Source organism: Desulfovibrio sp., assembly GCF_034006445.1.
GTDB lineage: Bacteria > Desulfobacterota > Desulfovibrionia > Desulfovibrionales > Desulfovibrionaceae > Desulfovibrio.
In genome coordinates this window covers 1-57671 of the sequence record NZ_JAVESS010000018.1, presented here as the reverse complement: position 1 = coordinate 57671, position 57671 = coordinate 1, and the positions used below count along the sequence as shown (strand labels likewise).

General features: G+C 59.5%; 46 protein-coding genes (1 of these 46 running past the window's edge). 17 read left to right on the top strand and 29 right to left on the bottom strand.

All coding sequences use genetic code 11. The features are described 5' to 3' along the window. From RBR41_RS12075 to RBR41_RS12045, 7 genes are all read left to right on the top strand, one after another. A protein-coding gene (locus tag RBR41_RS12075) for a CobD/CbiB family cobalamin biosynthesis protein (protein ID WP_320352870.1) crosses the window boundary here: on the top strand, nt 1-390 show its 3' end. 891 nt of this gene lie to the left of the window's left edge; only the last 390 of its 1281 coding nucleotides appear in the window; its start codon lies off the left edge, out of view; it ends in the stop codon at nt 388-390. 10 nt (nt 391-400) lie between these two features. Further along, nucleotides 401-1138 carry a sulfite exporter TauE/SafE family protein gene (locus tag RBR41_RS12070; protein WP_320352869.1) on the top strand — a complete coding sequence of 246 codons (738 nt, stop codon included), beginning with the start codon at nt 401-403 and terminating at the stop codon, nt 1136-1138. 13 nt (nt 1139-1151) lie between these two features. Further along, nucleotides 1152-4334, top strand: a complete 3183-nt coding sequence (locus tag RBR41_RS12065; RefSeq protein ID WP_320352868.1) for an efflux RND transporter permease subunit — start codon at nt 1152-1154, stop codon at nt 4332-4334. A gap of 484 nt (nt 4335-4818) precedes the next feature. Continuing rightward, nucleotides 4819-5586 carry a YkgJ family cysteine cluster protein gene (locus tag RBR41_RS12060; protein WP_320352867.1) on the top strand — a complete coding sequence of 256 codons (768 nt, stop codon included), beginning with the start codon at nt 4819-4821 and terminating at the stop codon, nt 5584-5586. A 246-nt stretch (nt 5587-5832) separates the two neighbouring features. Then, nucleotides 5833-7047: a bifunctional 3,4-dihydroxy-2-butanone-4-phosphate synthase/GTP cyclohydrolase II gene (locus RBR41_RS12055; protein WP_320352866.1), complete on the top strand. Its 1215-nt coding sequence runs from the start codon at nt 5833-5835 to the stop codon at nt 7045-7047. A gap of 248 nt (nt 7048-7295) precedes the next feature. Then, nucleotides 7296-7871 carry a cytochrome b/b6 domain-containing protein gene (locus tag RBR41_RS12050; protein WP_320352865.1) on the top strand — a complete coding sequence of 192 codons (576 nt, stop codon included), beginning with the start codon at nt 7296-7298 and terminating at the stop codon, nt 7869-7871. Nucleotides 7872-8210: 339 nt separating this feature from the next. Then, a complete protein-coding gene (locus RBR41_RS12045) occupies nt 8211-8906 on the top strand; it encodes a hypothetical protein (RefSeq protein WP_320352864.1) in 696 nt (231 codons plus the stop codon). A gap of 49 nt (nt 8907-8955) precedes the next feature. Here RBR41_RS12045 and RBR41_RS12040 read toward each other — a convergent pair whose 3' ends face one another. The 3 genes from RBR41_RS12040 to RBR41_RS12030 all read right to left on the bottom strand — a co-directional run bounded on the left by RBR41_RS12040 (nt 8956) and on the right by RBR41_RS12030 (nt 12897). After that, on the bottom strand, nt 8956-9432 hold the full coding sequence (locus tag RBR41_RS12040) for a hypothetical protein (protein ID WP_320352863.1): 477 nt from the start codon (nt 9430-9432) through the stop codon (nt 8956-8958). 312 nt (nt 9433-9744) lie between these two features. Then, nucleotides 9745-10650, bottom strand: coding sequence for a C45 family autoproteolytic acyltransferase/hydolase (locus tag RBR41_RS12035; protein WP_320352862.1), 906 nt, complete (start codon nt 10648-10650; stop codon nt 9745-9747). A gap of 351 nt (nt 10651-11001) precedes the next feature. After that, complete coding sequence (locus RBR41_RS12030) at nt 11002-12897, bottom strand: 3-phosphoshikimate 1-carboxyvinyltransferase (RefSeq protein ID WP_320352861.1); 1896 nt, start codon at nt 12895-12897, stop codon at nt 11002-11004. A gap of 448 nt (nt 12898-13345) precedes the next feature. Here RBR41_RS12030 and aprB point away from each other — a divergent pair, with 448 nt between their 5' ends. The 6 genes from aprB (at nt 13346) to RBR41_RS12000 (ending at nt 21836) form a co-directional block, all read left to right on the top strand. Next, nucleotides 13346-13834, top strand: a complete 489-nt coding sequence (aprB, locus tag RBR41_RS12025; protein ID WP_291303425.1) for an adenylyl-sulfate reductase subunit beta — start codon at nt 13346-13348, stop codon at nt 13832-13834. A gap of 37 nt (nt 13835-13871) precedes the next feature. Then, nucleotides 13872-15860 (top strand): adenylyl-sulfate reductase subunit alpha, encoded by a 1989-nt coding sequence (gene aprA / locus RBR41_RS12020; protein WP_320352860.1) that lies wholly within the window; start codon nt 13872-13874, stop codon nt 15858-15860. A 432-nt stretch (nt 15861-16292) separates the two neighbouring features. Further along, nucleotides 16293-17528, top strand: a complete 1236-nt coding sequence (locus RBR41_RS12015; protein WP_320352859.1) for a CoB--CoM heterodisulfide reductase iron-sulfur subunit A family protein — start codon at nt 16293-16295, stop codon at nt 17526-17528. A gap of 5 nt (nt 17529-17533) precedes the next feature. Further along, nucleotides 17534-19807, top strand: coding sequence for an FAD-dependent oxidoreductase (locus RBR41_RS12010; RefSeq protein WP_320352857.1), 2274 nt, complete (start codon nt 17534-17536; stop codon nt 19805-19807). Between the two features lie 13 nt (nt 19808-19820). Beyond that, nucleotides 19821-21002: a quinone-interacting membrane-bound oxidoreductase complex subunit QmoC gene (qmoC, locus tag RBR41_RS12005; RefSeq protein ID WP_320352856.1), complete on the top strand. Its 1182-nt coding sequence runs from the start codon at nt 19821-19823 to the stop codon at nt 21000-21002. A gap of 108 nt (nt 21003-21110) precedes the next feature. Beyond that, complete coding sequence (locus RBR41_RS12000) at nt 21111-21836, top strand: hypothetical protein (protein ID WP_320352855.1); 726 nt, start codon at nt 21111-21113, stop codon at nt 21834-21836. A 756-nt stretch (nt 21837-22592) separates the two neighbouring features. On the opposite strand, the gene RBR41_RS11995 is transcribed toward RBR41_RS12000, so the two are convergent. The 10 genes from RBR41_RS11995 to RBR41_RS11950 form a co-directional block, all read right to left on the bottom strand. After that, nucleotides 22593-23054 (bottom strand): GNAT family N-acetyltransferase, encoded by a 462-nt coding sequence (locus RBR41_RS11995; protein WP_320352854.1) that lies wholly within the window; start codon nt 23052-23054, stop codon nt 22593-22595. A gap of 91 nt (nt 23055-23145) precedes the next feature. Next, nucleotides 23146-23373, bottom strand: a complete 228-nt coding sequence (locus RBR41_RS11990; protein ID WP_320352853.1) for a SlyX family protein — start codon at nt 23371-23373, stop codon at nt 23146-23148. A gap of 14 nt (nt 23374-23387) precedes the next feature. After that, nucleotides 23388-25889 carry a YgiQ family radical SAM protein gene (locus RBR41_RS11985; protein WP_413785158.1) on the bottom strand — a complete coding sequence of 834 codons (2502 nt, stop codon included), beginning with the start codon at nt 25887-25889 and terminating at the stop codon, nt 23388-23390. Further along, entirely contained in the window at nt 25879-26304 is a 426-nt protein-coding gene (locus tag RBR41_RS11980) for a calcium-binding protein (RefSeq protein WP_320352852.1), read from the bottom strand. The genes RBR41_RS11985 and RBR41_RS11980 overlap by 11 nt, the downstream gene beginning before the upstream one ends. Nucleotides 26305-26615: 311 nt before the next feature. Further along, a complete protein-coding gene (locus RBR41_RS11975) occupies nt 26616-27020 on the bottom strand; it encodes a hypothetical protein (protein WP_320352851.1) in 405 nt (134 codons plus the stop codon). 315 nt (nt 27021-27335) lie between these two features. Beyond that, complete coding sequence (locus RBR41_RS11970; protein WP_320352850.1) at nt 27336-28058, bottom strand: ABC transporter ATP-binding protein; 723 nt, start codon at nt 28056-28058, stop codon at nt 27336-27338. Nucleotides 28059-28067: 9 nt separating this feature from the next. Next, nucleotides 28068-28838, bottom strand: coding sequence for an ABC transporter ATP-binding protein (locus RBR41_RS11965; protein WP_320352849.1), 771 nt, complete (start codon nt 28836-28838; stop codon nt 28068-28070). A gap of 68 nt (nt 28839-28906) precedes the next feature. Then, nucleotides 28907-30067, bottom strand: coding sequence for a branched-chain amino acid ABC transporter permease (locus RBR41_RS11960; RefSeq protein ID WP_320352848.1), 1161 nt, complete (start codon nt 30065-30067; stop codon nt 28907-28909). 12 nt (nt 30068-30079) lie between these two features. After that, nucleotides 30080-30994, bottom strand: a complete 915-nt coding sequence (locus RBR41_RS11955) for a branched-chain amino acid ABC transporter permease (protein WP_320352846.1) — start codon at nt 30992-30994, stop codon at nt 30080-30082. Nucleotides 30995-31175: 181 nt separating this feature from the next. After that, complete coding sequence (locus tag RBR41_RS11950; RefSeq protein WP_320352844.1) at nt 31176-32345, bottom strand: ABC transporter substrate-binding protein; 1170 nt, start codon at nt 32343-32345, stop codon at nt 31176-31178. Between the two features lie 685 nt (nt 32346-33030). Here RBR41_RS11950 and RBR41_RS11945 point away from each other — a divergent pair. Further along, complete coding sequence (locus RBR41_RS11945; RefSeq protein ID WP_320352843.1) at nt 33031-33228, top strand: hypothetical protein; 198 nt, start codon at nt 33031-33033, stop codon at nt 33226-33228. Here the strand turns inward: RBR41_RS11945 and RBR41_RS11940 are convergent. Beyond that, entirely contained in the window at nt 33209-33493 is a 285-nt protein-coding gene (locus RBR41_RS11940; RefSeq protein ID WP_320352842.1) for a hypothetical protein, read from the bottom strand. The genes RBR41_RS11945 and RBR41_RS11940 overlap by 20 nt on opposite strands. 469 nt (nt 33494-33962) lie before the next feature. Between RBR41_RS11940 and RBR41_RS11935 the strand changes: the two genes are divergently transcribed. Continuing rightward, a complete protein-coding gene (locus RBR41_RS11935; protein ID WP_320352840.1) occupies nt 33963-36206 on the top strand; it encodes a methyl-accepting chemotaxis protein in 2244 nt (747 codons plus the stop codon). A gap of 173 nt (nt 36207-36379) precedes the next feature. Here RBR41_RS11935 and RBR41_RS11930 read toward each other — a convergent pair whose 3' ends face one another. Then, complete coding sequence (locus RBR41_RS11930) at nt 36380-37930, bottom strand: lipopolysaccharide biosynthesis protein (protein ID WP_320352839.1); 1551 nt, start codon at nt 37928-37930, stop codon at nt 36380-36382. Between the two features lie 331 nt (nt 37931-38261). On the opposite strand from RBR41_RS11930, the gene ilvD reads away from it, so the two are divergent. Together ilvD and RBR41_RS11920 are read left to right on the top strand one after the other, a co-directional pair. Continuing rightward, nucleotides 38262-39938, top strand: coding sequence for a dihydroxy-acid dehydratase (gene ilvD / locus RBR41_RS11925; protein ID WP_320352838.1), 1677 nt, complete (start codon nt 38262-38264; stop codon nt 39936-39938). A gap of 474 nt (nt 39939-40412) precedes the next feature. Then, nucleotides 40413-41348, top strand: a complete 936-nt coding sequence (locus RBR41_RS11920) for an AEC family transporter (protein WP_320352836.1) — start codon at nt 40413-40415, stop codon at nt 41346-41348. A 504-nt stretch (nt 41349-41852) separates the two neighbouring features. On the opposite strand, the gene RBR41_RS11915 is transcribed toward RBR41_RS11920, so the two are convergent. The 14 genes from RBR41_RS11915 to RBR41_RS11850 all read right to left on the bottom strand — a co-directional run bounded on the left by RBR41_RS11915 (nt 41853) and on the right by RBR41_RS11850 (nt 57563). Further along, nucleotides 41853-42392 (bottom strand): HdeA/HdeB family chaperone, encoded by a 540-nt coding sequence (locus tag RBR41_RS11915; RefSeq protein ID WP_320352835.1) that lies wholly within the window; start codon nt 42390-42392, stop codon nt 41853-41855. A gap of 245 nt (nt 42393-42637) precedes the next feature. Continuing rightward, the gene (locus tag RBR41_RS11910; RefSeq protein ID WP_320352834.1) at nt 42638-43318 is read right to left on the bottom strand and encodes an ABC transporter ATP-binding protein; all 681 of its coding nucleotides are present in this window, start codon (nt 43316-43318) and stop codon (nt 42638-42640) included. A gap of 164 nt (nt 43319-43482) precedes the next feature. Then, a complete protein-coding gene (locus tag RBR41_RS11905) occupies nt 43483-45231 on the bottom strand; it encodes an FtsX-like permease family protein (protein ID WP_320352833.1) in 1749 nt (582 codons plus the stop codon). Between the two features lie 3 nt (nt 45232-45234). Then, a complete protein-coding gene (locus tag RBR41_RS11900) occupies nt 45235-45762 on the bottom strand; it encodes a DUF2318 domain-containing protein (RefSeq protein ID WP_320352832.1) in 528 nt (175 codons plus the stop codon). 565 nt (nt 45763-46327) lie between these two features. Continuing rightward, on the bottom strand, nt 46328-47188 hold the full coding sequence (locus RBR41_RS11895) for an FAD/NAD(P)-binding protein (RefSeq protein ID WP_320352873.1): 861 nt from the start codon (nt 47186-47188) through the stop codon (nt 46328-46330). A gap of 158 nt (nt 47189-47346) precedes the next feature. Continuing rightward, nucleotides 47347-48420: a 4Fe-4S dicluster domain-containing protein gene (locus RBR41_RS11890; RefSeq protein ID WP_320352830.1), complete on the bottom strand. Its 1074-nt coding sequence runs from the start codon at nt 48418-48420 to the stop codon at nt 47347-47349. After that, the gene (locus tag RBR41_RS11885; protein ID WP_320352828.1) at nt 48417-49865 is read right to left on the bottom strand and encodes a hydrogenase iron-sulfur subunit; all 1449 of its coding nucleotides are present in this window, start codon (nt 49863-49865) and stop codon (nt 48417-48419) included. The genes RBR41_RS11890 and RBR41_RS11885 overlap by 4 nt, the downstream gene beginning before the upstream one ends. Further along, nucleotides 49853-51814, bottom strand: a complete 1962-nt coding sequence (locus RBR41_RS11880; protein ID WP_320352827.1) for a CoB--CoM heterodisulfide reductase iron-sulfur subunit A family protein — start codon at nt 51812-51814, stop codon at nt 49853-49855. The genes RBR41_RS11885 and RBR41_RS11880 overlap by 13 nt, the downstream gene beginning before the upstream one ends. Continuing rightward, nucleotides 51811-52731 (bottom strand): CoB--CoM heterodisulfide reductase iron-sulfur subunit B family protein, encoded by a 921-nt coding sequence (locus RBR41_RS11875; RefSeq protein ID WP_320352826.1) that lies wholly within the window; start codon nt 52729-52731, stop codon nt 51811-51813. Before RBR41_RS11875 ends, RBR41_RS11880 begins: the two co-directional genes overlap by 4 nt. Further along, nucleotides 52728-53309: a 4Fe-4S dicluster domain-containing protein gene (locus tag RBR41_RS11870; RefSeq protein WP_320352825.1), complete on the bottom strand. Its 582-nt coding sequence runs from the start codon at nt 53307-53309 to the stop codon at nt 52728-52730. The genes RBR41_RS11875 and RBR41_RS11870 overlap by 4 nt, the downstream gene beginning before the upstream one ends. Before the next feature lie 127 nt (nt 53310-53436). Then, nucleotides 53437-53883: a type II 3-dehydroquinate dehydratase gene (gene aroQ / locus RBR41_RS11865; RefSeq protein ID WP_320352824.1), complete on the bottom strand. Its 447-nt coding sequence runs from the start codon at nt 53881-53883 to the stop codon at nt 53437-53439. Nucleotides 53884-54131: 248 nt separating this feature from the next. Then, nucleotides 54132-55055 (bottom strand): shikimate dehydrogenase, encoded by a 924-nt coding sequence (locus RBR41_RS11860; protein ID WP_320352823.1) that lies wholly within the window; start codon nt 55053-55055, stop codon nt 54132-54134. Nucleotides 55056-55571: 516 nt separating this feature from the next. Next, a complete protein-coding gene (locus RBR41_RS11855) occupies nt 55572-57068 on the bottom strand; it encodes a flagellar hook-basal body complex protein (protein WP_320352822.1) in 1497 nt (498 codons plus the stop codon). Nucleotides 57069-57155: 87 nt separating this feature from the next. Further along, nucleotides 57156-57563 (bottom strand): rhodanese-like domain-containing protein, encoded by a 408-nt coding sequence (locus RBR41_RS11850; protein ID WP_320352821.1) that lies wholly within the window; start codon nt 57561-57563, stop codon nt 57156-57158. Nucleotides 57564-57671: the final 108 nt, after the last annotated feature.

Sequence of the window (57671 nt, the reverse complement as noted above, 5' to 3'; positions counted from 1 at the left end):
GAGGGTGGCTGTGATGCTGCCCGTGACGGCGGCTGTGGCGGTGATGGCCCGCGGTTCAGATACTTCCCCGGCGGCTGGCCCGGTCGCTGGCCCGGTCTGGCCGTGGTGGCCCGTCAGGCTTCGGGCATGCCCAGCCCCAATTCGGGTTGGCCCATGACGGCCTGCGCCTGGCTGTGCGGAGCGCGTATGGCCGGGCCTTCAGTCTATTTCGGTGAACTGGTTGACAAACCGTGGCTCGGGCCGCCCCCGGACAAGGGGCTGCCCGGCGCGTCTTCCGCCGTGTGGGACGCCCCCCGCCTGCTGATCTTGTGTGACCTCCTGCGGCAAAGTGCTCTTTACGGCGGTCTGGCCTTGTGGGCCCTGGCCCTTGTGTGTTTTTTTATTTTCTGAGGCTCTGTGCATGGTTATAATCGTTCTGTCTCTGGTGTCGTTGCTGGTGGGCTTTCTGGTGGGTATAACCGGGGTCGGGGGCATACTTATTCCTCCTGCTCTAATCCTGTTCAGCGGACAGGAAACCCACATGGCCATAGGCACGGCCCTGGCTTCATTTTTGCCCGTGGCTGCAGTGGGTACGGTCATGTACCGCCGCCTGGGGCATATCAACTGGTACAAGGCCCTGCCCTACATGGCGGGCAGCCTGGCAGCCTGGCCCGGAGCCTTGGTTAACACCCTGATGCCCGCTGCCCCACTGGTGGTCATGCTGGCCTGCATCGTCATGTTTGCCGGGCTGTGCGCCCTGCGGCCCCCCAAGCCGGGAAGAGGCAGCGCTTTCTGGCAGAGCGGCAAGGGCTTTTTCTGCATCGGAGCCATAACGGCACTGCTGGCTGGCCTCACAGGCGCTGGCGGGCCAGTGGTGTCCATCCCCTGGATGATCATCGCCGGGGTCTCGCCCATGACGGCGGTGGGACTTGCCATGCCCTATCAGGTGACCACGGCCCTTTTTGGCACCATTGGCAACGTGGCCGACGGCCATGTGGACTTTACCATGCTGCCGTATATCTGCCTTATGGCCTTCATAGGACTCTTTGCGGGCATAGCCGTGACAAAACGCATTCCCACGGAAGTGCTGCGCAAGCTCATTGGCGGTCTGTGCTGCGGACTTGGGCTGTTTTTGCTCTTGCGCCAGCTGCTCAGTTGACGTAGGAAAAATTATGAATATCGCCGCCATATTCATTCGCCGCCCCGTAGCCACGGTGCTGCTTATGCTCGGCATGCTTTTCTTCGGCATGACGGGCTACAAAAATTTGCCCGTCAACCATCTGCCCAATGTGGATTTTCCTACCATTCAGGTCATGGCAGACCTGGCAGGAGCTGACCCGGAAACCATGGCGGCGTCCGTGGCCACTCCGCTGGAAAAGGAATTTTTCACCATTGCGGGCATTGATTCCATTTCTTCGGTCAACTCCACGGGCCGCACCCGCGTTACCATACAGTTTGCCCTTGACCGCAATATCGACGCGGCGGCACTGGACGTGCAGTCGGCCATAGGCCTCGCCCAGCGGCGCATGCCCACCAGCATGACCACGCCCCCCAGCTTTCGCAAGGTCAACCCGGCGGACATGCCCATACTGTACCTGCGGGTTTCGTCTTCAACCCTGCCTCTGTACGCCCTCAACGAATACGCCGATACCCTCATAGGGCAAAGGCTCTCCATGGTGGAAGGCGTGGCCCAGGTGGTGGTCTACGGGCAGAAAAAGTACGCCGTGCGCGTGCAGCTTGATCCGGACGAGATGGCCTCGCGCGGGCTTGGCATTGACGAAGTGGCCGACGCCGTGGCCGCCGCCAACAGCATGCTGCCCACGGGCGCGCTGGAGGGCGAGCAGAGGGCCAGCGCCATCAAGTCCTCCGGGCAGTTGCTCAACGCCCGCGCCTTTCAGGATACGGTGGTGGCCTACCGCAACGGCGCGCCCGTGCGTCTGAGCGACATCGGGCAGGTGGTGGACAGCGTCAAGCAGGACAAGCAGATCACCTGGGGCAACGGCGGCGCGCCGGGCATTACCCTGGCCGTGGAACGCCAGCCCGGCACAAACACCGTGCAGGTGGTGGACGCCATCCGCGCGTTGATGCCGGGGCTGGAGCGCCAGTTGCCGCCTTCCGTATCGCTGGAGATTTTTTACGACCGTTCGGAATCCATCCGCCATTCCGTGGCAGATGTTAAGTTTACGCTGGTGCTCACCGTTTTTCTGGTTGTGCTCGTCATCTTTGTTTTTCTGCGCAACCTGCCCGCCACGGTCATTCCCAGTCTTGCCCTGCCCATGTCGGTCATATCCACCTTTGCGGTCATGGCGGTGCTTGGCTACAGCCTGGACAACCTCTCGCTCATGGCGCTCACCCTGGCCGTGGGCTTTGTGGTGGACGACGCCATCGTCATGCTCGAAAACATCGTGCGCCACCAGGAGATGGGCAAGGATCCGCTCACCGCAGCCTACGACGGTTCGGCGGAAATCGGCTTCACCATCGTGTCCATGACGGTTTCCCTGGCCGCGGTCTTCATCCCCGTGCTCTTTATGGGCGGCATTGTGGGGCGTTTGTTCAGGGAATTCGCCGTGGTCATCATCGCGGCCATTCTGGCTTCGGGCGTGGTGTCGCTTACCCTGACGCCCATGCTCTGCGCCTACTTTCTCAAGGCGCAAGGGGCGCACAAGGCTGGCCGCAGCGCGGGGCAGGGCCTGTACGGCTGGCTTGAGCGCGGCTTTGACCGCCTCAACGCTCTGTATGCCCGCTCGCTGGACGTTGTGCTGCACCACCGTCTGAAAACGCTGATGGCCTCGCTGATTTTGCTGGCGCTCACGGTCTGGATCGGCATGGCCATGCCCAAGGGCTTTCTGCCCGTGGAAGATATGGGCATGCTGGTGGCCAGCACCGAGGCGGAGCAGGGCGTATCCTACGAGGGCATGGTCAGCGCGCAGCGCAGCCTTGACCCCCTGCTGGAAAAAAATCCCCATCTGTCCATGTACAACTCCATTGTGGGCATTGTGGGCGGCAGCCCCAGCATGAACAACGGCATTTTGCTCATGCCGCTCAAACCCCACGCACAGCGGCCCGGCATCGATCAGGTGGCGGAGCAGCTGCGGCGCGAACTCAATATCTCGCCCTCCATGCGGGTCTTTGTGCGGGTGCCCCCGGCCATCAACCTGGGCGGGCGCTCGTCCAAGGCGCTGTATCAGTACACGCTTTCTGGCCCGGACATGGAAGACCTCTATGACAGCGCCCAGAAGATAGAGATTGCCCTGCGCGCCCTGCCGCAAATACAGGACGTGAACAGCGACCTGCAACTGAAAAACCCCGAACTGCGCGTTTCCATTGATCGTAACCGCGCGGGGGCCCTGGGCGTCAGCCCGCACCAGATAGACCTGGCGCTCCAGTCTGCCTACGGCTCGCGTGAAATATCCACCATCTACGCGCCCACCAACGACTACACGGTTTTTGTGGAATTGCAGAAAAAATTTCAGCAGGACAGTTCGGCCCTGTCGCGCCTCTATGTGCGCGCCGCCAACGGCAACCTTGTGCCCCTGGACACCCTGGTCAAAATGGAGCCTGGGGTGGGGCCCATTGCCGTGAACCACAACGGCCAGTTCCCCTCTGTGACCATTTCGTACAACCTGCGCCCCGGCGTGTCGCTGGGGCAGGGCGTTGCCGCCGTGGAGGCCGCCGCGCAGCCGCTGCTGCCAGACACCGTGACCGCCGAATCCCAGGGCACGGCCCAGGCTTTTCAAAGTTCGCTCACGGGCATGGGCTGGCTGCTGGTGCTGGCCATCGTGGTCATCTATCTGGTGCTGGGCATTTTGTACGAAAGTTTCATCCATCCCCTGACCATCCTTTCCGGCCTGCCCTCGGCGGGCTTCGGCGCGCTTGGCACGCTCTGGCTGTTCGGCATGGACCTGAACCTCTATGGCTTTGTGGGCGTGATCATGCTGCTTGGCATCGTGAAGAAGAACGCCATCATGATGCTGGACTTCGCCCTTGAGGCGCAGCGCCATAACCCGGCCCTGGAACCGCTGGAGGCCATCAGGCAGGGCTGTCATGTGCGTTTCAGGCCCATCATGATGACCACGGTGGCGGCGCTGATGGGCGCTCTGCCCATTGCCATCGGCGTGGGAGCGGGGGCCGAGGCCCGGCGGCCTCTTGGCATGGCCGTGGTGGGGGGGCTGTGTTTTTCGCAGATAGTGACGCTCTACATTACGCCCGTTTACTATTACTATATGGAAAAGCTCTCGCGCGCTCTGGGCAAACGCTGGGGCGGACGGTTCCATAAGGACGCGCCGACTGTCGAGACTGGCGAGACTGGGGCGAATGCCGCTGCCAGAGCAGAGGCGGGCGGCACTGCCGCATAGGCCGGGTCTGCGCATAAGTCGGGTCTGGCACATGGCCGGAACTGCGCATAGGCTGGGTTTGGCACATGGCCGGAACTGGGGCATAGGTCGTGTCTGGCGTTCTTCATAAAGCCTGTTCTGTCGGTGGGTTACCACACAATCCCGGGCTGAGGGCTCTACGCTGTTGGCGCAAAGCACGCATACGTGTATCTATAGCTGTACGGCACGTCGTTTTGACGATTCGCGACTGACGCATGTGGCTGACGCATGTGGCTGACGCATATGGCTGGCGCATATGGCTGACGCATATGGCTGACGCATGTAGCCGCGAAGGCCTGCCCGCGAGGTGCACAGTGCGCCACAAGTAGCGCGGGTTCTGCCCAGGCGCGTATTTTTCGGCTGAATGAAAACTTGGAAATGTGAAGCATTTCAAAGTTAATCTGATTTAGTCACCGGCATGTGCCAGGGTTTCGAGCCCGGCGGGCATGCCGGTTTCGGAGGCTTCATGATTTCACAGGATATGTCTTCGCCCCTTGAGGCCCCCGTTTGCCGCCGCTGCGGCATGTGCTGTCTGCGCGGCGGCCCCACCCTCATGGTGGACGACGCCTCGCGGCTGGTGAACGGCGCTCTGACCCTGGACAGCCTGGTCTGCCTGAGAAAGGGGGAGTGGGCGCGCGATGACGTGCGTGGCGGCCTGCGGCCTCTGGAACAGGAGCATATCAAGGTGGCCGGTCTTGGCGGGCAGGCGCATCCCTGGCGTTGCCGCTATTACCGCGACGGCTCTGGCTGCGCCATCTATGCCCAGCGGCCGGTGCAGTGCTCCGCGCTGTTCTGCATGGACACGTCCCCTCTGGTAGACCTTTTGTCCGGCACGCCTCTGATGGACAGGGCCGAAGCCTTCAGGATTCTGTCCGACGAGGCGCATCTGCCCGGTTTTCCCTCTCTGGACGCAGGCACCCGCGCGCTTTTGCCAGATCTTATGGCCGCGCATGAAGAGCAGAGCCCCGCAGCCCCTGTGCTGGAAACCGCCGCCAGGCTGGGCTTTGCCCCGCAGGGCGTACAGGTTCACGACGCTGGCGTGATGGACACAGAAGAACGCCAGGCGGTGCTTGCCCACCTGGGCGAGGCCGTGCGCACCGAGGCCGCGTTCCGCCAGTTGTGCGTGGAACGCGCGGGCGTGCCCGAGGCCATTTTGCCCTTTCTTCTGGGGCGTGCCTTGCGCGACCTGCTGGTCGAAGTCGGCCTGAGGCCCACTGCCGCTGACGAGGTTTGAGCAGCCCGCGCGGTTGACAGAAAGGCGAGCCAGCCATAGTTATTTAAGGAAACGCTGATTTATTCCGTTTGGCGGCGTTGCTTCGCTTTTTTTGAAACAGTCGAGGACAGAAGAGTCCACTCCTGCTTCAAAAAAAGCTCGCGCCTTGCCAAACGAAATAACTGCGCGTTTCCAGGAGGCTCTTTAATCAGTGCTTCCCCAATTATATATTCACAGCCCGTATGAGGGCCAAACGAAGGAAGCATCATGCCACTGTGCAGCATTGAGGAAGCCGTTGCCGATATCAGGCAGGGCAAGATGGTCATTCTTGTGGACGACGAGGGTAGGGAAAATGAAGGCGACCTGACCATGGCCGCCGAATTTGTCACTCCGGAGGCCATCAACTTCATGGCCAAGTACGGGCGGGGACTGATCTGCCTGCCTATGGCTCCGGAACTTATCGACCGCCTTGACCTGCCCCTTATGACGCAGCGCAACGGTTCACGCTTCGGCACCAATTTCACCATATCCATCGAAGCCCGCGAGGGCGTCACCACCGGCATTTCCGCCGCTGACCGCGCCACGACCATTCTGGCGGCAGTGGCCGACAACGTGCGCCCCGAAGACCTCGTGACGCCGGGGCACGTTTTTCCCCTGCGCGCCAAGGCGGGCGGGGTGCTTTCACGCGCCGGGCAGACCGAAGGCGGCGTGGATCTTTCAAAGCTGGCAGGGCTCAAGCCTGCCTCGGTCATCTGCGAGATCATGCGCGATGACGGCACCATGGCGCGCATGCCCGATCTGGAAGTCTTTGCCGAAGAACACGGCCTCAAGATAGCGGCTGTCAAGGATATCATCCGTCACCGCCTGAATCGCGGCCAGGTCTCTGTGCGCAGTGTGGACAAGGCCCACCTGCCCACCAGATTCGGCGATTTCACCGTCTACGCCTATGAGAGCGAAACCGATCAGGGCACGCATCTGGCCCTGGTCAAGGGCGACCTCAGCGGGCCGGAATCCGTGCTCACGCGCGTGCACAGCGAGTGCCTCACGGGCGACGCCCTGGGCTCCCTGCGCTGCGACTGCGGCGGCCAGCTTGGCGCGGCCCTGCGCCAGATTGAAAAAGAAGGGCGCGGCGCGCTGCTGTACATGCGTCAGGAAGGGCGCGGCATCGGCCTTGCCAACAAGATTCGCGCCTACGCCTTGCAGGATCAGGGCTATGACACGGTGGAGGCCAACCGCAAGCTGGGCTTTCCCCCGGACTTGCGCGACTATGGTACCGGCGCGCAGATACTCGTTGATCTCGGCATCCACAAAATACGGCTTTTGACCAACAATCCCAAGAAGATCGTGGGCCTTTCAGGCTACGGCATCGAAATTGTCGAGCGTGTGCCCATCGAAATGGAAGCCTGCCCCGAAAACGAATACTACCTGCGCACCAAGAAAGAAAAGATGGAACACATGCTGCACTGCTCGTGCAGCCATTAGCGCCGCTTTACGCGAGGCTGTCCCGACCCCGGGGCAGCCTCGCGGCGCGTTCTGGGTGTTCCTGAAAATGAATATTGCCCCCGGCGGGGTGAAAATTCCGCCGGGAGCGTGTTTTCATGGCGTCATAATGGAGGATTGCCTTTTACTAATCTGGCCCGGATTTTCTTGCGACACGCTAGTCATGCCGCGATTGGAAACAACGGGCTGGCAGCGGCATGAATCCGGGCCCGGAATTCAGGAGCGACTGCATGACCGTGAAAGAAAAAGTTCTGGCCCAGGGCGCATTGCTGTGGAAATTTTTGGGCTTTTTTCAGCCACCCTTGCTGCGCTGTATTCATGCCAGCGTCATAACGCTGGTATTACTGCAAATCTTGCTCAGCTTCGGCATGGTTGTACTGCCATCCGGCCTCTCGCCCTTAGTCTGGATACATATCATCCTGGGCATGTTCCTGTGCGTTTTCGGCGTGACCCTTGTGGTTCTCAGCGTCAAAAAGCGCGGCCTGCGCAATTTCTTTCCCTATCTCTGGGGCGATAACGACCAGCTGATCAAGGACCTGCGCGCGGCGGCGCAGTTCAAGGTTGTCGGCCCCCGGCCCAAGGGCCTGCCCGCCTGTGTGCAGGGGCTTGGCATGTGCGCCTTGCTGCTGACGGTTGCGTCCGGCCTGTGGTGGTTTGACAACTGGAGCAACCACCGCTCATTGCTGACGGCCTACAGCGTGCACAAGTTTTTTGCCTGGTCCCTGGCCCTGTATCTGGTTGGCCACGGCGGTATGGCTCTGGCCCATTTTGCCATATGGCAAAAAAAGGTTGCGCCCAAAAAATAGCGCGCCTTCGTTACGGCTGTTGATTTACAAGCCCGGCATGTTCAAAGACATGCCGGGCTTGCTGCATTTGTACGGCATGCCCGGGAGGTGTTATTTTGCAGTAATAGCCTTGAATAAAATGTTTTTTTTGCTTTTTACACAGGTAAAAATATTTATAACACAGCTATTTTGCAGGATTTGTTTTTTCATTTTTACACCAGTTGGCCCCTCTGATTTTATAAAACCCGCGCCAGCCGGGCGTTGGGCATGACTGAACCAGTTCAGTCTTACAGAAATCCTCGCCCGCGCTATGCTCTCCTCAAACTACGCAGTTTCATAGCTGCGCAAACAGGAGGGCATATGGCAACTACCGGCAAAAGCAATGGACATCTGGGCATCAGCCATCCATTCGGGGCCAGACACGGTACGCCTGTGGTGGGCCAGGGGAACGAACGGACGCAGCAGTCGCTGGCGGACAGAATGTACGGGCCGAAAAAAGACCCGCTGACACAGCCCTTGCCCGTGTCGCCGGACGCGCCGCTGCAAGAGCGCATGTACGCTGAAAGCGTGTCCGACGTGGTGGCGCGGCATGCCGCGAAAACGCATGACCTGAAGCCCTTTCGCTTAAACCCCGAAGCGGAGGTTCCCTATTATCAGATGGGGGTCAGACCGTTGGATTTGTGGTGGTGGGGTAAGAAAAAATATGGAAAAGAGCTATCCTGGAATAATCAGCAACATTACGAGCATATGCAGTTTGTGGGCAGTGATGGAAGCAATTTCGGTTTGTCCTATGGCGAAGGCTTGCTTGTGGAAGACATGAAAACGCTTTTCACCTATGAAGTCGAAGCGCCCAAATACAGAAAAGAATATGTTGATCGTGCCAAACAAGATCTTGATGGCAAGTGGGACAGGCAATTGACAGAAGCATATCAGGATATGGACTTCGAGATACAACGATACGATGCAAGAAAATATAACTGCCAGCATTATTTCGCTGAAATTCTGCAAAAAGTACAACGATACGAAACCGCTGATAAGCCCCTGGTGCTTCCGTAGCTGATCTGCTGAAGGGTGGACATTCTTTCGCCCTTCAGCAGGCTTCGCCTCACATGCCGAAAATGGCGATTAACAAAATTAAAATGGTGGGATCGAGGACAAGTACCAGAAAAAAGACGCAGAGGGGAATCTTCAGCAAAGCGACATAGCCGCCCATGCGGTCGAAAAAAAACAGGGAAAAGGGCAGGGCCATCAGCGCCGACTTGAAGGCTGTTACGAGTTCTTCTAGGTAGTTACGGTCCATATGCTCAAGGTGCAGCATACTCTGTAGCTGTGCTATTTCATTATCGACTGGGAATGCAGTAAGAAGGGCCGCAAGGGTAAGGCCATATATGGGGCAGAAGGTGGCAAGGCCGAAGCCGCGCACAAAAATCAGGCAGCCTGCAAAGCCGTACAGGATGGAAAAGATCATGTATGGGTTGCAGATGAAGGGCATAAACAGCAAGCTGAGCATGGCAATAAGGCACAGGGGCCATGCGCCGCGTATGAAGGCCCTCGCGGATGCGTCCACACCTTCCAGCGTCATAATCCCCCCTTATTGCGGTAGTTCGCTTTGATGCGGTACTTTTATGGCAACCTTGTTTCCTTGCCACAATTGTGAGCATTACTGTGCTGTAATTCTACAAAAAACACAAGAATGCGAAACCGCCAGCAAACCCCTGTTGCTTCCGTAGTGGATCTGCTGAAGGGTGGACATTCTTTCGCCCTTCAGCAGGCTTCGCCTCACATGCCGAAAATGGCAATTAACAGAATTAAAATGGTGGGATCGAGAACAAGTACCAGAAAAAAGACGCAAAGGGGAACCTTCAGCAAAGCGACATAGCCATCCCTGCCGCAGCTACCGGCCTTTGGCGGCGGGCGTCAGCAACGAATCCAGTTTGTATGTTTCCTCATGCTCGGGTTTGCCCTCCTGAAGCAGGCGCACATAGACCTCGGTTTCACCAGACGCAGGCTGGGACACGGCGAATACGGCCACGGTTCGCGTGGCGGTGGGTGTAGAACCCGTGCGCATGATGCTGTCGTCCGGCCCGTCAGCGTGATCGCGGGTGAAAGCCAGCAGGCTGTCAAAGGTGTAGGGTTTGGGGCTGGTTTGCAGCAGATGGGCAATGCGCGCGTAGCGGGCGTGGCTGCTTTCGCCGAGTTTTCTGTTGAAGCGTTGCAGGGCCGGTTCAAGATAGTGGTTCGTATGGTACAACACACCGTTGGTCTGCGTGCGCCAGACCACCATTCCTTCCAGCCCGATTTCAACAAGCGCAATTTTTTCCCTGTCCGCAAGCATCAAAAACAGCGGGCCGCGAAACCGGGACGGATCCAGGGCCATGACCTCATCCACTGAGGCGCAGAGGGTGAGTATCTGGGCCATAAGCTTGCGGTTGGCCGTGGATGCCTGCCTGTCCCTTCGTGGCAGGCTGCTCGCCGCCGCGCTGACGACCGTAAGTCCCTTTTCATTGACCCCCGCCACCGGGCGATCAATCTCCACTTGCACTCCCGTGCTTTTTTGGGCCTCGCGTGTGGCCATGAGCGCCACGTAGGTATGCCCGCCCGCTGGCCTGAAAATCTCGATGCGCTGGCTTTCGCCCGGCGTCCAGTCCCTGTTTTTTACGATGATGGTGCCGCCACCCTGGACGGCGTCTCCGGCTGCGGCCCACAGGGTGCAGGCCCGCGCAGTGGGGGCGGCAAGCAGAAAAATCATCAGGGCTGACATCAGGGGCGGGAGGATGATCCGTAAAAGGCTGCGGGGCATGATGGGCATTCTCCTGTGGCTAGTCGTAGTGCCTCGGATTGTTTTTCCTGGGGGGAACGGCGGCATGGCGGAAAAGGGGGCCATAAGAGTTTTAGGGGGTGGGGGTGTGGGGGAGGCGACCCTTTTGCAAAAGGGTCCCTCCCCCACAAAACACCGCAAGACGCTACAAACCCCCACAACCCCCCGCAAAACACTAAAAAATACCAGCGAAAAACGCATGCTCCAACTACTCTGCGCTAATGCGGGTAGGGCGTCAAACGCGCGAGGGCCGCCCGGATGGGCGGCCCTCGCGTAGCAGCAATCAGGAAATCCTGAACTAGAGCATTTTAACTTTGAAAAAGTGTAAATGCTCTAGAAGTCTTCATCTTCCTTGATTTCCGGCGGCACGGCCACAACCGAGGTGATAATGCGGCGGCGGGCCGGGGCGGCCGGGGCGGCCTCGACTGCGGCGCGGCGTTGCGGCGGTTCGGGCAGGGCATTGTACAGGGCCCAGAAGGCCGGGTACAGGCCCGTCATGACGCCGGGGTTACCCAGCTTCTGGTGCGGCTTGGCGCAGGCCGCCAGGGCAAGGGCCATGGCCCAGACAGGGGAGGGGGCATTCCAGCCAGCCTTGACGCCAGATTGTTCATTTTTGCACAATCTGCCCTCACTGTTCTGTTCCAGCCCAAGGGCATGAAGGAAACTTTCCACTTCATGCACGTCCATATCCTGCGGGAGCGTGGGCAGGCTGACCTGCGCGCCGCGCAGCGCGGCACAGGCGGCCAGGCCAACGGCCAGCGGGGCCCAGTCCGAGGGCAGGTTTTCGGGCAGGGCGGCAAGGGTGAAGTTGTTGAGGGAGCCCTTGTTACTGGCGGTCACTTCGTCGCCCTCTGCGCCTTTTTGCTGGCGCAGATCAAGGCCCAGGGCGCGCAGGAGATCCCAGCCGGCTTCGGCTGCTGGCCACTGGGGCCAGTGCCCGGCAAGGCGGGTTTCACCGCCCATGGCCAGGGGCAGGGACAGCAAGAAGAGCGCCAGTTCAGGCTCCATGGGCAGGTCGGGCAAGGCGGGAATTTCCAGCTTGGTCGGATGAATGCGCACCACGCCGTTGTCCACGCTCACGTCGGCCCCTGCTGCCCGCAGGATTGGCAGGGTGCGGGCAAAGATGGTCTTTTGGGCGGGGTGGCCCGTCAAGTCCATCATGAGGCTGTGTTCGTAGCCAGGCGCGGCCAGAAGTATGCCTTCGGCCAGTTCTGCAGGCGTATCGGCAGGCATGACCACCGCATCGGGGATAATGCCGGAACACTCCAGGCGGGCGGGCAGTCCGTCGCTCTTGGGCACCACGTGTACAAGGCGCGCGCCCATGGCGGGCAGAAAATGGCGCACTGCGGAAAGGTCGGCCAGCTTCAGGCTTGTTTCGCCCATAAATTTGGCGCGTGAGGGGCGGCCCAGATAGTGCCCCAGCAGCAAAAAGAAGTTCCATGCGCTGTCGCCCACGTACAGCACCTTGTCGGGCGCGCTCACGGGCACGGAGGGCCGCGCCGTGACGCCGTCGTCCTCGCGGGTAAGGGATGCGCCGATCTGGATGAGCATCTTCACGCAGTCCACAATGGGATCGTTCATGAGGCAGGGACTCACACGCGTGGGCTGACCCGTGGCCGCAGCCAGCATGAGCCAGGCGCGGGTGGAGCGGCAGGCCAGGGGCGCTGGCATGCGCAGGCGGACGGGCTTTGCTGGCGGAGCGAGGTTAAAGGCGGTGCGTTTGTCCGGCCCTTCCTGAGCGGCGGGGCCTTCACCCGCGCGGCCTTCGGCAGAGTCCTGGCCTTCGGCGTTTTCAGTGGGGCGCTCGCCTGCGGGGCGGGGCAGAAATTCCACTTCCTGCATCAAGGAAAAAAAATGACCCGAAAGGCGAGCGTCGCGGCTGATGCGGGCCACTGCGCCTTCCCACGATTCACGCAGCAATTTTTCTTCGGCGGAGTCGAGATGCGACTTTTCGCCGCGCATACGCGCCAGAATGTTATGGCGGCGCAGCAAAAGACGCAAAATGTCGCGGTCAATCTCGCAAACGGTTTCGCGCAGGGGGCGGCGCACAGGCGCGTCATCACGGCCACGTGCGTCACGGGCATCCCGGGGGGGGCGTGGCCCGCGTGAATCGCGTGAATCGCGTGAATCGCGCGCGTCACGAGGGGTGCGGGGGCCGCGTGAATCGCGCGCGTCGCGGGCGTCTCGAAATGGGCGGGAGCCGCGTGAATCGTTGGAATGGTCAGTCATGCTCTTTCCTGTGGGAAAAATGGAAGGGATATGCAAATGCTTATACGTTGTATGGAATAACAGAGGGTTGGCAGAAATATGTAACAAATCAGTGTCACAGTCTTCCTTTCTCTGCGCATGCGTGTTAGCTTGAAATGGCTTCTCTTGCAAGGGTCGGCTCGCGAGGACTCTGCGGGGGATGGTTTAAAACGGGGATTAGTTTTTTTTTCACAAGATGATTAACCGGTTTGAATTTAAGAAGAATTGATGTTTGGCGCTGTAGACTTTCCACGAATTTTTACAGGGGGGGCTTGACTCGGACGCTAAGTGCTTGTTACTAATTGCGCAAGCCATTCGCCCAACAATTGTTGCGAAAGCGCTCGGCTAACCCCGGCGTGTCGGAATCTGCCGCCACGCCACGCCGAACCCGGTGGGTTTTCAAACACTTTTAAAGAGTTGGAGGATACGTATGCCGACTTATGTCGATCCGTCCAAATGTGACGGCTGCAAGGGTGGCGAAAAGACGGCCTGCATGTACATTTGCCCCAACGACCTCATGATCCTCGATGCAGAGGAAATGAAGGCCTACAACCAGGAACCCGATGCCTGCTGGGAATGTTATTCCTGCGTGAAGATCTGCCCCCAGGGCGCCATTACGGCCCGCCCCTACGCCGACTTCGCTCCCATGGGCGGAACCTGTATCCCCATGCGCTCGGCCGACTCGATCATGTGGACGGTTCAGTTCCGGAACGGCAATGTCAAGCGTTTCAAGTTCCCCATTCGCACCACGCCGGAAGGTTCCATCAAGCCTTTTGAAGGTCACCCCGAAGGCGCCAACATCGAAGACGAACTGCTCTTCACCGAAACTGCCCTGGTTGCCCCCAAGGAAGCTCTCGGCAAGAAGTTCGAAATGTTGGAAGCCGATAAGGCTCTTACTTGCATGGAACTCGGCCGCTAGGCTTTTGCAACCGCTAGTGCGATAAGGAGATACCATTATGCCTATGATTCCCGTCAAGGAAGCGACCAAGGGCGTAGCCATTGCCGAACCCGAAGTGAAAGAACATGCGGTTGACCTGCTCATCGTGGGCGGCGGCATGGGTTCCTGCGGCACCGCTTTTGAAGCAGTGCGCTGGGGTGACAAGCATGGCCTGAAAATTATGCTTTGCGACAAGGCTTCCCTCGAGCGTTCCGGCGCCGTGGCCCAGGGCCTTTCCGCCATCAACACCTACCTGGGTGAAAACAGCGCCGACGATTACGTGCGCATGGTCCGCACCGACCTTATGGGTCTGGTTCGCGAAGACCTTATCTTCGACTGCGGCCGTCACGTTGACGACTCCGTGCATCTGTTCGAAGACTGGGGCCTGCCCTGCTGGATCAAGGGTGAAGACGGCCACAACATGAACGGCGCTGCCGCCAAGGCCGCTGGCAAGAGCCTGCGTAAGGGCGACGCCCCCGTGCGTTCCGGCCGCTGGCAGATCATGATCAACGGTGAATCCTACAAGTGCATCGTGGCCGAAGCTGCCAAGAATGCCCTGGGTGAAGACCGCATCATGGAACGCATCTTCATCGTGAAGCTGCTGCTCGACAAAAATACCCCCAACCGCATCGCCGGCGCCGTGGGCTTCAACCTGCGCGCCAACGAAGTGCACATCTTTAAAGCCAACACCATCATGGTGGCCGCTGGCGGCGCGGTGAACGTGTACCGCCCCCGCTCCACCGGTGAAGGCATGGGTCGCGCCTGGTATCCCGTATGGAACTCCGGCTCCACCTACACCATGTGCGCTCAGGTTGGCGCTGAAATGACCATGATGGAAAACCGCTTCGTGCCCGCCCGCTTCAAGGACGGTTACGGCCCCGTGGGCGCGTGGTTCCTTCTGTTCAAGGCCAAAGCCACCAACAGCAAGGGCGAAGACTACTGCGTGACCAACCGTGCCATGCTGAAGCCCTACGAAGACCGCGGCTACGCCAAGGGCCATGTCATCCCGACCTGCCTGCGTAACCACATGATGCTTCGCGAAATGCGCGAAGGTCGCGGCCCCATCTACATGGACACCAAGACTGCCCTGCAGACCACCTTCGCCACTCTGAATGAAGAGCAGCAGAAGGAACTTGAGTCCGAAGCTTGGGAAGACTTCCTCGACATGTGCGTTGGCCAGGCCAACCTGTGGGCCTGCACCAATACCGCTCCTGAAGAACGCGGTTCCGAAATCATGCCCACCGAACCCTACCTGCTCGGCTCCCACTCCGGTTGCTGCGGCATCTGGGTGTCCGGTCCCGACGAAGCCTGGGTGCCCGAAGACTACAAAGTTCGCGCTGCCAACGGCAAAGTCTACAACCGCATGACCACCGTTGAAGGTCTGTTCACCTGCGCCGACGGCGTGGGCGCTTCCGGCCACAAGTTCTCTTCCGGTTCCCATGCTGAAGGCCGCATCGCCGGCAAGCAGATGGTGCGCTGGTGCCTTGACCACAAGGACTTCAAGCCCGAGGTCAAGGAAACCGCCGACGAACTGAAGAAGCTGATCTACCGTCCTTACTACAACTTCCTCGCTGGCAAGGACGCCTCCACCGACCCCGTGGTCAACCCCAACTACATCACGCCCAAGAACTTCATGATGCGTCTTGTGAAGTGCACCGACGAATACGGCGGCGGCGTGAGCACCTACTACACCACCTCCAAGGCTCTGCTCGACACGGGCTTCAACCTGCTTGCCATGATGGAAGAAGACTCCCTCAAGCTGGCCTCCCGTGACCTGCACGAACTGCTGCGCTGCTGGGAAAACTACCATCGCCTGTGGACGGTGCGCCTGCACATGCAGCACATCTCCTTCCGCGAAGAATCCCGTTATCCCGGCTTCTACTATCGTGCGGACTTCATGGCCCTGGACGACACCAAGTGGAAGTGCTTCGTGAACTCCAAGTACGATCCCGCCACTGGCGAGACCAAGATCTTCAAGAAGCCCTATTACCAGATCATCCCCGACTAGTCGGCGGCATTACAGCACTAAAGGGGCGGCCGTAAGGCCGCCCCCTTGGCTGTACGTATGTTCAGTCAAGGGGCGTGCGAAGAAACACAGAGAGCGTGAAAAAAAGAGCAGCCGCCGCACAGCGCGGAGGCTGTCAGGCCAAGGCATGCAGCCCGGATGCCAGACCAACAGCTTTATGGCATGTTTGGCCCTCACGCTCCCCGCTGGACGGCAAGACCGTCGGCGGGAATTTTGCCGGTTATGGGGAGGCAGTGTCTTGAGGGCGCGTGGACGGCTCAGGATCATCGCACTCAGGCAGGGCGATTGATTGTCGGCAGCCGGTTAGAGCCGGAGCCCGTAAAGACAGGCCGGATGCGGCCACCCTTTTTTCTGCGGCGGAAGCCCTTTGGCGCTTCTTCAGCCGCTATGCAACAACGCAGGAGGATATCCAGGATGTCCAATGCCATTCTCGTCGTGGGCGGCGGCTTTGCAGGCCTTACAGCCGCCATTGAAGCGGCGGAACTGGGCCACGACGTCTATATCGTCGAAAAGTCGCCCTGGCTCGGGGGCCGCGTGGCTCAGCTCAACAAATATTTCCCAAAACTCTGTCCTCCCTCCTGCGGCCTGGAAATCCAGTTCCAGCGTATCAGGAAAAATCCCCGTGTGAAGTTTTTTACCCAGGCTGAAGTCGTCGGCTTTCGCGGGGTAAAGGGCGACTACACCGTGAAGGTGCGCATCGAACCGCGCCACACGGCGCCCCACAATGTGGATTTCGGCCTGCTGGCTTCCAGTCTGGACGGTGAAACCCCCAGCGAATTTGACCTCGGCCTTTCCAAGCGCAAGGCCCTTTTCAAGGCCATGCCCTTTGCCTTCCCCAGCCGTTACACGCTGGACATGAAGGGGCTTTCCAAGGCCGACGCTGCCCGTGTTGCGGGCAACCAGTTTCTGGACGTGAATGAAGAGCCTCGCGAAATCGAGCTCAGCGTTGGCGCGGTGGTCGTTGCCACCGGCTGGAAGCCCTACGACGTGACCCGCCTCTCCAACCTTGGCGCCGGCGCTGTGAAAAACTGCATTACCAACATGCAGCTTGAGCGCCTTGCCGCGCCCAGCGGGCCCACCGGCGGGCGCATCGTGCGTCCCACTGACGGGCGCAGGCCTCACCATGTGGCCTTTGTGCAGTGTGCGGGTTCTCGCGACCAGAACCACCTGAACTACTGCTCCTATATCTGCTGTATGGCCACGCTCAAGCATTGCCAGTATCTGGCCGAGCAGAGCCCTGAAACGCAGATCACGGTGTACTACATCGACCTGCGCGCCCCTGGCCGCTACGTGAAGGTGCTTGAAAAGGTCAAGGCCATGCCCAATGTGCATTTTGTCAAGGGCAAAGTGGCTGACGCCGTGCAGGCCGAAGGCGACAAGGTTCGCCTGACCGCCGAAGACGCCGTGAGCGGTGAAAAACTCACCCTTGATTATGACCTTGTTGTACTGGCCACGGGCATGCAGCCCTCGCTGGCCGGTGAAGACGCGCCTCTGCCCCTGCCTCTTGATGAAGAAGGCTTTGTGGCGGGCGGTGAAGAGGCCGGTATTTTTGCAGCCGGTTGCGCTCGCATGCCCCTTGATGTGATGCGCTCGGCTCAGTCCGGCACAGCCGCCGCCCTGAAGGCGGTACAAACGGTGAAAGGGAGGTAGGCGGCATGGCCGGTAAGATTGGCGTCTATTTTGACCAGCAGAACATCGGCGGCGGCCTCGACGTAGAGGCGCTTGCCGCCCAAACCGCGGAAAAGTGGGGCGACCTCACTGCCGTGGTTAAGGTAGTTCCCGTGCTGGCATTGGCCTTGGATGAAATCAAGGCTGACATCGAGGCCCAGGGCCTTGACGGCGTGCTGCTCTGCGGCGCTTCCCCGCGCGTGGACGGCGAGCTCTATCGCCTGCCCGTGCTGATCGAACACGTGAACCTGCGCGAACAATGCGTGCAGGCGTACAAAAACCCCGACAGAAGCCCTGTGGATACAGCCAAGGGCGCGCCGGAGCTGCTGCAGCTCATGGCCCGTGACTATGTGAACATGGGCGTGGTGAAACTGCAGAAGAGCGAGGCTCCCGAAGCCGCTACGGTGCAGGGCGTGCAGCGCATTCTGGTTATTGGCGGCGGCTGGACCGGCCTTACGGCGGCCCTTGAAGCTGCGGCCACCGGCTATGAAGTGGTGCTGGTGGAAAAGAGCGACAAGCTCGGCGGCGCTGCCAACAATATCCCCATGGCCTCGCCTCTGGCTTCGCCCTGGGAAAACAAGCAGCCCACCAACCTTGTGGCCAAGGTCAGCGAGGCCATGGGCAGCCCCAAGATCAAGATTTACACAAGCGCCCGGATGCAGAAGCTGGAAGGCCAGCCGGGTGAATTCAAGGCCGCCATCGACACAGCCTCCGGCACGGTGGACGTGGAAGTGGGCGCGGTCGTGCTGGCCACGGGCTGGGTGGCGCTGGATCAAAAATACCTCGCTCCCATGGGCCTCGGCAAAAGCCCCATGGTGGTGGACGCCGCCTCCTTTGGCAAGATGCTGGTCGCTGACCAGGTCAAGGCCAACCGCATAGCCTTTGTGCTTGATACCACCATGGCCGAAAAGGCCGTGACCGAGGCTGTGGAAGGCTGCCCCCTTGACGGCGACGCCGCTGCCGCAGCCCCTGCCGCAGCCCCTGCCGCCGAAGGCGAAGACGTCTTTGTGAAAGAAGACCTCGAAAGCATCCGCCACCTGGCGTACTCCAACGCCGTCAACAGCGTGGGCATGCTGCGTCTGGCCAATACCGTCTGTGAAAAGACCGACGATGCCTGTCAGACCTTCATCCTTTACAAGGACATGACCGTTCCCGGCATTCTGGAGCGCTTCTACAAGAAGATGCAGGAACGCCTGGGCGTCATGATGACCAAGGCCGACGTCACGGACATCCGCGAAGCGGGCAACCACATGGTCGTGGAGTGCAAAAACACCCTGCTGGGCATGGATTTTGACCTTGATGTGGACATGGTTGTTCTGCCTACGGGCCTTGTGCCCACCACGGCCAAGGACGTGACCATCCACTTCGATTATCGTCAGGGCCCGGATTTTCCCGATCTGGCGCTGTTTGACGGCTTTGCCGACTCCAACTACATCTGCTTCCCCTACGAAACGCGCCGCACCGGCGTGTACGCGGCGGGTTGCGTGCGTCAGCCCCTGACCATGGACGCCTGCGAAGAAGACGCCAAGGGCGCGGTGCTCAAAGCCGTGCAGTGCATTGAAGCGGCAAGCCACGGCGTGGCCGTGCATCCGCGTTCGGGCGACCTGTCCTACCCGCTGTTCAACATGGTTCGCTGCACCCAGTGCAAGCGCTGCACCGAGGAATGTCCCTTTGGCGCGCTGGACGATGACGAAAAGGGTACGCCCAGGCTCAACCCCACGCGCTGCCGCCGTTGCGGTACCTGTTTCGGGGCCTGCCCCGAGCGCGTCATCTCCTTTGCGAACTACAACATTGACCAGATCGGCTCAATGATTCGTGAAGTGCAGGTGCCCAAGGACTTCAAGAAAGACGGCCCCCGCGTGCTGATCCTGGCTTGCGAAAACGACGCCTACCCCGCCCTGGATATGGCCGGTGAGCGCCACAAGCCCTGGAGCCCGTATTGCCGCATCATTCCCGTGCGCTGCCTTGGTTCGGTCAACGCCATCTGGGTGTCCGACGCCATGAGCAAGGGCTATGACGGCGTGATGCTGCTGGGCTGCAAGTATGGCGACGACTACCAGTGCCACTTTGTGAAAGGCTCCGAAATCTGCGCCAAGCGCAAGGACAACATAGCCGAGACCCTCAACCGCCTGGGCGTGCAGCCTGAACGGGTGGAACTGCTTGAAGTGGCCATTGACGAGTACGACAAGGTCCCCAACCTCATCGACGGCTTTGTGGACCGCATCATGGCAATGGGCCCCAACCCGTTCAAGGGCATGTAGGAGGAAGGCAGCAATGGCACAAATTACAATCAAACCTGACCTGGAGTTCGCCAGGGCGCTGGAAGAAGCGGGGGGCGAGTCCCTCAAGAAGTGCTACCAGTGCGCCACGTGTTCCGTGGCCTGCCCCCTGGCACCTGCCAACGCGCCCTATCCGCGCAAGGAAATGGTATGGGCCTCCTGGGGCCTCAAGGACAAGCTGCGCGCTGATATCGACCTGTGGCTCTGCCACAACTGCGGCAACTGCTCCGACCTGTGCCCCCGTGGCGCCAAGCCTGCCGACCTCATGGGCGCGGCACGCAATGTCATCTATAAAGATCTGACCGAGCCCTCCATCGTGGGCAAGTGGATGAGCAAGCCCGCCGGCCTGCCCATTCTCTTCGCCATCCCCGCGGTGCTCTGGCTTGTGGTGTGGTGGATCCGCGCCGGATTCAACGGCGGCCAGTGGTTCCCCCGCGCCGCCGACGGCCGTATCGTCTTCGGCCAGATATTCTACGGCGACTACACCATTGACCCCATCTTCATGCTGACCTTCTTCACCGCGCTGTTCATCTTGGCGCGGGGGGCCATGAAGCTGTGGGCGCAATTCAAGCCTGAAGGCTCGATGGCCGTTATCGGCAAGACAAAATGCTGGGTATGGCATCTGTGGGACGTGCTGTGGGATGAAATCATCACCCACCGCAAGTTCGACGATTGCGAAGACGGCCCCGACACCGGCAAGGAAACGCCCAGCCGCAAAAACGGCCACTTCCTTCTGGTGTGGAGCTTCGCCATCCTGGCCTTTGTGACGGCTGTAGTGGCAATGGGACACTGGGGCGGCAAGGTCATTCCGCTCATCAAGATTGAAACGCCCATGCCGCTGACCTTCCCGGTGAAGATTCTGGCCAACATCGGCGCGTTCATGCTGCTGCTGGGCCTGGGCCTGCTGACGGTTCGCCGTCTGCGTCTGAATCCCAAGTTCCAGGGCTCAAGCTGGTACGACTGGTACCTGCTGGGCATCATATGGGTAATCGCGCTCACGGGCGTGATGGCTCAGGGCTTCCGCCTGGCGGACGCCATTGTGCCTGCCTTTGTCGTGTATTACCTGCACCTGGTATGTGTGTGGATGCTTTTCGCCTATCTGCCCTGGTCCAAGCTCGGGCATATCTTATACCGCACAGTGGCGTTGCTGTACGCCCGCATGTACGGCAGAAGCTAGCTGACGGGCCCCGGCTGGCTCTCATGCCGGTCGGGGCGACGCCAGAGTCTGGACTGTTGGAACCGAGTTTTCATGAATAAAAATACGATCTCCGAGGAGGAGGCCGCCATGTCCGATACATCTCGCAAAGTTTTTCCTGTGGAGTCCGTGCTTGCCCTGGTGGTGGGCAAGGATGGCGTGGACGTAAAGGAAATCGCCGGTTTTGTGGCCGGGCGCACCGTTGTCTGTGACACCTGCGCCAAGGCCGTGGGCCCCTTCGCCGCTACCTGGCTGGCCCGTTGCTTCCCCAAGTTTCTGGAACTGGAATGGAAAGAAGGCCAGTCCTGGGACGCCTTTGTAAGCAACGGCAGAAGCCTGCTTGGCGACAATGTTTCCCTCCCCGCCATGGACGGTCACACCAAGGCCATGGTTGACAAGGTGCTGGACTTCCTTGGCGAAGTCTATGACAGCATGGTTGCCCAGACTTCCGCCGCCACGGCTCTTGAAGAACGCGTACGCGCCCTTGAACCCACGGAAGCCCGCGCCGAAGCGCTGTCCAAAAAAGTTGACGAGCTGGAAGCCAAGATCAAGACCCTGAACGCCGATATCGGCGGCCTGCGCCGTCAGACGGCCGAATACCAGGGCAAGATCGCCGTCAACCACGACGATTTGCTCATGAATATCAAGGACGCCATCAAGGACGGCCTTAAAGGCATGGTCATGGCTGGCGGCGCTGGCGCGGCCCTGGCCGCCTCCGGCGACGAAGCCGTGGCTGAAGCTCTTGACGAAAACGCCGTGCCCGACGATTTCGGCTTCGGAGCTTCCGGCGCGAGTTCTGACGGCTTTGGCTTCTAGATCTGAGTTTTTGGGGAAACGCTGATTTATTCCGCTTGGCGGCGTTGCTTCACTTTTTTTGAAACAGTCGAGGACGAAAGAGTCCACTCCTGCTTCAAAAAAAGAGCGCGCCTTGCCAAACGAAACAACTGCGCGTTTCCAAGAGCCTCTTTAATCAGTGCTTCTTTGGGAGTTGGGGATTTCTGTGGGGGAGGGACCCTTTTGAAAAAGGGTCCCTCCCCCACACCCCACCCCTAGACAGTGCCGTCACGAACGCCTTTCCAGTTATTTCTGCGTCGAACTTCGCCTTTTATTCCGGTCGAGTACCATCAGAGTACACTCCCTGCATAAAAGGCTCGTTCTCCTTGATATAACTGAAAATTCATCTCGCGCCGACCCTGTCTAGAGCATTCTCGCATTGAGAATATTCACTCTTCTGACCTGACTGAGGCTGTCGCAATTGCAGCCCGCTTTTATGAATAAATAGGCCCGCACTTCTGTGAAGTGCGGGCCTATCGCTGTTGCGTCAGGCAACAGCGCCGAAAACGGCGAACAGGTCGCGGCTTTGCCGCGCCGTGAGTGAGCCATTTTCGTGCCTTTCCGCCCGGCGGCTTTGCCGCCGAAGGCGGCGCACCAAGCGATTTAAAAAGCGCCGGTGTCATCAAAATGGTCGCCCGCACTTCTGTGAAGTGCGGGCCTCTCGCTGTTGCGTCAGGCAACAGCGCCGAAAACGGCGAACAGGTCGCGGGATTTCAGATATACGTCGCCTGTTTTTGTTCAGGTCAATTTTTTTTGAAAGAAAACGCGGCTAAATCCTTCGTCCGTACGGCGATCAACTTCAACGTAACCCAGGCGAGGGTAGATGGAAAGATTGGCGGTCATTTTTTCATTGGTATAAAGGTGCACCGCGTCAAGACCCAAACGTCTGGTTTCATCTTCGCAGAACGTTATCATCTGTTTGCCGATGCCGCGCCCGGCTGCTGCGGGAAGCACGGCCACGGTGTCGAGATGCATGTGGCCGTCCTGCACAAAGAAAATAATGTAACCCAGCAAGACGCCGTTATCGTTCACAGCAACATGGATATGACCCGACGCAATCTGCACCGCGAAATCGGCAGTCATAGGGGCGGGTTCGCGGCCTATCAGGGCGATGTAGCCTGAAAAGGCATTTTTTGCACAGTCCCGGATGGCCGCCTCGTCACATGCCTCGGCTTTTCTGAGAGTGATGGCTTCCGTCATTTGGTGATCCGCCATTTGATGGTCGTTGCGGGTTTGCAGGCAGTCCTGTTTATGCCGATACAACTTCACCCTGCGCAAAGGGCGCTCGGTTTTACCAGCGCTCGGGCATAAAGTGCGGCGGCAGGCCGTTTTCCGGCTGCTCGGCCATCTTGTCGCGCAGGGCGCGAATGACCGTGCGGGCGCTGGCCAGTTCCTGCTCCACGGCGTCCAATTGGTTTTGCTGGGCCATAAGGGCCGCGTCGAGTTTTTCTATGCGCTCTTCCTGAAAAAAAGTCAGTTCTTCCAGCCGGGTGAGGCGGTCTTCAATGCTGTGCGACATGGGGTCTCCTGCTGTCAGGCGCGGCGTCCGGGTGCCGGAAGCCTGCGGCTGTCCGAGCCGTGTTCTTTCTGACGGTTGCCGTGCCTGCCGGATTTCTGGTCCGTCTTTTCCTGGGGTCTGGTCTGGGCCGCGTCCGCGTCGCGCCGATTGTCACGCCTGGCATCGGGCCGGGCGTCATGTCGGGTATCATGCCTGGCATCGGGCCGGGCGTCATGCCGGGCATCACGCCGGGTATCGGGCCGGGCGTCATGTCGGGCGTCATGTCGGGCATCGGGCCGGGTATCGGGCCGGGTATCGGGCCGATCATCACGACCTTGCCTGCCGCCGGAAGGTTGGCGTCGGGCCTTGGCGTCATTGTTGCGGGCGTGGCCTTCGTTGCCGCGCCGTGGACGGTTGCCGTCCTCGTCGCCCGGTTTTCTGTCTGGCATGAGCAGACCGTGCTGTCGCAGGCGCTGTGCATCGGTACGGGCCACATAGATGTCTTCCCCTGCTTCGTTTTTGCCGCAGTAAAACATGGCCGTGGCAATGGTGCCGGGTGTGGGGATAAAGCACTGGGTCTGGCGGGGATTCCAGTTGCGCTGGCGCAGCCAGTGGGCGAGGGTGCGCATGTCGTCATCCGTACAGCCGGGGAATCCGCTCATGAGGTAGGGAACAACGTACTGTTCGCGTCCTGCCGCCTTGCTCTGGCGCACAAAGCTGGCCAGAAAGGCCTCAAAGACTTCCAGGGGCGGCTTGCGCATGAGCGAGAGCACGCCGGTGGCGCAATGCTCGGGCGCGACCTTGAGTTGCCCGCCCGTGAACTCGCCCGTGTAGGCCGCCAGAGCGGCGGCGTCACGCAGGGCGAGGTCAGCGCGGACGCCGCTGGCAACACGCGCCTGCTTGACTTCGGGCAGGGCCGCAACCTTGCGCAGCAGGCCCACATGTTTGTTTTGCGGCGTTGTGAAAAACTTGCATACCGTGGGATAACAGCAGCTTGCCCGTCGGCAGCGGCTCTTGGCTGGCGCGTCTGCCGGGGCGTGCGCGGCGCTGTGTTGTTTGGGGCGTTGCTCCGTGGAGGTTTCAGCGGGTGGCGTATGATCTTCGCGGGTGATTTCCGCCCGATCAAGGGCGCAATAGCCCTGCCACATGTTGGCCGTGGGGCCGCCCACGTCTGAAATGGCCACCGGCCCCTTGCCACGATCCATGTTTTCCTGGCCAAGCTTGCGGGCTTCGTCCAGTACGGAAGATTCGGATCGTGAGCTGATGCGGCGACCCTGATGCAGGGCCAGGGAGCAGAAGGAGCAGCCGCCGCCGCAGCCGCGATGGCTGGTAATGCTGGTACGCATCATTTCCGCCGCCGGGATGGCTTCCTTGTAACTGGGGTGGGATCGCCGGGTAAAGGGGATTTCGTACAGGGCGTCCATTTCCTGGGTGGTCAGGGGCGGAGCCGGGCGGGCCAGCACCACGGCGCGGTCGCCCACGGGCTGAAAGGCCCAGGCGTCCAGCCTGTGTACCTGGCGTTCCAGTTCTTGCGTCATGGTCAGCAGTTTGACGGGATCAGCCAAAATTTCATCGTGTGCGGGCAGGGGCACGCAGGGGGCCTGGGCCATTTCCGGCGGCAGATTGGCCGGGCGCGGGCCGTCGGGGGCCTGCGCCAGCTTGTCCAGCCACGCTGTGCCGGGTATGCCGCGCAGATTTTCACCGGCGTCCAGCCGCTGAGCGCATTCCAGGGTGGCGCGTTCGCCCATGCCCCAGATGAGCAGGTCGGCCTTGGCGTCTAAAAGAATGGGCTTGCGCAGCGAGTCTGTCCAGAAGTCATAATGGCTCACGCGCCGCAGGCTGCCCTCAATGCCGCCAAGCACAAGGGGCAGGCCGGGAAAGGCCCGGCGGGCCAGATTGGCGTATACCAGGCAGGCCCTGTTGGGGCGCGCGCCCGCCTGACCGCCAGGGGTGTAGGCGTCATCATGGCGCTTTTTGCGAAAGGCCGTGTAGTGGGCCAGCAGGGAATCCAGCGCTCCGGCGCTGACGCCAGCGAACAGGCGTGGTCTGCCCATGGCCAGCAGGTCGTCGGGGTTTTCCCAGCGCGGCTGGGCCACAATGCCCGCACGGTAGCCGTGGTGGATCAGCCAGCGCGCCAGCAGCACGCTGCCGAAGGAGGGATGATCCACATAGGCGTCGCCGGTGATGAAGAGCACGTCCAGACTGTCCCAGCCGAGCGCGTGCATTTCAGCTGCGCTCATGGGTACAAAGAGGGGCTGTTCCCTGTCGGGCAGCGGCCCGGACTGCGTCACGGACTGTGACCTGGACTGCGCCCCGGCCAAAGACCTGGACTGCGCCCCAGGCTGATGACCATGCTTTGGCCTGTGTTGAGCCTTGGGTTGTGCGCCGTCCTGTGACCGCGACTCAGGCCTCGACTCAGACCTTGACTCAGACCTTGACTCAGACCGGGACTGGGGCCCGGAAACAGAAGCGGCCCCGGCATTCGCAGTGGAACGCCGGGGCTCGGAAAAGGCCGGTCCAGAGCGCTTAGTTGCCATTGGGCGGTGTGACCAGCGGCAGTTCGGGGCTGCCGGGATTGGGCATCATCGGATTGCCGGGAACAGAGGGCATGGGGCCGTTAGTCATTGTGTTGGGGCGCATGCCGGAAGAATGCTCCTTCATGAAGCCATTCCATTCGTCAACGGAAATGAAGCCGTCGCCGTCCTTGTCTATGGCCACAAAGGCTTCTTCCCTCATGTTGGGAAAGGCCGCCTTGAACTCTTCACGGCTGACCTTGCCGTCTTTATTGGTATCCATCTGGCTGAACTTGTCGCCCATGCCGCCGCCTTCGCCGCTGCCCATGCCGGGCATGGCGTGTGCGGGGGATGCCATAAGAACAAGGGCCGCCAGAAGGGGAAGCAGAGATATTTTCAGCATGGCCGTGATGTCGGGCAATTCTAGGGTGCGCGTCATGCGGTACTCCTTGAAGGTTCTGAAGCCGCGCGGCCCCATGCCGGGCGGGATTGTATGCTTGTTGCGCCGCCCTGCGGGCAGCGTGTAAATTTGAAATAAGTACACAAAGACCTTTGACAAGTGCTTTGTCGTCCACTCTTTTGCGCCCCCGGCGGGGCAGGTGTTCGCGCCAGCGTGACACGGGCGGCGAGCCACAGGCGGCGTGCGGGCGGTGCGCGGTGCCCCCGCAGGCTTTGGGGCCAGGGCTGAACCGGGTCTGCGCCTTTAAAAGAACGCCGGATAACGCGCCTGGGCGTTGCAAACGGCGAAGTCTAGTCGTGCAGGAAGCCTTCGCCCTGTTTTTCAATACGTCCGATGCACAGTATCAGGTTGTCTGGCTCGCCTTTTATGTGGTCGTCCGGGTAGAGCAGGGCGCCCATGTAGAAGATGGAATTGAGCCGTAGGGCCATACGGGCGCTGGAGGAAAACTTTTCCAGAGCCATGGCCAGATTGAAACGCAGTTCGCCGGGCAGAAATTCAAGCATGGGCTTGGCGTCCTCAGCCATGGTGGACAGCAGTTCGGCCTTCTGGCGCATGCAGGCATTGTGGCTGGTGGTGTCACCCTCGTCAAGGTAGTGCAGGGCTTTTGTTTCGGCCTGCAGCACCTGATCGTGGCGTTGGCGCAGCCATTGGGTAAGCTGGGACAGGGCGGGATTGGTGGCGTGTTCTTGGTTCATGTTTTCTCCGTGTGCGTTGCCATTGCCGAGGTACGGTGGGCGTTTCAGTGCACAGAAATGTCAGTTCAGATCAAAATAGCGTTGAAATGCTGTACCATTCAAGTTGTTATTCTGCCGAACGATGCGGATCTTAGAGTATTTTAACTTTTACATTGCTCAAATGGAAAAAAGCAGTAGAGCCAGCATACCCCTTTGTGTCGCCCCTGTATAGGAAGCCGTGGCTTCTTGTGGGGGCGGAGGGATGCTGGCTCCGCTTGGCTGTTGTTGCCGAAAATCCGCGAAAGGTAGGATGGAGTCCGGCAGTTGTTCCTGCAGTTACGCGCCCAGATAGGCCGCTTTTATTTCAGGGGTGTCGGCCAGTTCTGCCGCCGTGCCCTGGGCCACGATGGCGCCTGTGTCCAGCACATACCCCCGGTCTGCCACCTGAAGGGCCAGGCGGGCGTTCTGCTCAACAACGACAACGGTGAGTCCCTGGCTGTTGAGCTTTTTGAAGGTACGGAACATGTCGTACATGAGCAGGGGCGAAAGACCCATGGAGGGTTCGTCCAGAAGAATGACGGAGCAGTCCGTCATGAGTGCCCGGCCAATGGCCAGCATCTGCTGTTCGCCGCCGGAGAGGGTGTCGCTGCGCTGGTGCATGCGTTCCTGAAGGCGGGGGAACAGGTCAAAAACCCTATCCATGTCCTTTTCAATGCCGCTGCCCTTGCGTGTCCACGTGGCGAGCTTGAGGTTTTCATGCACGGTGAGGTTGCCGAAAATGTGCCTGCCTTCGGGCACGAGATCCATTTTCAGATGGGCCACCACGTTGTGCGCCTCGGTCTTGAGGATGGATTTGCCCTTGAAGCGGATGTCGCCGCTGAACACCGTGGGGGATTCCGGCGGTGTAAGGCGCATGATTGCCTTGAGCGTAGTGGACTTGCCCGCGCCGTTGGCCCCGATGAGCGTGACAATTTCGCCTTCGTTCACATGAAAGGAGATGCCGTGCAGGGCTTCAATCTTGCCGTATCCCGCGTAGAGATTTTCAACTTCCAGCAACATGTCGCCCCCTTACACGTTTTCGTCGCCCAGATATGCCTTGATGACATCCGGGTTGCTTTGGATTTCCTGTGGCGTGCCGCTGGCAATGATCTGGCCGAACTCCATCACGGTAATGTGCTGGCACAGCGACATGACCACCTTCATCTGGTGTTCGATCATCCAGATGGCAATTTTGAACTGGTCGTAAATCCAGCCGATGTGCTTGATCAGGCCGTCCACGTCCGAGGAGTTGAGCCCGGCCGCCGGTTCGTCCAGCAAGAGCAGCTTGGGGTCTGTGGAAAGGGCGCGGGCCAGCTCCACACGGCGTTGCAGGCCATAGGGCAGGTTCTTGGGCATTTCCTCCGCCACGTCGCTGAGTTCCATCACTTCCAGGATGTGGGCAGCCTTGTCTTTTACGCGCTTTTCTTCGCGGCCGTAGCGGCCCGTATTGAACCACGCGTCCAGCAGGCCATAGCCGAGGCGGCTGTATTGCGACACGCAGATATTGTCCAGAACCGACATGTCGCTCCACAGGCGGATATTCTGGAAGGTGCGGGCCATGCCCAGATTTGTGACCTCATGCGGCTCAAGTTTGGAGTCGTACTTGTAGCCGTCAAAGATAATGCTGCCCTCGCTGGCGTGATAAAATCCCGAAGCCAGGTTGAACACAGTAGTTTTGCCAGCGCCGTTGGGCCCGATAAGGCCCGTCAGGCTGTTTTCCTCAATCCGTATGTTGAAGCATGACAGCGCGATAAGTCCGCCGAAGCGTTGCGTCACGTCTTTCATTTCAAGCAGTGCCAAGGTTTGCCCCCAGTTTGTTGTCGGTCATCAGGGATTTTGTCCGTACAACCATGATTTGCCGCCGCCGGTTATTCCACGCGGGCGGTGGTGAGCAGTCTTTTCAGCCGGGGAAAGACCTGGGTAAGTTCGCGGTTGCCCAAAAGCCCTTCGGGGCGGAACTGCATGAGCAGGATAAGGATAAGGGGAATAAGCACCCACTTCCATTCCTGGCTGATCATGAAGCTGTCGGGCACAAAGGGCAGGGTGTGCATGAGGTCGCTCAGGGCGGGCAGCGCGAAGCGCAGCACTTCGATGAGCAGGGTAAAGAGGATGGCCGCCATGACGGAGCCTGAAAGCGAGCCCATGCCGCCCAGATAGACCATGACCATGGCTTCCGTGGACTTCATGATGCCGAAACTGTTGGCGTAAATGGAACTGAACATGTGGGCGTACACTGCGCCAGCCATGCCGGCGATGCCTGCCGAAACCATGAAGGCCACAAGTTTGACCTTCTTGGTGTTGACACTCATGATTTCCGCAGCGACCTCGTTCTGGCAAACCGCGGGTATGCCCTTGCCCAGGGTGCTGTTGACCAGCCTGAAGAGCATCATGACAGACACCATGACAAGCAGCACGACCCAGATCATCATCCAGGGCACGTTGGCCACGTTCTCCATGGCGCGTACGGTGGCGCGCATGCCCGAAAGGCCGCGCGGGCCGCCCACAACGTCGATATTGATGATCACGGCGATGATGATGTAGTTGGCCGCGATGGTGATGATGGCCAGGTAGTCGTCACGTGTCTTGAACGAGGGCAGGGCCACCAGCAGACCGAATATGGCCGCCGCGCAGCCCGCCACCAGAACAATCAGGGGAAAGAGCAGCGGAGCCATCTCGGGCGGCAGCAGCGGAGCGCCCAGCAGCTTGTTCTGCGTAAACAGGATAATGGAAATAAGACCGCCCACATAGGCTCCAACGCACATGAAGCCCGCATGACCACAGGAAAATTCGCCCATGTAGCCGTTGACCAGGTTGAGACTGGAGGCAAAGACGATGTTGATGCCCATAAATTTGAGTACAGAAAGCCAATAACCGTCCAGCCAGGAGAAATGCTCGGCACAGATGAGCGCCACGCCGAGGATCAGGAACAGCAGGCAATCAATTTTCTTCTGGCAGACGAACCTTTTTATGGCATAACCGAAGCAGAGCAGGGCGAGGATAGCGAGCAATATTTGCACAATGGTGAGCATCTCAGACTCCGGCTAGATTTTGGTCGTTTGGGGGGTTCCGAAAATGCCTGTGGGCCGCATCCACAGAATGAGCAGCAGGATGGTGAAGGAGAACAGGTCCATATAGGTAGAAGGCAGAAAAGCCACCACCATAATCTCCACAAACGCCAGCAAAAAGCCGCCCACAAATGCTCCACGTATGTCGCCAATGCCGCCCACCACGGCGGCGATAAAGGCTTTCCAGCCGATCATGGCCCCCATGTAGGGTTCAAGCGTGGGATAGCACATGGCAAAGAGCATGCCCCCCAGCCCGGCGATGCCTGAGCCGAGAATAAAAGTGACCACAATGACGCTGTCCAGGGGTATGCCCATAAGGGGCAGGGCAAAGCGGTCCCAGGACACGGCGCGCATGGCCATGCCCACCTTGGTGCGCGTGACAACGGTCTGCAAGGCTATGAAAACAAGAATGGCCGCCGCAATGACCCAGAGCTTCAGGTTGGTGATGACCAGAGGGCCGATGGAATAAACGGTCTTGTCGATGAGCTCGGGAAGTTTGCGCTTGGTGGCCCCCAAAAGGGCCAGGTTGCCATTTTCAAGAATAAGGCCGCACATGAGGGCCGTGATAACCACGTACAGGCGGTGCGCGCCCTTGCGGCGCAGAGGCCGGTAGGCCACGCGCTCGATGGTTACGCCCACAAAGGCCGTAAGAATCATGGTCAGGGGAATGGTGAGCCAAAGCACGGTGTGCTGCGGCAGTCCAAGGCCGTTACCGGAAATGAGCCAGGTTGAGACAAAAAACGCGATGTATGCGCCCACCATGAAAATATCGCCATGGGCAAAGTTGATGAGCCGAAGAACGCCGTAAACCAGGGTGTAACCCAAGGCTATAAGCGCGTAAAAACTTCCCCATTGCAGTGCGTTGAGCATCTGCTGCAAAAAAAAGTCCATAGGGCACCCGATTCGGTATCAGCAGTTGGGGTTTGTTTCGGCTTCAGGTCGCACAGAGGGGATGGGCCTCGGCCCATATGCGCGGCATGCGCCAAAAAAACCCTCGGGCAGTGTGCGCCGCGTGCGCCCGCCCCCCGCGGGCGCACACGGCCTGCCATCCCAGGCTTGTCAGCAGGTTTGGCTATTTCGGGCAGACGGATTCAACGAAGGCGAAGCTGCCACTCTCGGTAACGCGCACGATGACGGCGCATTTGATGGGGTCGTGGTTGGCGTCGAACTTCATGCTGCCGGTAATGCCGTCAAAGTTTGCAAGAGAAGCCATGTTGTCGCGGATAATTTTGCGTTCCTTCTTGAGGTCGGGATCAACCTTGCCGCCGTTCTGAATGGCCTTGAGCACGATGTTGATGGAGTCCCAGGTAAGGGCGGCGACGTCGTCGGGCACATAGCCGTACTTGGCCTTGTACTTGTCGATGAATTCCTTGGTCTTGCCCGTTGCGCCTTCGGCAGTGTAGTGGGTGGAGAAATACTGGCCCACGCAGTCCTTGCCGCAAAGGTTGAACAGTTCGGCGGAACCCCAGGCGTCGGAACCCATGAAGGGGCCCTTGTAGCCAAGGTCGCGCGCCTGGGGCACGATAAGTGCCGCAAAGCTGTAGTTTTCAGGCACAAAGATAAAGTCGGGTTTGGCCGCGATGATCTTGGTCAGCTGGGCTGAAAAGTCCTGATCCTTGGGGCCGTGGGATTCCATGGCGACCACGGAGCCCTTGCCGTGCACTTTTTCAAAAGCAGCCTTGAAGTTGTCGGCCAGGCCCTTGGAGTAGTCGTTGGACACTTCAAAGAGCACAGCGGCTTTTTTGGCCTTGAACTGCTTGGAGGCAAAGTCAACCGCTACAGGCGCCTGGAAGGGGTCAAGAAATGCGCCGCGGAACACCCAGGGGCGTCCGTTGGTGGCGTCGGGGTTGGTGGACCAGGGAGTGATCAGCGGCACTTCTTCGTCATTGGCCACGCCACCGGCGGGGACGGCCTGACGCGAAGACTGCGGGCCAACGATAGCGTGAACCTTGTCGCGCTCGATGAGCTTGAGGGTGACGTTGACTGCGGATTCCGGCTTGGATTCGTTATCTTCATAGATGAATTCAAGCGGATAGAGTTTGTCGCCCACTTTGAGGCCGCCCTTGGCGTTGATTTCTTCTTTCAACATTTCGGCCGCGAATTTTGAGCCTTCGCCTACCTTGGGGATTTCGCCAGTAAGGGGAATGGGGAAGCCTATCTTGATGGGCTGTTCCGCCGCAAGGGCCGCCTGCCCCATAAAGAGTGTGAGAGCACAAGCAGTCGCCAACTTGAACAATTTCATGAAAGCCTCCCAGTGGTTTACGTGCGGGATTGAAAAATCTCGACCCATGGTAGACATATAAGCAAGAAGAGTTCCATTATTGTAATAGGCTGTGTTTATAGAATAAATATATTGAGACAGCAAAATAAAGTTACGGAATCGTAGTTTGACCTGTTTTATTTCTACGCAAAGGTAGAAATAGTGCGGGTTTCAACGGAATTTGTCGCAGAAGGTCAGGGCGTGTTTTTACGGACATGCAGAAAAACATTGTGAAATAACAAACAAATACGTATAACATACTTATTTTATTATATAAAATAATCAAGACGAATATGGTATGGCTTGAGTAAAGGAACAGCGCCATTTTTAGGCTGTATGAGTATACAACCAGCTAAAATCATTAAGTGTTCACATTTATACGGACTTTGAAAGAGGAAGAAAAAATATTTACATTTATGTAGAAAATTTGGCGAAGAAAAAAATGTATTGCAGGTGTTTTGAAGGAAAACTTAGACAATTAAGTCTGTTATGTGTAAAATAGGGTTCCTACAGAAAGGTTGATTTTTAGGCGCAAAAAAAGTTTTCCCCCACCGGTGCCAACGATCAAGGCGGGGCAGGCATAAAGAACGGGGGGATGTTGCGCCGACATGGTTTTTATATCTCCTTATGGGGCGGCGGGTTGCCTGAAGCCTGGGGATGGGCGGAAATGCAACTGGGCCAGCAGCGTCTCGGCAATGATGGCCGCGTTGCAGCGAAGGCCTTGTCGGGAAGGGTTTTTGCAAGTGTTATGCCGAAAAAAAAGAAGAGCAGGGCGGTGACCCTGCGCTTCCAGCATTTGTACCGGTATCCCGGCACCGAAAAAAGGCGTCCTTCGCGGGCGCGCGCTATTTTTTTCTGGATCTGAATCCCTTGAACAGAAAGAAAATGGCGGCTGCGGCCAGCGGAATACCCAGATAGGTCAGCATGTTCCAGCTTTCCTGCACTTCAAAGTCCGACAGGTCGGCAAACATGCGTTCAAGCAGGTAAAGAAGAAAGAGCAGAAACAGACCCGTAAAGAGCGGATGGTACCAGAAAAATTTGAAATTGCGTCGTTTGAGCATCAGGTACACCCACACAAAAAGCAGGGCGATGCCAAAACCCACCAGCGCCCACATCACATGCGTACTCATGCCCCCTCCTTCATATATGTCGTCATACGTTGCCCTTGGAACGTCTTTGCAAGCCCCCCCATATAATCATGAAATTATGGTTAATGCCATATAAAAAACTGGCGGTCAGGGGCTGAGCGCCTTGGCAGGAAGATTTTTTACGAGCGCTAATGTTTTTTCGGTCTTTAACGATTTAAGTCCTTACCAACTGCATAGGTAAAAAATACATTCGGGTCGCGCACCCGGAAGGGAGCACGCAGGCTTCTGATTTTCTGGCAGTAATTCCGTATGCGGTTCGGCTGAACCCCGGCGGGAAGCGCTTATTACAAATGAAAAGCAGTTGCCAATGCCGTCAGCTTGGCATACATGCGAGATCCTGATTCACCTTAGCGTCTGGGGGCGCATCATGCGGCAGCTTCGCATAAATACCATTTGCACAGTTTCCATAACAGCATCCATTTTTATCATTATAGCGATTCTGATCGCATACGTGTCTTCATCATCCTACCGGATGGTGTCCGGGGTGCAGAGCGCCGCCCTGGACCAGACGGCCATGATCGTGGCCCAGTCCGCCGAGAACTATATTGAGCAGTCCGTCAGCGTGGCCCAGTCCCTGGCCGGGCAGGAAGTCATCCGTGATGCGCTGGAAGGTTCAACCCTGGCGAAGCAGGACGTACAGCAGCTTTTGCACACCTATGTAAAAGCCTTTCCGGCTTACTGGTCATTTTTTGTTTTTGACGTCAAAGGCCGCATCGTGGCCGGGCTTAACGCCGATCTCAAGGACATGACAGGCGGTGACCGTTTTGACCGCGACTACAGCAAGGCCATTTTCAGCGGCAAAAGTCTTGCCTTCAGCGGCAGCGTCATGCCAGCCACCACGGATGCGGGCATGCTCGTATACGTTGTGGTCAAGGCGGTATACGCCGCCGATGGCACCCTGATGGGTGCCGTGGCCGTGTGTCCGCGCTGGAGTGACTTTACCGCCAAAACCATTGACCCCATCCGGCTTGGAAAGCGGGGCTACGGCTTTGCCCTGGATGCCGCAGGGCGCATTATCGCCCACAGCGCCAATAAAAAGCTGCTGCTCACCGATCTTTCGGGGCAGGACTTTATCCAGAAAGCCTTGAAAGCCCAGAAGGGCATTATCGAATATCCCTGGGAAGGCGAGAAAAAATTTATGACCGTGGCGCCCATTGCGGCCACGGGCTGGCTCGTGTGCATGAGCGCCTATGACGCAGAACTGGCCGCCCCAGCCCTGACCCAGCGCATGGTGTTGTCCGGCGTGGGCCTTGTGGCCATCGTCTTACTGGCCGTGCTGCTGACCGTTATCAACCAGCGCCTGGTATTCAAGCCCCTGCGGGCCTTGTCGGACTTTACCGCCAGGGTTGCGGCCGGTGACCTCAAGGCTGCCATGCACGGCCAGTTCAGAGCCGAAATGGCTACATTTGCCGGCTACCTGAACACCATGGTGGAAGAACTCAAGAAACGCCTTGGCTTTTCACAGGGAGTGCTGGACGGCATCCCCACGCCCTGCGGCATTGTGGGGCCGGATTTCAACATGATCTGGGTCAATGCTGAAATATGTCAGATGCTTGAAAAAACAGGCCCGCGTGAATCCTATGTGGGGCAGCGTTCCGGCCTGTTCTTCCAGAATGACGCGACACGCGAGACCTTGTCCGATCAGGCCATCAGGGAGCGCAAGGCACTTTCGTTGGAATTCGACTATACTACGGTCTCTGGCCGCCAACTGCGCATCACCGCGCGTTCCACGCCTTTTTACAATCTTGACGGCACGCTTCTTGGCTCCATAGCCTTCTGGAATGATCTGACCGAGATATATAACCAGAAGAGCCGTATTGAAGCTCAGAACGCGGCCATTGCCCGAGCAGCCCATGAGGCTTCGCAGGTGGTCGAGCATATGGCCGACGCGTCGAAACAGCTTTCGGATCAGATCGCCCACTCCAGTGAGGGAGCGCGCGAGCAAAGCTCACGCGTCGCCCAGACCGCCACGGCCGTGGAAGAGATGAACGCCACCATTATGGAAGTGGCCCAGAATGCCGCCGCCACTTCGCAAACCGGAGACACGGCCAAGGTCGAAGCGCAGAACAGTGCGCACATGGTGGCCGAGGTGACGGCAGCGGTGCAATCCATCCACACGGAAGCCTCACGGCTGACCAGCATAATGGACAATCTCGGCGATCAGGCACGGGGCATCGGGGCCGTTATGGGCGTTATATCCGATATTGCCGACCAGACGAACCTGCTGGCCCTTAATGCCGCCATTGAAGCCGCCCGCGCGGGCGATGCCGGACGGGGCTTTGCCGTTGTGGCCGACGAGGTGCGCAAGCTGGCCGAAAAAACCGCTCAGGCCACCACGGAAGTGCGCCAGGCCGTCGGCGGCATACAGGAAGGCACCAGGGACGCCGTAACCCAGATGGAAGCGGCAGTGCAGCGCGTGGCCGAGGCCACCAGCCTGGCGCAACGCTCTGGCGAGGCCATTGCCCAGGTGGTGCGCATGGTGGAAACCTCCGGCGACCAGGTGCATTCCATCGCGGCTGCGGCTGAACAGCAGTCAGCAACGTCGGAAGAAATCAACAGGGCCATCAGTTCCATCAGCAATATTGCCGATGCCACGGATCAGGGCATGGCGCAGTGCACTGTCGCCATTGCCGACCTGTCCAAACAGGCCAATGAACTGGAAAGGCTCATCACGAGTTTGAGTGCGAATAGCTAAGGCTTGTATAGTTTAGACGGAACAATGCAAAAGGCCCCGCTGAATGGCGGGGCCTTTTGCGTTGAAAAGTGGTTTGAGTGCCCGCAGGGCACAGAAGCTATCTTTCAAAGGACAGACCCGGTTTTGCTTCTTTCTGGCTAGCGCAGCGTAAACGTCATCCGCAACGCAACCCCCTACGCAGACTTTTGGCGGGACTTTCTGAAACGCGCCACAAGCTCCCGCACATCCTGCCGCGAAAGTCCGAGCAGGGCGGGCATTGCCACGCAGACCACCCCGGCCCCAGCGCTGTACAGCACACCGGAAACAAGAAAGCGCGAAAAGGTGTTGAGGTCGCCCAGGCCGGCCATGATGGTTCCTTCACGGCACAGCCACGCCAGGGTAAGCAGCACGGCGAGGCTCCATATCTGGTGGGCGAAATTGCGCCAGAAACTCAGGGGCAGAAAACGCGAAGCCAGCCACAGATAGACGTTGACCGTGATGATCTGCACGGCCACGGTTTTGATGGCAAGGCCGACGGCTCCGAGATTCAGGCCCATATATTCCGGCGGGGCCAGCAGAAACCATGCTGTGGTGAAGCCGTAAACGCACTCAAGGGCTGCCATATTGCGCAGTACGCGCGTGCGCCCTGTGGCGTGAAAGACCGATCCGGCCAGCTGGCCGTAAGCCTGGTGCAGCGGATAGAGGGCCATGATCTGCACGGGCAGCGTGGCGGCGGCAAATTCCGCCCCGCCAAAAAAGTCCACCAGGGCAGAGCCTTCCACCAGCGTAAAGCAGGAAAAATAGGCCGCCACCACATAGAGCAGGGGAGCGAAGCGCGTGAGCAGCCGCCCCATGGCCTCGCGGTCATTGTGCCCCCAGGCTATGGAAAGCTCGCGCATGATCAGCGGCGTCATGGCCGAAACAAAAAGAAAACAGGCCATGCTGACTTTTTGCGACAGGGCAAAAAAGCCCTGTTGCACGCTGCCGTCAAACCACTGCAAGAGCCAGCGTTCGGCGGTGAGCAGCAGGAACGAGAGCAGGGCCTGCACAAAAAGCGGATGGCTGTAATTGAAAAATTCGCGCTGGTAGGCCTTGCTCTGCCCATCGGGCAGGCTGAACGCCAGGGCCACCTCGCGGCTGCGCCAGTGGCGGCGCGTCACCAGCCAGTAGCCAAGGGCCATAAGCCCCAGCATGAGGTACTGCTGTGCAAAAAGGGTGTGTATGTTCAGCCAGTCCTGCCAGAACATGAGGCCCAGCAGGGCCACCATGAACAGCGAAACTACCGTGCGCACCATTTCCGAGGCCACAGTGGCCCCCACGGCGTCGTTCATCGAGCGCAGCACCCGTCCCCACCAGGTAAGAAAGGCCCACAATGCCGCCAGGGGAGCCAGCCACAAGGGCACGTCCGGCATGAGCAGATCGCCCAGCGCGGGCGCTTGCAGGGCCAGCGCCGCCAGCAGGATGATGCCGAAGACCAGCACGGTCACACGGGCATAGAATCCCACAAGGCCTGTTTCGTTCTGTCTGCGGGACAGGGCGTTGTAAAAGCAGGTGGAGGTGCCCATATCCAGAAAGCCGGTAAGCTGCTGGAAAAGGTTGGTGGCAAAGCTGTAGTTACCGTACATGTGCGGGCCCAGGGCGCGTGGAAGGATCGCCTCCATGACCAGGTAGACGGGTACAGTGGCGATGTTTGCCAGAAGCTTGAAGATGTAGCGGCGCGCCAGCGTCGGGGTGGAGCTTTGCATGCCCGGAAACTACCCCACTTCCTTACGGCTCTCAATAGCGGGCAGCCCCCAGTTGCAAAAAAAGTGGGGCTGTGGCGTCGTGCGCCGTGAAGGCGCAACCGCCACCTGTCTGCATTGTTGCGCGCAGCAATGGTCGCGCGTAACATCAGGGGATAGTTTATTTTAAGGGGTATCTGCCTGCCATGGGGGCCGCCCTGGGGCCCGCACCCCGGCGGGCCGACAGGAACCGATATTGTTTACGAGCGTAATCTTTTGCCGTATGACTTGACGGTTGCCCGCACGCCGGATGTGGCGGCGGGAGAGTTTATTATCACAACGTAAGGATGCCGTCATGGATGAGAGCCGCAGTAAAAAGATGAAATCCGGCCTTGAAAAAGCCCCCCACCGTTCCCTGCTTTATGCTCTGGGTCTGACCAGAGAAGAAATGGACCGCCCGCTGGTCGGCGTGGTCAATGCTGCCAGTGAAGTGGTACCGGGGCACCTGCACCTAAACGCCCTGGCAGACGCAGTCAAGGCCGGTGTACGCATGGCTGGCGGCACGCCCTTGCAGTTTCCTGCCATTGCCGTGTGCGACGGCCTGGCCATGAACCACGAAGGCATGCGTTTTTCGCTGCCGTCACGCGAATTTATTGCGGATTCCATTGAAATCATGGCCCGTGGACATGCTTTTGACGCGCTGGTGTTCATACCCAACTGCGACAAGTGCGTGCCCGGCATGCTCATGGCCATGATGCGCCTGAATATTCCCTCCGTCATGGTTTCCGGCGGCCCCATGCTGCCCGGCAATATCGGCCCGAAAGAGCGCGGCGACCTCATCACCGTGTTTGAGGCCGTGGGCAAGGTGCGCAGCGGCGCCATCACCGAAGAGGAACTGGAATACATGGCCGAGCGCGCCTGTCCCGGCTGCGGAGCCTGTGCGGGCATGTTCACGGCCAACTCCATGAACTGCATGGCCGAAACCATCGGCGTGGCCCTGCCCGGCAACGGCACCATTCCCGCCGTGAGCGGCGCGCGCATCCGTCTGGCAAAAACGGCCGGTATGCGCGTTATGGACATGCTCGAGCGCGGCATCAAGCCCAGGGACATCGTGACCCCCAAGGCCGTGGCCAACGCCGTGGCCGTGGACATGGCGCTGGGCTGCTCCACCAATACGGTGCTGCACCTGCCTGCCGTGTTCGGCGAGGCCGGGCTTGACCTTGGCCTGGAAATTTTTGACGAGGTGAGCCGCAAGAGCCCCAACCTGTGCAAGCTTTCCCCGGCGGGCAAGCATTACATGGTGGATCTCGACAACGCGGGCGGCATCCCCGCCGTCATGACGGAACTGGACAAGCTGAACCTTATCAATAAGGACTGCATGACGGTCACCGGCAAGACCGTGGGCGAAAACCTGCGCGACGCCCGCGTGCTGGACAGCGACGTCATCCACAGTGTGGACAACCCCTATTCCAAACAGGGCGGCATCGCCATCCTGCGGGGCAGCCTTGCCCCGGGCGGCGCGGTGGTCAAGCAGTCCGCCGTTGCGCCGGAGATGATGTGCCGCGACGTGCGCGCACGGGTGTTCGAGTCTGAAGAAGACGCCATGAAGGCCATTCTTGACGGCAAGATCAAGCCCGGCGACGGCGTGGTCATCCGCTACGAAGGCCCGCGCGGCGGCCCCGGCATGCGTGAAATGCTTTCGCCCACAGCGGCCATCACGGGCATGGGCCTTGGCAAGGACGTGGCCCTGCTGACGGACGGGCGCTTCTCCGGCGGCACCAACGGCGCGGCCATCGGGCACATTTCGCCCGAAGCGGCGGACGGCGGCATTATCGGCCTGGTGCAGGAAGGGGATATGATCCATATCGACATTCCCAACCGCAAGCTTGACCTCATGGTTGACGCCGCCGAACTGGAACGCCGCAGCGCCGGACACAAGCCTGTGGAAAAACGCAGCCCCTATCCCGTACTGCGCCGTTACGCCCACCTTGTGAGTTCTGCGGCCAATGGTGCGAGATACCGGGATATCTAGGGAAACGCTGATGTATTCCGTTTGGCGGTGTTGCTTCACTTTTTTTGAAACAGTCGAGGACGGAAGAGTCCACTCCTGTTTCAAAAAAAGTTTGCGCCTTGCCAAACGAAATACCAGCGCGTTTCCAGGAGGCTCTTTAGAGCAGATTAACTTTGAGAATGTACATTCTCAAAGTTTAAGATACGCTCGCTTCGGTGCTTAACCGCGCAGATGAACTGCGCTTACACCTCTGCGGCGGGCGTCTGCTTCCGCATCCGCCAGAGCAATTTCAAAGTGAAATTGCTCCGGAGATTGCGTGAGCAATCGCCCGCAGCCTTATAATTGCTGACCCCACGGGCTGCCATGTCCGTGGGGTTTTATGACCGCGCTCCCCTGGAAGACCTCGAGGAGGACGGCCTGAAACGGCCCGGCGCATCTGCCGGGGTGTTTTACGTTGGGCGGATGCCCGCCCGAAAGTTCTTAACGGAGAGGCTCATGGCTTTTTTGCATGCAATGGGAGGCGTTTTCGGCCTCATTCTTATGGGAATGGTGGGCTACGTGCTGGCGGGCAAGGGGTGGTTTGGCCCCGAAACCCGTATTCTGCTGCCCCGTCTTATTACCTACGTGGCTTTGCCGCCCTATCTTATGTCCACCATCATGCGGGGCTTTCACCGGGACGGCCTGCTGGAATTTATGCAAGGGGCGCTGCTGCCCCTGGTCTCGGTGGCGCTGACCTTTGTGCTGGCCATCATTATTGGCAAGATCGCCAGGGTGAAACGGCAGCATTTTGGCCTTTTTTGCGCCAGCGTGGCCAATTCCAACACCATTTTTGTGGGCATTCCCGTCAATCTGGCCCTGTTTGGCGAAGAGGCCGTGCCCTATGTGCTGCTGTACTATTTCGCCAGCACCGTGTTTTTCTGGACAGTAGGGCAGTACGCCATCACGCGGGACATTGAGGGCGAAGCACGGCTGATTCCCCTGCGCACCCGCGTTATGCAGATATTTTCGCCGCCCCTGCTGGGTTTTCTCACAGGGGTGCTGCTGATACTCTGCAATGTGGAGCTGCCCTTCTTCATTCAGGACGCGGCCCGCTACCTCGGCAACATGACCACGCCCCTGGCGCTCATCTTCATAGGCATCACCATGTATGACATGGGCCTGCGCGGCGTCACGATCACACGCGACATGGGCCTGGCCCTCTCGGGCCGCATACTGCTCGGCCCGCTGGTCATGTACACGCTGCTGACCTTCTTTCCTGTGGGTGGACTCATGGGCAAGGTCTTCATCATGCAGTCCTCGCTGCCGGTAATGACCCAGGCGGCCATTCTGAGCGCCTATTACCATACGGACGCGGAGTTCGGCGCGCAGGCCGTGACCATGTCCACCTTGCTCTGTATTTTTACCGTGCCCCTGTACATGACCATTTTGTGATGTGCCTTTGAAAGGCTTGTGGGGGAGAAAGGTTTGTGGGGAAGAAAGGCTTGTGGGGGAGAGACCCTTTTGCAAAAGGGTCTCCTCCCCCACGCCCCCACCCCCTAAAACTTTTATTTTTAGCGCACGTTAATGAATGAAATGAGTTAATTGCCCTAGAGCAATTTTACATTGAAATTGCTCCGGCGACTGCGTGAGCAGGCGTCCGCCGCGAAGGCGTATGCGCAGTTTATCTGCGCGGTTAAACGCCGTAGTGAGCGTGCCTTAAACTTTGAGAATGTACATTCTCAAAGTTAATCTGCCCTAGGACAAAAGAAAAAGATCAAAGGCCCGCGCGGAACCCGCGCAAAAAAGCAGCCGTCTCCAAGGAGACGGCTGCTTTTTCAGATTGTACCGCTGGTTGCTTGCGCGATTAAGCGTCGAAGCGAGCGTAGTGTAAATTTTGAGAATGTATATTCTCAAAGCTGATGGCGCTATTGGGTGGCAAAGAACTCTTTATGTGGGCTACTTGGCGCTCTTGGCCAGCACGTCCAGCATGAGGGCGTCCGGCTGCTTGACGCAGGCGTCCAGAAATGCCTTGAGGGTGGCGTCGCTGCTAAGCACAGAGGCTTCGGTTTTGTTCTTGCCGCGATTATAGCCGTCCAGCCAGATCACAAAGCCGCTGCCGTTGTCGGGGTCGGCGTTGTAGTCGCTGCACTTGGTTTTGTCCGCCTGCCAGGTGTCGTCCTTGGGTATGTCCTGGGACTTGCGCGCCTTGGCCCAGATGTCGGCAACCTTGTCGGTGGGGTGGCTCTGACAGTACGTGTATACGCCGGTAAGCAGCGGGGCCAGAATGTCGGGGTGGGCAGCGGCGTCGCCCGCGCCAGCGCTGACGTAGCCGTCGATCTGAAGCGCCTCGAATATGGGCGGCTGGCCGCCGTCCGTCATGGGCATGGTCACAAGCTCGGCGCATATGAAGCTATTGGGCGAGATTTTGTCATTGGCGGCCTGAGCCGCCACAGGCAGGCTCAGCAGCAGGCAACAGAGAACAAGAACGTTCTTCATGGATACTCCCTTGGTGAAAGACTTGTTCTTCCATTACCCACAGGGGCGCGTCTGTCAACAGGCAATACCTTGCCTCAGGGGGTGGCGCTGGATCGGGCAGGCATGGGGCATACCCCGCTCACGGGCCAGGCGAGCGGGTTTGCCAGTTTGAGTTCATCTTTTTAAGCCGCTTAACCGATTGGGCTATCCTTTGTCGGTTATGCTCGAGCGTCGCCCAACAGATGCCGCCTGTGCAGGAGTGACGCCTATGCCGGAGTGCCGTCCGACAGCACGCGCCCTTCACGCATCTGGACGCAACGCCCGGCCAGCGCCGCATAGTCGGGATTATGAGTGACCATGACGATGGTCAAGCCTTCACCATTGAGTTCACGCAAAAGCTGCATGATGGAATCGCCTGTGGCCATGTCCAGGCTGCCCGTTGGCTCGTCGGCAAAAAGTATGCGCGGGTCGGATGCGAGGCCCCGCGCAATGGCCACACGCTGCTGTTCGCCGCCCGAAAGCTCGGAAGGCAGACTGTGTTTCTTGTGCCCCAGGCCCACGCGCTCAAGGCAGCTTACGGCCCTTTGACGCTGCTGCGCGCTGATGCCGCGAAAGCCGTTGGCCCCCGGCAACAGGACGTTTTCCAGCACCGACAGGTAGGGCATAAGGTGGTGGGCCTGAAAAATCATGGCAAAGGCGTTGTTGCGCAGGTGGTCGCGCTCCTGTTCGCGCATGGCGGCAAGGTCGGCCCCCTGAAACAGCACCTGACCGCTGTCCGGTTCCGTAAGGGTGGAGAGCACATTGAGCATGGTGGACTTTCCAGACCCGGAACGGCCCGTCACTGCCACAAACTCGCCTTCTTCAATGCGCAGGTTTACCCCGCGCAACACGGGCGCGGCCTGGCCGCCCGCGCGGTAGGATTTAACTATATCAATTGCTTCAAGCATATATGTATCCTTTTAGAGCATTTCAATTTTGAAATGCTGTGGCGGCTGCGGGCAGACGCCCGCCGTGGAGGCGTAAACGCAGTTTATCTGCGTGGTTAAACGCCGTAACGGGCGCGCCTAAAACGTTGAGAATGCCTATTCTCAACGTCATTCTGTTCCAAGGGCTACAGCGACGTAAGCGCTTCCGCCGGGTTGGCGCGCGCCGCCTTGTATGCGGGAAATGCGGCGGCCAGCACAGCCAGGGCGCTTGCCATCAGTCCGTAGCCGAACAGGGCCGCGAAGGAAAAGGCCGGATAGGCCGCAGCCTCTATCTGCATGGCCACAAGCACCTTGCTGCCCGCAAAGTATCCCGCCGCGTATCCCGCCACGCCTGCCAGAAAGCCGATAACAAGGGCTTCGGCGGCAAAGATGAAGAAGACCGCCCGCCGCGAAAAGCCCACAGCGCGCAGCAGGCCGATTTCCTTGCGGCGCTCGTTGACGGAAACCAGCATGGACATGACCACCATGACGCATGCGGAGAACAGGATGACCACCGTAACCACAAGGGCCATGTTCTGCGCAAAGGAAATGGAGTACATGCGCTGGGCCACCACCTGCCGCAAGGCCCGGATGTCCTGGCCGGGCAGGGCCGCGCCCAGTTCGCTGACAATATCCTCAATGGGGCAGCCGGAGCAGAGCGCGGCCACTTCAATAAAGCTGGCGGCGTCGGGCGCGTGAAAAAGTTTCTGCGCTTCAGGCAGATGGGCAAAAAGAACGCTGTCGTCATCGCTGCCCGTGGGTTGCAGCACGCCCTCCACAAGATATTGCGCACCATTGAGCCAGATTGCCTGCCCGGGGCTGAGCTTGAGGCGCTCCGCCACGGTTGCTCCGGCCAGCAGATGGCGCTCAGGTGTAAGCGTCTGATCCGGGTGCTGTGATGCGGTCTGCTGCGGCGCGGTATGCTGCTCACCGGGCACGGCGTGTTGTGCGCTGGGCGCGGTATGGTCGAGGCCCTGCCCGTCAGGCCGTGCGGCGTCCAGCATGGCGGTATGGCCCATGTCTGCCTGCGCGGGATTGAAATCCTGTGCAGCGTACCCTGCGTGTCCTGGTTGTCCCGCATGGAAGTCAGGGATGTCCATAATGCCCGCGCAGCAGTCGTCGTTCTCGTCTGTGGTGGAAACGGAGTTGGGGGCAATGGGCACGGGAGCCACGTCTGTGCCCGCCATGTTGGTGCCTGCTGTGTCTGCCATGCCCGTGCCTGCCGTGGCCGCTCCTTCCGTGTCTGGGCCGGGAGCGGAAGCGTCCACCATATTGGCGGCGGTCATGTTCGAGCCATGCGCGTTGGGGGCCGTCATGTTGGAGTCTGGCGCGGGCGTGCCCGCCGTGTCTTTGGGGGGCACATCAGTCTGGCTGGCGTGTTTGGCGTGCTGTTCTTCCATGCGCTGCATGAGCGGGTCTGGGGCCTGCATGGTTGCAACGCCGGGGATGGCTCCCCTTGCATGCCAGAACTGCTTCAACTCCACTTCAGAGTCGAAATTCACCCCCACCAGGGGCACAAGCACCGTGGTTTCGCCTGCCTCTGCGGCAAAGGCCACAAGGCCCGCGAGCTTGGGGGCCACCACGGATATCCTGTCCCGGAGCGGGATGCCCTCAATGGCGCGCTGGGTTTCGGCCAGGGGAATATAGCCGTTGTCCACCGTGGCGTTGCCAAGCGGGATGCCGCCATAGGAAATCTGGAGGGTTTCCCTCTTGGGGGTAATGGCGATGTTGGCACCGAAGGCGCTGAGTTTTTTTTCAAAGCCTTCGGCCACGGAGGAAGACACGTTGTTGAGGGCGGTAATGGCCGCCACGCCGAGCAGAAAGACGGACAGCAGCGCGGCGGAACGCCCCCATTTCTGCCGCAGGCAGCGTAAGGGAATGGTTATGATGTTCATGTGTTACCGGGCCCCGAAATACCTGACGCCAGCCTGTAGTTCCGTCACCGGAATGACAACGGCAGCGTCTGCAAGGCTGTAGGCCACGGGGTGCGGATTGCAGCCGCCCTTGCGGAGGCCGATGCGGTCGGCATGAAAAGCCTGGCCGCAGTTCTGGCAGACCATTGAATCGCCCTGCTGTTTGTATCCCTTGCCCGACTGCCAGCAGGAATCGCAGACATCGAGAGCCACGCGCACTTTTCCGGCGGAGTCCAGCAGGGCAAAAAAGATCACGTCGGTTCCGTCAATTTTCACTTTGTAGAAGGAAGCCTTGGCGCTCACGTCGGACACGGGCAGCGAAACGGCCCCGTCCTTGACCTCCAGCACGGTTTCCTTGCTGAAGAGGTTGCCGAAAGGCCCGGCATGGGCAGGGGCGGCAAAGAGCGCACAGCAAAGGGCAAGGGCCGTCAGTATCAGGGCGAGCATCTGCCGGTCAAAGGGGTGGGGTATGGCCTTGGCGGTGGAATATCCTGTGGTATGGGGGTGACGCATGTCTTCTCCGTGGCAATGTGTAGTGGGGGCGGGACGAGTCCGCGTGCATTCATAGTTTTTTAGTATGGGAACATATTTCAGGAATGATTTCCAGTGTTTTTCTCTTACGCCTGGGAAGAGAAAAATCACTGCTAGTTAGGGTAGTTTTATCATTGAGTGATGTGTGGCTCAGCCTGCTGCGAATCCTGTTGTGGGGCAGAAGGTTTTCTGCAAGAGGCTGAAACAGGAACAAAAGAAGACACTGATTAAAGGGCCTCTTGGAAACGCGCAGTTGTTTCGTTTGGCAAGGCGCGATCTTTTTTTGAAGCAGGAGTGGACTCTTCCGTCCTCGACTGTTTCAAAAAAAGTGAAGCAAGTCCGCCAAACGGAATAAATCAGCGTTTCCCTAAAATTAAAAGTTTTAGGGGGTGGGGGCGTGGGGGAGGAGACCCTTTTACAAAAGGGTCCCTCCCCCACAAAGCAGTACAACGCTCCACTTGCCCTTGCCCGCATGGCATATAAACAAACAAGGGGAGGGGCCTTTTTAAAGGCCCCTCCCCATAACTCATCTCACTCTCAACATCTGCTACATTTCAGGCGGCAGTTCCTGCAGTTCTTTCCAGGTAAACACCGGGCCGTCCACGCAGACGTAGCGCCCGCCGATGTTGCAGCGGCCACAGATGCCGATGCCGCACTTCATGCGCTTTTCAAGGGTGGTGACGATGTTTTCCGGGGCGAACTTGAGTTTTTCCAGAGCCTGCACCGTGAACTTGATCATGATGGGCGGCCCGCAGAGCACGGCCACGCAGTTTTTGGGGTCAGGGTTCAGTTCGGTAAGCACGTTGGGGATAAGGCCGACCTTGTGTTCCCAGCCTTCAAAGGGCGCGTCGATGCACAGGGTGCAGTCCAGATCGTCGCGGCGCAGCCAGTCTTCAGTTTCATAGCTGAAGGCCATGTCGCGGGGGGTGCGCGCGCCGTAGAGCAGGCTCACCTTGCCGTAATCCTTCCTGTTTTCCAGAATGTGCATCATGATGGTGCGGATGGGGGCCATGCCGATGCCGCCGCCCACGAAGAAGATGTCCTTGCCCTTCCAGTCATTGTAGGGAAAGAAGTTGCCCAGCGGCGCGCGCACGCCCACCTTGTCGCCGGGCGACAGGCGGTGGATGGCGGCGGTGACTTCCCCTGCCTGCATGACGGAGAACTGCAGATAGTTCTTCTGCGACGGCGGCGAGTTGATGACAAAGGTGGATTCGCCCGCGCCAAAGACGGAGAACTGCCCCACCTGGCCGGGTTCGTAGGTGAAGTTTTTCATGGCGTCGGCGTCGTCGAGCACCACGCGAAGGGTGCGGATGTTGCCTGTCTCCTGAATAACTTCAGCCACGGTGGCGGGCATGGGCAGGTACGGGTTGCCCGAAGGTTGCGGGCGGGGCGTTATTTCACGCAGCATGCCGCCCTTGGCCTGGGCTTTGGGCGCAGCCGCCTGCGCGGCTTCGGGCTTTGCCGCCTCGGTCTGGACTTCAGCGGCCTTGGCCGCAGCTGCGGGAGCGGCCGCCTGGGAGTCGTTTGTGGCTTTGGTAGTATTCTTCTTGGTTGCCATGTCTGCTCCTACTCGGCTTTGGGCTGCTTGGCTTCCAGCGCTGCCAGTACGATGGCGCGGATGTCCAGACAGACGGGGCAGTTGCTGATGCACCGGCCACAGCCGCTGCAGGAGAACGAACCCCAGTTTTCAGGATAGGTGGAGTACTTGTGCGAAACGCGGTTGCGCATGCGAAAGGCCTTTACGGTGCGGGGGTTATGCCCGCTGGCCTCACGCGTGAACAGCGACGACATGCAGTTGTCCCAGCTGCGCAGGCGGCGGCCGCCTTTTTCGCTCAGACCTTCACCTTCGTCGGTGATGTTGAAGCAATAGCAGGTGGGGCAGAAGTAGGTGCATGCGCCGCAGGACAGGCAACGGTCGGTCTGGTTTTGCCAGAACTCCACATCCGTGAACAGGGCCGCCAGTTTTTCCGGGGCTTCCTTGATATTGGGGGCGGGCACAAGGCTGGCCCAGGCCGCCTTGCGCACTTCCTCAACCTTGGAGAAGCGGTCAGCGCCGTCTTCCAGCGAAGAGGCGGCCAGCAGTTCCTCACCCTTGGGGGTGATGGCCTGCAGCACGTAGCCGCCCTCGATTTCGGTCATGAGGATGTCCGAACCTTCGGGAGAGGTGGGGCCGCCGCCAACCCAGTGGCAGAAGCAGGTATTGCAGCCGGAGTTGCAGGTCAGGCTGATGACGGTGAGCGCCTCGCGCCGGGCCTTGTAGTAGGGGTCGGCGAAGGGCCCCTTGAGATAGGGCCGGTCAAGGACGACGTAGCCGCGCGCGTCGCAGGGGCGGGTGGCGAAAACCACCGTGGCCTCTGCCTCGGGCTTGTCGTCAAGCTGCATGGAGACGCGGGCCGGATTTTCCGGATCTTTGCTTTTTTTATAGCGCACCAGGGTTTCGCTCTGGGGCAGCACGGCCTCCTTGGCGGGCACGGTGGCTTTTTCAAGGGTGAAGGCCATGCCTTCGCGCCAGGGTTCAAAGACCACCGAGCGCTTGGCCGCAGGCTTTTCCACGGGCACAAGCACGCGATTGCCTTGTTGCGAGAGAAAGGCCAGAAAGGCGGGCAAACCGTCGGGGGTTACAAATCGGGTCATGCTCATTTCCAGTCCCTCTCATGGATGTTCTTTTCTTCCACTTCATAGCCCAGCAGCGGCGGCACGTCTTCGGCATTGAGGCCGGACTTGTAGCCGTCAAAGAGCTGGCCCACGGCGCGGGCGATCTGCTGGCGCAGGGCAAGGATGGGAATGCCCACGGGGCAGGCCCGCTGGCATTCGCCGCAGCCCGTGCAGCGACCGGCAAGGTGCATGGCGTGTATGGTCTGGAAGAACAGTTTTTCCTTTACGCTGTCGTCCTGCGTCATCCAGTGCGGGTCGCGGCTGTCTGAAACGCAGAAGTCGCGGCAGACGCACATGGGGCAGGCGTTGCGGCAGGCGTAGCAGCGCAGGCAGCGATCCATCTGGCCGCGCCAGAAGGCCATGCGTTCTTCAAGACTCATGGAGTCCAGCAGGGCCAGTTCCGGCGGGGTGTACGGGCCTGCCTCCACCTTGACGGGCATGCCAAGGCGCGTGTCGGCCAGCACCGCCGAGGGCGTGGTACAGCCGTAGCATTTGCCCTGGGCGTAGTCGGTCATGCAGAAGCGGATGGGCTTGCCGTCAGCCGTGATGGTGACGCCGGCCTCGTCATATTCCACCTTGTCGATCTTTGTGTACCGGCCAAGACCCTGGTTGACGCGGGCCATATCCAGCGTGCCCTCGCAGGGCATGGCGAAGATGGTCACGTCCTCGCGGCGGATGAGCTTTTCCTGCAGCAGTTCCACCACGGAGCGGGAGTCGCAGCCCTTGACCACGATGCCGACCTTCTTGCCCTTGAAGGAGGGCAGGTACACGGCGAGGTTGTTGACGTTGAAGGGCCCCCACACGAGCTTGTCCACGTCTTCGGGCGTCTTCATGAAGATGGGCACGGTATGGGCGGCGTCATAGCCTTCGCCCCAGCCGAGCACCATGTCCAGTTCGGGCAGTTTGGCCTTGATGGCGTCCTTGAGTTCGCCAAGGGCCGAGGACTGCCCTGTGCCCAGAGGCCGCAGCGAGGTAAGCGCCATGTCGGCTATCTTGAGCAGCGGTTCGGGGTCTTCCAGGCTGGGCGCGGGGCCGAGCTTGTGGATGCGGTCGGTAAAGAGCGTCACCACTTGCTGCCAGCGCTGGCCTTCGGAAGCCGAAACCCAGGTGTATTCAAAGCGGCGGTCGTCAATGCCGAGTACGGGCAGGAACTGCTTGAGCACCTCAAGACGGCGGCGGGCGTAGAAGTTGCCGGCCGCGTAGTGGCAGTCGCGCGGATGGCAGCCGGAAACCAGCACGCCGTCCGCCCCGTTAAGCAGGGCCTTGACGATGAACAAGGGGTCGATGCGGCCCGAGCAGGGCACGCGTATGATACGCAGATCCGTGGGCTGTGTGGCGCGGGCCACACCAGCGGTGTCGGCGCCGCCATAGGAGCACCAGTTGCAGAGAAAACCCACAATCCGCAATTCTTTGCCTTCTAACACTGGCATAGCGCGTTAACCTCCGCAAGGATCTGGTTGTCTGTGGCGTGTGAAAGCTGGATGGCGCCCTGCGGGCAGGTGGCCGTGCAGAGGCCGCAGCCCTGGCAGACGGTTTCGATAACCTGCGCCTTGCCCTCGCCCCGGACTTCCACTTCCTTGATGGCCCCGAAGGGGCAGCACTGGATGCATTTGCCGCAGTTGACGCAGCGGCGCATGTCCACCTGGGCGATCTGCGGGTCACTCTCAAGCTTGTCCTTGGAGAAGAGGGCCAGCACCTTGGCGGCAGCGGCGGAACCCTGGGCCACGGAGGCGGGAATGTCCTTGGTGCCCTGGCATACGCCAGCCAGATAGACGCCAGCGGTGTTGGTTTCCACAGGCTTGAGCTTCACATGGCTTTCCATAAAGAAGCCGTAGCTGTCGTAAGAGATGCGCAGCTTTTCGGCCAGTTGGGGCGCGCCCTTGCTGGCTTCGATGCCCACGGCCAGCACCACGAGGTCGGCCTTGATTTCAATGGCCTGGCCCATGAGCGTATCCACGCCCATGACCACAAGCTGGCCCTGCCCGTCTGGATAGATCTGCGAGACGCGCCCGCGGATGTATTCCGTGCCGTATTCCTCCACCGTGCGGCGGGTGAATTCGTCATAGAGCTTGCCCGCTGCGCGGATGTCCATATAGAAGACGTAGGACTGGGAATCGGGGATGTGGTCCTTGGTCAGGATGGCCTGCTTGGCCGTGTACATGCAGCAGAAGCCGGAGCAGTAGGGTCGCCCGATGGATTTGTCGCGCGAGCCGACGCACTGCACGAACACGATGTTCTTGGGCTCCTTGCCGTCAGAGGGGCGCACGATGTGCCCGGAGGTGGGGCCGGAGGCATTGAGCAGGCGCTCGTACTGCAGGGACGTGATGACGTCGGGGTACGCGCCGCCGCCGTATTCCTGGTACACCGTCCAGTCCATGAGGTCATACCCGGTGGCGGCAATGATGCTGCCCACTTCCACGGTGATGATCTCGTCTTCCATGTCATACTTGATGGCCCCGGTGGGGCAGATCTTGGCGCACACGCCGCACTTGCCCTTGACGAACTGGCGGCAGTGGGCGGCGTTGATGACGGCCTTTTTGGGAATGGCCTGGGGAAAGGCAATGGTGATGGCCGTGGTGTCGCTCACAAGCTCGTTGAAAGCGTCGGGCGTTTTTTTGCTGGGGCACTTTTCGGTGCAGGCCCCGCAGCCCGTGCACAGGCTCCAGTCCACGTAAGTGGCGCGCTTGCGGATTTTGACCGTGAAGTTACCCACATAGCCCGAAATGTCTTCCACTTCGGAGTAGGCGTGGAGCGTGATGTTGGAGTGCTGGGCCACGTCCACCATCTTGGGGCCGAGAATGCAGGCAGAACAGTCCACAGTGGGAAAGGTCTTGTCCAGCTTGGCCATCTTGCCGCCGATGGTGGCGTCGCGCTCGACGAGCACCACGGGCACGCCGCCGTCGGCGCAGTCGAGAGCGGCCTGAATGCCCGCCACGCCGCCGCCGATGACCAGCACGCGCTTGTTCACGTCAAAGCTCTTGGCCAGGAGCGGCCTGTTGTTGCGCAGCTTTTCCACGGCCAGCAGCACGAGCTCCGCGGCCTTGTTGGTATTGGCGTTCATGTCGCGGCCGATCCACGAAACGTGTTCGCGGATGTTGGCCATTTCAAGCATGTAGCGGTTCAGACCCGCGCGTTCCACCGTGCGGCGGAAGGTGGGTTCGTGCATGCGGGGCGAACAGGAGGCGACCACGACGCCGTCAAGCTTGTGTTCGTGAATGGCTGCCTCAATGGCGGCCTGGCCGGGTTCGGCACAGGTGTACATGGGGTCGTCGGCATAGACAACGTCTGGGTAGGCGCGGGCAAGTTCCGCCACCTTGGCGCAGTCGACAGTGCCCGCGATATTGCTGCCGCAGTGGCAGACGAAAACACCTATTCTCATGACCTGCCTCCTTCAGCGGCCTTGGATCCGGCGGCGGATTCGCGCCGCAGTTCGTCCAGCTTGCGGATGAGGCCGTCGGCGCTGACGCGCAGCTTGCCGAGCCCCAGGTCCTTGTGGTCAAGGCCAAAGGCTATGCCCATCATCTGGGTGAAGTAGAGCACGGGCAGGTTGAAGGACGTGCCCATTTCCTTGGATGCCTGCGGCTGGCGCAGGTCAAGGTTCATCTGGCAGAGAGGACAGGCCACGATGACGGCGTCCACGCCAAGCTGGGTGGCAAGGTCAAGGATGCGGCCCGAATTACGGGCCGTCATGGGGCGCTCGGGTATGCCGAAGGACGCGCCGCAGCAGGCCGTCTTGAGGGGAAAGTCCACCATTTCGGCCCCACAGGCGGCCAGCATGCTTTCCATAAGGGTGGGATTTTCCGGGTCGCCGAAGTTCATGATCTCTGCCGGGCGGCTCATGAGGCAGCCGTAGTAGGCGGCCAGGCGCAGGCCCTTGAGGCTCTTGCGCACGCGGGCGGCGATGGCTTCCATGTCAAAGTTTTCGGCAATGCCCTGCATGACCGAGGTCACGGGCGGGAAGGTCTTGGCAGAAGGCCCGTCGAGCAGTTCGTCCACCCGTACGCGAAAGGCGGGGTCTTCCATACGTTTGGAGGCGAGCTTGAGATTGGACAAACAGCTTGGACAGGGCGTGAGCACAAGCTCGGCCTCCTGCTGGGCGGCTATGTCCAGGTTGCGTACGCAGAGCGCGGCGGAAAGCTCGGTGTCCACGGCGTGGGCCGGGGTGGAGCCACAGCAGTTCCAGTCGGGAATGTCCACAAGATTGATGTCCAGAGCCTTGCAGACGGCCTGGGTGGACAGTTCATAATCCTTGGAAGACCCCCTGGCCGAGCAGCCGGGGTAGTAGACAAAATTCATGGGCGAACCCCCTCGCGTTTGGCGCGTTCTTTATAGCGCTCGAAAATGCGTGAAACCGGGGCGGCTCCCTTGGGCAGCACATGGGGCTTGAGGCCGAGCTTGCCTTTTTTGAGGGCTTCGGGGGCCAGGTCCACGTCTGTAAAAACGCGCATGGAGCGCATCATGAACAGGGCCATAGTGCCTATTTCATAGGTGCGGCCAAAGGCGCGCACGGTGTCAAGAAAGGAAAACCAGAACTTTTCCACCTTGGGCACGGTCACGCGGCCTTCTTTGCGGGCCATGTGGCGTAAGGTCTCCATTATGCCCGCCACGTCGATATTGTTGGGGCAGCGGAGACTACAGGTGGAACAGGATAGGCACATCCAGATGGAGCGCGAATTGAGCACTTCATCTCTGAGGCCAAGCTGCACGGCCCGCATGATCTTGTTGACCTGAAGGTCGTAGGCGAGCCCTGCCGGGCAACCGGCTGTGCAGTTGCCGCATTGATAGCAGGTAGACACGTTTTGGCCGCTTAGCGCCTCCACTTCCGCCGTAAAGGCGGCATCGCGCATCCGGCTCAGATTGATGGCGTCGTTCATGAGAACTCTCTGGTTAGAGGCTGGGAGGGAAAACCCTCAGGACAAATAATAATGCCGTAACGAGTAACGCAGAAAATTGTAAAAAGCTAGTTCCAGTACAGAGGAATGTACTGGAACTAGCTTTGGTTTATTTATTCATATATATTACGGCATTGCGTGCCGCCCGCAGACCAAGAAGATAGCTGGCCGGGCCAAAGCCGCAGATGCTGCCGGTGCAGACGCTGGACAGCACGGAATCGTGCCTGAAGCTTTCACGGGCATGCACGTTGGACATGTGCACTTCCACCACGGGTATCTTCAGAATGGCCAGGGCCTCGGCAATGGCACGGCTGTAGTGCGTCCATGCTCCGGCGTTGATAACTATTGCCTGGATGTCTTCATCCAGAGTCTTGTGAATGCGATCCACCATTTCGCCTTCATGATTGGTCTGAAAACATTCCACCATGACGCCAAGTTCCGTGGCCAGCGTCTCAAGCGCCGAATCTATCTGGGCCAGGGTAATTGTGCCGTAATGGGTGGGATCACGCCTGCCAAACATGTTCAGATTGACGCCGTGCAAAACTAGTATGCGCATATGAACCTCGCTTGCGTCTGGCCGGCGACGGGGGGAACCCGGCGGCCCGGGCTTGCGCCCTGTATATACTCCACGGCGGCCGCAAGCGCGCCTGTGGAATGGTGTCGTGATGCAAACTTTGCGGCCAGGTCAGACCGGTTGCCCGTCAGGCTACCGTGCGCCTGAGACGCGCCGCGTAACAATATCCTGGAGCATTAACCACGTGAAATCCTTGCAGAGCAGTGAGCGCAGTTCATTCGAAAACGGATCTAGCTTGCTGTCAGGGCCGCTTCCAGGGCGCGCCGCGACTCCTGGGGCAGGCATTGGCCTGTCCAGAGGCGAAACTGGGTGTCGCCCTGGCCGAAAAACATGTCCATGCCAGAGAGACAGCGCCTGCCGTGGCGGGCGGCATCGCGCAGAAACAGTGTTTTCAGCGGGTTGTACACGATGTCATAGGCCAAAGTGGTTGTTTTGGCTGCATCTTTTTCACTTTTTTTATCCGCAAGCTCAAAAAGATAGGGCGTTTCGTTTTCGGCCTTGCCGCGCATGCCAAGGGGCGTGGTGTTGACCACAAGCCGGGCCGCAACATCGTGCCGCTGCGCCCAGGGCAGGGGCGTCAGGCCGAATTCTTCGGCCAGGGGCAGGTGCGAGGCGTCGGAGGGCGTGCAGATAAATACCGTGCCCGGCCTGCGCTCCCCGGCAAGGCTCGTGAGCCCGGCGGCAGCGGCTCTGGCCGCGCCGCCCGCGCCCAGCAAGAGCACGTTTGCGCCGTGCAGATCTTCCTGCGCCAGTGGGGCCATGAAACCGGCCACATCGGTATTTTCGCCGCAGAGTCGGTCTCCCTGCCAGTAGATGGTATTTACCGCGCCCACTTGCCGCGCCAGAGGACTGGCCTCGTCCAGCAAGGGCAGCAGTGCAACCTTGTGGGGAATGGTGACGGAGCAGCCGCCAATGCGCAAGGTGCGCACGCTGTCCACAAAAGCAGGCAGACGCTGGGGCGGAATTTCCCATCGCAGGTACAGGGCGCGCAGACCAAGCGTTGTAAAACCGGTATTGTGCAGAAGAGGGGAGAGGCTTTGCGCCAGAGGCCAGCCCGTGACGCCGTAAAGAACGGTTTCAGCGGCGCTCTGCGCTTCGGGCGGAAGATGTTTACTGCCCGAAGCAGGGATGTCTGAGGCGATGGAAGCATTCATGGCTTCGGCTTCTCCATGCTATTGCCGTGCCGCCACATAATTTGATGGCGGTCAGGGCCGCCGTCTGAAAAGAGTGAATGCGGCAGTATGACCCGTGGCGTAGCCCGGGAATTTGTTCAGGCCAGCAACCACGCGGCTTTGCGCGTGGTTCCGGCAGGCCCGCCGGAAAAAGGCAGACCCCGAAGACAGGACGTGCAACACACCCGAAGGCGAAAGCAAATCCGTATCAAAATTGACATTTTTGCACAACATGCCGCGTTTTGTGCATTCGGAGACACTAGTATACCATTTGTGAAAATAATAAAAAAGCCCCTTTGCAGGGGCAGTAAATACAGAATGTCGGGTTCGTTCATTAACAGGCTGGTTTATTGATAAAACTTTGTTCTGTGCGCCAGTTTTCCACTGCGTGCACGAACCTGTCCAGGCCTTTGCATAAATGGAAAATGCGAATTTTATTGGCAAATCTGTTGGCAAAAGGGCGGGCTCCTGCCAGGCCCGCAGCAGGGTCAACGCTGGCTAACGCTTCAGTTCCACGGCCTTCTGCAGCATCTGGTCTGCTGTTGTGACCACCTTGCTGTTGGACTGGAAGCCACGCTGGGTAATGATCATATTGGTCATTTCCGTGGCCATGTCCACGTTGGAATTTTCGGTGTTGTACGCGCGTATGGTTCCGTAGTTTTCAGTCCCGGCAACGCCCATTTCCATTTTTCCGGCCTCTGGCGTGGCGCTGAAGAGGTTGCTGCCTTCACGGCGCAAGCCGTCCTCGCTGGTAAACCGGCAGATGGGAATCTGCCACAGGTTGGCGCTCTGGTTGTTGGAATAGTTGCCCACCACCGTACCGTCACTGGCAATACTGATGTTGCTCAAGGTTCCGGAGGCATGTCCGTCCTGGGTGTTGCGCCGCGTGACCGGCGAAGTGCCGGTATAGTTGGTGGTGGCGTCAACGGCAACAGTTGCGCCTGTGCCCATACCTCCCAGGGCGGACTGGCTTGTGCCCACGGCCGCCGCGTTGGCGGGCGCGTTCTGCCAGCCGCCAGTGGAACTGATGCCCAGATCCACCGTGGTGGCCACCCCGTTTACGGTCATCTGGGGCAGGCCGCCTGCTGAAAGCTGCGAGGGCACCCAGTCCGCCAGATTGGTGCTGCCCGCCACCGCCGGGGTAAAGGCCGTCATGTCTTTCAGTTGCCCCTTGGAGTCAAAGGTCAGGGTGCCGGTCATGAGCGCGCCCGTGCCTGCCGTGGCCGTGCCGTCCTTGGCGGTGTCGCCGGAGGCGATGAGGTATTTCACCACGCTGTCCGGCTGGCTGCTGGAGGCGGCGTCAAAATAGATGGTGGCCTGCTGCGTGGAGCCGTCCGCGCCGTACATGGTGATGGACTGCGCGTAGCCATAGGCCGTGTTGGAAATGGGCGGCGAACCGGTGGCGTCATAGTTGCTGAGAAGGGTGAAATACGGGTTGGTCGCGTCAGTGGAGCTTGGCGTGCTCAGCCCGAGGTTGTAGCGCATGTCCACGGCAGTAGTCGTTTTGGCGGGCATCTGGGAGAACTTGTCAATGGTGACCTGTTGCAGGCTGCCCTTGGTGCCGTCGGCATTATACTTGTAGCCGTTGAGAGCCAGCCCCGAAGGCGTGCGCAGAACGCCCTGATCATCCGTGCGGAAGTCTCCGGCACGGGTATAGTAAAGATCCACGCCATCCGTGACCTGAAAAAAGCCCTTGCCGCTGATGGCCATGTCCGTGACGGTATTGCTGGAGTCAAAAGAGCCCTGCCCGAACATGGTGCGCACGGACTCCACCTGAAGGCCCATGCCGACCTGGCCCAGGGCCACGCGCGAGTTGTCCTGCGCGTTCCACCAGTCTCCTATGCCGCCTTGTTGGGCATAGAAAACGTCGGAAAACAGGATGCCCTGCTGCTTGAAGCCTATGGTGCTGATGTTGGCGATGTTATTGGTGGTAACATTCATGCCCTCAGCCAGGCCTTTCATGCCGGTGGCGCCTATATATAATGAAGAATTCACGCTTGCCTCCAAAAAAATAGGGGCGGCGGAGGAAAAAGATTCCTCCCCGCCCCTGAAGATGCAGAGAGCGTGCCAGCCTGTGAAAGACTACTTTTCCTGAGGCAGACCAAGCTGTTGCCACTTGGTGATGCCTTCGTTCATATGCAAAATATTCCCAATGCCCGCCTTGGTCATGACGTCATAGGCGCTGCCCGAACGGTTGCCCGTGCGGCAGTAGAGCAGAACAGGGGCGGTTTTGGGCAGGCTCTGGATCTGCGTTTCAAACGGCCCGCCGAAGTAGTCCATATTCACCGCGCCGGGCAGATGCCCCTCACGAAACTCCGCCGGAGTGCGCACATCCACGATGACCAGCCCTTGAGGCGGGTTTTGCAGCAGGGCGGCGGCGTCCTGCACGCTGATATCCCTGGCCAGGGCGGGAACCGCCAGCAGCACAAGCATGAGCAGAGCCAAAAGGCGGAACATATGGCGCGGTATGGAGTGATGGGTGTTTTTCATGATACTTCCCAAGGATCTGCTTTTCCGTATTTTGTCTGCGCTATTTTATTGTGGCGCGGGCCTTGGCAAAGCCTTCGGCCGCGTTGCGGATAACGCTTTCGTCCACGC

Coding starts and splice junctions, on each gene's coding strand:
- RBR41_RS12070 (WP_320352869.1), top strand. CDS start 401: ATGGTTATAATCGTTCTGTCTCTGGTGTCGTTGCTGGTGGGCTTTCTG.
- RBR41_RS11875 (WP_320352826.1), bottom strand. CDS start 52,731: ATGAATTTTGTCTACTACCCCGGCTGCTCGGCCAGGGGGTCTTCCAAG.
- RBR41_RS12035 (WP_320352862.1), bottom strand. CDS start 10,650: ATGCCCCGCAGCCTTTTACGGATCATCCTCCCGCCCCTGATGTCAGCC.
- RBR41_RS11940 (WP_320352842.1), bottom strand. CDS start 33,493: ATGAGTACGCATGTGATGTGGGCGCTGGTGGGTTTTGGCATCGCCCTG.
- RBR41_RS11955 (WP_320352846.1), bottom strand. CDS start 30,994: ATGGACTTTTTTTTGCAGCAGATGCTCAACGCACTGCAATGGGGAAGT.
- RBR41_RS11990 (WP_320352853.1), bottom strand. CDS start 23,373: ATGTCGCACAGCATTGAAGACCGCCTCACCCGGCTGGAAGAACTGACT.
- qmoC (WP_320352856.1), top strand. CDS start 19,821: ATGGCACAAATTACAATCAAACCTGACCTGGAGTTCGCCAGGGCGCTG.
- RBR41_RS11905 (WP_320352833.1), bottom strand. CDS start 45,231: ATGAACATCATAACCATTCCCTTACGCTGCCTGCGGCAGAAATGGGGG.
- aprA (WP_320352860.1), top strand. CDS start 13,872: ATGCCTATGATTCCCGTCAAGGAAGCGACCAAGGGCGTAGCCATTGCC.
- RBR41_RS11995 (WP_320352854.1), bottom strand. CDS start 23,054: ATGACGGAAGCCATCACTCTCAGAAAAGCCGAGGCATGTGACGAGGCG.
- RBR41_RS12030 (WP_320352861.1), bottom strand. CDS start 12,897: ATGACTGACCATTCCAACGATTCACGCGGCTCCCGCCCATTTCGAGAC.
- RBR41_RS11960 (WP_320352848.1), bottom strand. CDS start 30,067: ATGCTCACCATTGTGCAAATATTGCTCGCTATCCTCGCCCTGCTCTGC.
- RBR41_RS11950 (WP_320352844.1), bottom strand. CDS start 32,345: ATGAAATTGTTCAAGTTGGCGACTGCTTGTGCTCTCACACTCTTTATG.
- RBR41_RS11860 (WP_320352823.1), bottom strand. CDS start 55,055: ATGAATGCTTCCATCGCCTCAGACATCCCTGCTTCGGGCAGTAAACAT.
- RBR41_RS11915 (WP_320352835.1), bottom strand. CDS start 42,392: ATGAAGAACGTTCTTGTTCTCTGTTGCCTGCTGCTGAGCCTGCCTGTG.
- RBR41_RS11890 (WP_320352830.1), bottom strand. CDS start 48,420: ATGAGCATGACCCGATTTGTAACCCCCGACGGTTTGCCCGCCTTTCTG.
- ilvD (WP_320352838.1), top strand. CDS start 38,262: ATGGATGAGAGCCGCAGTAAAAAGATGAAATCCGGCCTTGAAAAAGCC.
- RBR41_RS12000 (WP_320352855.1), top strand. CDS start 21,111: ATGTCCGATACATCTCGCAAAGTTTTTCCTGTGGAGTCCGTGCTTGCC.
- RBR41_RS11880 (WP_320352827.1), bottom strand. CDS start 51,814: ATGAGAATAGGTGTTTTCGTCTGCCACTGCGGCAGCAATATCGCGGGC.
- RBR41_RS11910 (WP_320352834.1), bottom strand. CDS start 43,318: ATGCTTGAAGCAATTGATATAGTTAAATCCTACCGCGCGGGCGGCCAG.
- RBR41_RS12015 (WP_320352859.1), top strand. CDS start 16,293: ATGTCCAATGCCATTCTCGTCGTGGGCGGCGGCTTTGCAGGCCTTACA.
- RBR41_RS11970 (WP_320352850.1), bottom strand. CDS start 28,058: ATGTTGCTGGAAGTTGAAAATCTCTACGCGGGATACGGCAAGATTGAA.
- RBR41_RS11885 (WP_320352828.1), bottom strand. CDS start 49,865: ATGCCAGTGTTAGAAGGCAAAGAATTGCGGATTGTGGGTTTTCTCTGC.
- RBR41_RS11945 (WP_320352843.1), top strand. CDS start 33,031: ATGCAACTGGGCCAGCAGCGTCTCGGCAATGATGGCCGCGTTGCAGCG.
- RBR41_RS12060 (WP_320352867.1), top strand. CDS start 4,819: ATGATTTCACAGGATATGTCTTCGCCCCTTGAGGCCCCCGTTTGCCGC.
- RBR41_RS11975 (WP_320352851.1), bottom strand. CDS start 27,020: ATGAACCAAGAACACGCCACCAATCCCGCCCTGTCCCAGCTTACCCAA.
- RBR41_RS11850 (WP_320352821.1), bottom strand. CDS start 57,563: ATGAAAAACACCCATCACTCCATACCGCGCCATATGTTCCGCCTTTTG.
- RBR41_RS11920 (WP_320352836.1), top strand. CDS start 40,413: ATGGCTTTTTTGCATGCAATGGGAGGCGTTTTCGGCCTCATTCTTATG.
- RBR41_RS11930 (WP_320352839.1), bottom strand. CDS start 37,930: ATGCAAAGCTCCACCCCGACGCTGGCGCGCCGCTACATCTTCAAGCTT.
- aprB (WP_291303425.1), top strand. CDS start 13,346: ATGCCGACTTATGTCGATCCGTCCAAATGTGACGGCTGCAAGGGTGGC.
- RBR41_RS11985 (WP_413785158.1), bottom strand. CDS start 25,889: ATGGCAACTAAGCGCTCTGGACCGGCCTTTTCCGAGCCCCGGCGTTCC.
- RBR41_RS12045 (WP_320352864.1), top strand. CDS start 8,211: ATGGCAACTACCGGCAAAAGCAATGGACATCTGGGCATCAGCCATCCA.
- aroQ (WP_320352824.1), bottom strand. CDS start 53,883: ATGCGCATACTAGTTTTGCACGGCGTCAATCTGAACATGTTTGGCAGG.
- RBR41_RS12050 (WP_320352865.1), top strand. CDS start 7,296: ATGACCGTGAAAGAAAAAGTTCTGGCCCAGGGCGCATTGCTGTGGAAA.
- RBR41_RS12055 (WP_320352866.1), top strand. CDS start 5,833: ATGCCACTGTGCAGCATTGAGGAAGCCGTTGCCGATATCAGGCAGGGC.
- RBR41_RS11895 (WP_320352873.1), bottom strand. CDS start 47,188: ATGCTGCGTGAAATAACGCCCCGCCCGCAACCTTCGGGCAACCCGTAC.
- RBR41_RS11870 (WP_320352825.1), bottom strand. CDS start 53,309: ATGAACGACGCCATCAATCTGAGCCGGATGCGCGATGCCGCCTTTACG.
- RBR41_RS11900 (WP_320352832.1), bottom strand. CDS start 45,762: ATGCGTCACCCCCATACCACAGGATATTCCACCGCCAAGGCCATACCC.
- RBR41_RS12040 (WP_320352863.1), bottom strand. CDS start 9,432: ATGACGCTGGAAGGTGTGGACGCATCCGCGAGGGCCTTCATACGCGGC.
- RBR41_RS11980 (WP_320352852.1), bottom strand. CDS start 26,304: ATGACGCGCACCCTAGAATTGCCCGACATCACGGCCATGCTGAAAATA.
- RBR41_RS12065 (WP_320352868.1), top strand. CDS start 1,152: ATGAATATCGCCGCCATATTCATTCGCCGCCCCGTAGCCACGGTGCTG.
- RBR41_RS12010 (WP_320352857.1), top strand. CDS start 17,534: ATGGCCGGTAAGATTGGCGTCTATTTTGACCAGCAGAACATCGGCGGC.